The following is a 55,458-nucleotide window of genomic DNA, read 5'->3' as shown; positions in this document are numbered from 1 at the left end:
GCAGGAAGAAGTCGAGGAAGCGGGCCGCCTCCTTCTTGTGGGGGCTGTCCTCGGCGATCGACAGGGTCTGCGGGGAGACGCCCTGGGCGAGTCCCGCGTCGCCTGCGGGTGCGGGCAGCACGGTCCACTCGAAGCCCTCGGGCGCCTGCTGCGCGATCTGCTGCCGGTAGGCGAAGCCCAGGGGGACCATGGCGTACTTGCCGGCGAAGAAGCCGGGGAGGGTGTCGGAGCCGCCGCTGCCGAGCGTGGTGCGCGGGGCGGTCCGGTCGGTGACGACCTGGTCGTGGACGGTGCCGGGGACGATGCCGTCGGCCTCGGTGAAGTCGAGGACGACCCGGCCGTCCGGGCCCCGGCGGAAGAGCCGGCCGCCGGCCGAGACGCCGAGGTTGAGGCTGACGGAGACGGGTTCCCTGAGCGGCCAGGCGACCGCGTGACGGCCGGGTCCCATGGTCCGGGTGAGGTCCTGGGCGATCTGCCGGAACTCGGTCCAGCTCCAGGGTTTCCCGGGGGTGGGGACGCGGACGCCGGAGGACTCCAGGATCTTCCGGTTGGCGATGAGGACGCGGGGTTCCTGGAGGAAGGGCACGCCGTACACGCCCTCGCCGAAGGTGGTGGTCTCCCAGCCGGTGGCGGGAATGTCGGCGCGCAGCCGCTCGGACAGCAGCGGGCGGAGGTCGGCGAGCCGGCCGCCGTAGGCGAAGTCGGCCAGGTCGTCGGAGGCGTCGTGGATGAGGTCGGGCGCCTCGCCGCCCTCGAAGGAGGTGAGGAGCTGGTCGTGCACGGAGTCCCAGCTGCCCTGGACGTACTCGACCTGGATGTCGGGGTGGGCGGCGTTCCACTCGTTCACCAGCTGCCGGTTGGCGTCGACGGACTCCTTCTGCCAGGCGAGGGACTGGAACCGGAGCCGTACGACGCCGTCGTCGGGACCGTCGTCCCCGGTGGCGCAGCCGGTGAGGAGCAGGGCGAGGGCGGCGGTGAGGGCGAGGATCCGTCGTCTCATGACTTCACCGCCCCGGCGAGCGTCCCGCCCGCGATCCGTTTCTGGAGGACTGCGAAGACGACGAGGGACGGCAGGGTCGCGAGGAAGGCCGCGGCCGCCAGCGGGCCGAGGTCGGCGACTCCCTCGGCGCCGAGGAAGTGGGTGAGGACGACCGGGAGCGTCTGTTTCTCCGGGGACTTGAGCAGGACGAGCGCGAAGAAGAACTCGTTCCAGGCGGTGACGAAGGCGAAGAGGGCGGTGGCGACGACGCCCGGGGCGAGCAGCGGCGCGATGACCGAGACCAGGGTGCGGATCCGGCCGGCGCCGTCGACGGCGGCGGCCTCCTCCAGCTCGGCCGGGACGGCCCTGACGTACCCCATGAGCATCCAGAGGGCGAAGGGCAGCGACCAGACCACGTAGACCAGGACGAGGCCGACGACGCTGTTGATCAGGTGCAGGTTCTTGAGGACGAGGAAGAGCGGGATGATCACGAGGACGAAGGGGAAGGCCTGGCTGATCACCACCCAGCCGGTGGCGGCGCCGGCGAGCCGGCCCCGGTGGCGGGCCGTCACATAGGCGAGCGGAGTCGCGACGGCGACCGCGATCAGGGCGGCGCAGACCGCGGCGAGCAGGCTGTTCGCGGCGGCCCCGAGCAGCGGCTGCTCGTCGAAGGCCTGCCGGAAGTTGTCGAGGGTGGGGTCCTTCGGGATCCAGGTGGGGTGGAGCGAGGCCAGCTCGGGTGCGGGCTTGAAGGCGGTGGAGACCAGCCAGAGGAAGGGGAAGGCGAGGAAGACCAGGTACGCGAGGAGGGCCAGGTACTGGCCTGCTCGCGCGGGCCCGCTCGTCCGCAGGGCGCTCACCGGTCCTGGTCCCCTTTCAGACGGCGTACGAGGGAGAGGGCGATGAGCACCGAGACGGCGGCGACCATCACGCAGCCCATGGCGGCGGCGTAGCCGAACTGCCCGTAGCGGAAGGCCTCTTCGTAGGCGAAGAGCATGGGGAGCCGGGTCCGGCCGCCCGGTCCGCCGCTGGTCAGGACGTAGACCAGGGCGAAGGAGTTGAAGTTCCAGATGAGGTTGAGGGCGGTGACGGCGAGGGCCACCGGGCGCAGCGCGGGCCAGGTGACGGCGCGGAAGCGGCGCCAGGCTCCGGCGCCGTCGAGGGCGGCGGCCTCGTGGAGTTCGCGCGGGGTGTTCTGGAGTCCGGCGAGCAGGGCGACGGTGGTCTGCGGCATGCCGGCCCAGACGCCGACGACGATGACGGCGGGGAGGGCGGTGGCGAGTCCGGAGAGCCAGTCGTGGCCTTCGCCGAGGCCCAGGTTCCGGAGGGTCTCGTTGAGGATGCCGGCGTCGGGATTGTAGACGAGTCGCCACATGATGCCGACGACGACCTCCGGCATCGCCCAGGGGATGATGGCGAGGGCCCGGGCCAGCCGGCGGAGGCGGAGGTCCTGGTCGAGCAGGAGGGCCAGGCCGAGGGCGAGCAGGAACTGCGGGACGGTGACTCCGACGGCCCAGACCACGCCGATGCGGAAGGACTCCCAGAAGAGCGTGTCGTGCAGCAGGTCCTGGAAGTTGAGGGTGCCGACCCAGCGGGTGGCCTGGGTGCGGCCGGACTGGGCGTCGGTGAAGGCGAGCGCGATGCCGTAGAGGAGCGGGCCGACGCTGAGGACCAGGATCGGCAGGAGTGCCGGGAGCACCAGGAACCAGGCTCCGAGGTCGGGGCCGCGTGGCCGTGCCCCGGGGGCGGCACGCGGTGTGCGCGCGCCGCCGGGCCGTTTCGTCGCGGTCACCGAGCTCACGGGCCGACCCCCGTCCGATGCGCCGTCCTGGGACCCCGTCATGGTGCTGACGGGGCGTGGGACCGTCAAGGCGCCCTGCGGGACGATCTGCGCGGGTGGGAGACTTTGGCTCGAACGCACAGGTGAGGGAGAGGTCGATGGACGAGGCGCGGGCACGGGGGATCCTGGCCGGGGCGGGGCTGCCGGTCGCGGAGGCGCGGCTGCTCGCCCTCGGGGAGAACGCGGTCTTCGCGGTGGGCGATCTGGTGGTGAAGGTCGGCCGGGACGCGGAGCTGTTCGCACGGGCCGAGCGGGAGCTCGCGCTGGCCTCCTGGCTGGAAACGGCGGGTGTTCCGGCCGTCCGGGCCGCCGAGGGGAAGCCCCGGCTCGTGGACGGTCATCCGGTCACCCTCTGGCACCGGCTGCCGGAGGCGGTGCGGCCGACGGAGCCCCGTGACCTGGCCCCGCTGCTGCGGGCCGTGCACGCGCTGCCGGAGCCGGCGGGGCTCGTGCTCCCCCGCCGTGAGCTGCTCGGCGGGGTCGAGCGGTGGCTGCGGCTCGCGGGGGACGCGATCGACCCGGCGGACGCGGCGTTCCTGCGGGAGCGGCGCGACTCCTTCGCCCCGGCGGCGGCGGCGCTCACCCCGCACCTGGCCCCGGGCCCGATCCACGGGGACGCCCTCCCCCGGAACGTGCACGTGGGCCCCGAGGGCCCGGTCCTGGTGGACCTGGAGACCTTCTCCTCGGACCTGCGCGAGCACGACCTCGTGGTCCTCGCCCTCTCCCGGGACCGGTACGGCCTGGACCCGGCGGCGTACGAGGCCTTCACCGAGGCGTACGGCTGGGACGTCCGGGAGTGGGAGGGGTGCGCGGTGCTGCGCGGGGCGCGGGAGACCGCGAGCTGCGCGTGGGTGGCCCAGCACGCGCCCTCGAACCCGAAGGCGCTCGCCGAGTTCGAGCGGCGGGTGGCCTCGCTGCGGGACGGCGACCCCGAGGTGCGCTGGTATCCGTTCTGACATCATGTTCCCCGTCGAACCGGCCGGTAACGAACGGGGTGTTGAAGATGCGCGTGGAACTGTCGGACGTCACGCTGGACGTCGAGGTGAGCGGCGAGGGCCCCGCGGTCCTGCTGGTGCACGGCTTCCCGGACTCGCACCACCTCTGGCGCCACCAGGTCGCCGCGCTCACCGCGGCGGGCTTCCGGTGCGTCGCCCCGACGCTGCGGGGCTTCGGCGCCTCCGACCGTCCCGAGGGCGGCCCGGAGGCGTACCACCCGGGCAAGCACGTCGGCGACCTGGTCGAGCTCCTCGCCCGGCTCGACCTGGACCGGGTCCATGTGGTGGGCCACGACTGGGGTTCGGCCGTCGCCCAGGGCCTGGCGCAGTTCTTCCCCGACCGGGTGCGGAGCCTGAGCGTCCTGTCCGTGGGGCACCCGGCGTCGATCCGGTCGGCGGGCTGGGAGCAGCGGCAGCGCTCCTGGTACATGCTGCTGTTCCAGCTGGCCGGGCTCGCCGAGGACTGGCTGGCGCGGGACGACTTCGCGGGGCTGCGGGACATGCTGGGCGAGCACCCGGACGCGGAGGCCGTGATCGAGGCGCTGCGGGCACCGGGCGCGCTGACGGCCGCCCTGAACATCTACCGCGCGGGCGCGCCGGCGGAGGCCCTGTTCGGCGCCGAGGCGCCGGTGGTCCCGCTGCCGGAGTCCGTGCCGGTGATGGGCGTGTGGTCGACCGGCGACCGGTTCCTCACCGAGCGCTCGATGTCCGGGACGGAGCAGTACGTGTCGGGCGGCTGGCGCTACGAGCGGGTCGAGGACGCGGGGCACTGGCTCCAGCTGGACCAGCCGGAGAAGGTGAACGAACTGCTGCTCTCCTTCCTGAAGGAGAACTCCTAGCCGGCCACCGCGACGGCCGACCGCAGGGGCCACACGGGGTCGACGACCGCCTTCGCGTCGCCCTTGCGGCGCAGGAAGTCCTGGAAGTTCTCGGCCCAGGCCCGGTACCAGCCGATCTGCCGCTCGTGCAGCTCGGCCGGGTCCAGACCGGCCACCTGCGGGTGCCGCTCGGCTATCGCGACGGCGACCCGGACGGCGGCGAGCGCGTCTGCGGCGGCCTGGTGGGCGGCTTCGAGCACCACGCCGTACTCCCCGCAGACCGCCTCCAGGGTGCGCTTGCCACGCCGGTAGCGGTCGACGGCCCGGTCGATGGTGTACGGGTCGATCACCGGCCCGATGCCGGCGCCGCCGAGTCGCTCCTCCAGTGAGGGAAGCCCGTGGCGGCGCAGCTCGGCGGCGAGGAGCGTGAGGTCGAAGGAGGCGTTGTACGCGACGACGGGCACGCCCTGCTTCCAGTAGCCGGTCAGGGTCTCCGCGATCTCGTCGACGACCTCGCGGGCCGGTCGGCCCTCGGCGGCGGCCCGCTCGCTGCTGATGCCGTGGATCGCGGAGGCCTCCTCCGGCACGGGAACGCCCGGGTCGGCGAGCCAGTCGCGCTGCCGGGACACCCGGCCGCCGCAGAAGCCGACGATCGAGGCCGTCACGATACGGGCCTCCAGCGGGTCGGTGCCGGTCGTCTCCAGGTCGAAGCCGACCAGCGGTTCCGCGTGCCAAGCCATCGGGTCCTCCTTACGTGATCTCCCCCGTGGTGCTGACCACCCTCGCACGCACCACTGACAACGTCCCCGGCCGCCCCCCGGGGGCGGGTCAGGAGACGGGCCGGGAGTCGAGCCAGACGGACTCGAACTCCTCCCGATATGTCTCGAAAAGTCCGTGATCTCCGTCACGGTCGGACTGTCCGTGCCGGACGACGTTCCGTCCGCCGCCGCGCAGGACGAGGACCGGCGCCTCCATGCCACGGGCCCGGCGCAGGTACGACTGGACGACCCCCACGCCGTCCGGTCCGTCGCCGTCCACCAGGTAGGCGGTGAAGCGCGGGGTCTCGTCGAAGACGTGGATCTGGAAGGCGCCCGGGTCGCGCAGCTTCGAGCGGACCCGGCGCATGTGCAGGATGTTCATCTCGACCGAGCGGCTCAGCTCGCCCTTCTTCAGGCCGAGTTCGCGCTCGCGGCGCTTGACGGCGCTGCTCGCGGGGTTGAGGAAGAGGAGCCGGGTGCGGCAGCCGGACTCGGCGAGCCGGACCATGCGGCGGCCGGAGAAGTTCTGCACGAGCAGGTTGAGGCCTATGCCGGTGGCGTCGAGGCGGCGGGCGCCGCCGAAGAGGTCCTCGGCGGGCAGCTGCCGCTGCAGCCGGACCCGGTCGGGGTGGACGGAGACGACGTCCGCGTACCGGTCGCCGACGAGGTCCTCGACCGCGTCCACGGGCAGCCGGTCGGCGGACGGCACCCCGGCACCGCCGCCGAGGATCTCCAGGATGCGGGCGGAGGCCCGCTCGGACTGGGCGAGGACGGTCAGCGACAGCGCCCGGTTGCGGGAGACCACGTTCCGCGTGACCTCCAGCTCGTCGAGGGCGAGCTCGACCTCGCGCCGGTCGTCGAAGTAGGGCTCGAAGCAGGGCCAGTGCTGCACCATCAGCTCGCGCAGCTGCGGCAGCGTGAGGAAGCTCAGCACGTTGTCGTCGGCCGGGTCCAGGAGGTAGCCCTTGCGCCGGGAGACCTCGCGGACGGCGACGGCCCGCTGGACCCATTCCTGGCCGGCGGGCCCGGCCGCGGCCACCACCCAGTCCTCGCCGTGCACCGGTTCGTACACGGGTCGCAGGACGGCGGCGACCACGGCCCGCAGCCGCTGTTCGACGAGATTCAGCCAGATGTAGGCGCGGCCGGCGCGCTGGGCCCGGGTGCGGACCTCGCTCCAGGCCTCGGGGCCCCAGTCGAGCTCCGCCCCGATCTCCACCGGCCGGCCGACGGTGACCGTGCCGGGCGGCACGGCCGCGCCCGGCGGCGCCTCTGCGGGGTCGGCCGGACCCCCCTCGTGACCCGCGTCACCTGAGGGCAGCTCCAGACCTCCCGAGCTCACCCGCGCACCGCCTTCTGCTCCCGGACACCCGTTCCGGCGGACAGGATGACCATGTGACAACGATCAAGGAAGGGTACTCCGCGAGCGGGAGGCGGTGCAGCAGGATCGTCAGGCTGCTTCCTCAACTCCCCAGATCGGGCTGGCCGTTCTGGGAGGCGAGATCGGCCGGAGTGAGCGGATTCATAGCGGTTACGTCCCTGGGCGCGAGCTGGAAGCCCTGCCAGTGGACCGGCATCGGCTGCTGGTCCTCGTCCCGGGCGATGTGGTGGAACCCGATGTTGACCCACACGGACGGTTTGGTCAGAGTCTCACCGTTGACCCATTTGTCCACGCTGTCACCGGCGCCGGCCGCGCAGCCGCCGATGTTGTTGCTCGCGAACTTCTCGCAGGCGCGGGACTGGGTGAAGTACACGTCGTGCTTGGTGAAGCCGCGTCCCGCGTGGGTGTCGGTGTGGCCGGGCACGATCTCGTACGAGCGGGCGTGGCCGTCGGCGTTCTTGCCGGTGCCGCTGACCACCCGCCACCAGCGCATGTTCTTCGCGTCGCCGGCGAGCTCCTTGGTGACGACGGTCCGCTTGGTCTTCACGGTGGGTCCGCCGCCGCCCGCGGGGGGTGCGGTGACGGTGGAGTCGAACTGCTCGATCCGGTCCTTGGTGGAGCCGTCCAGGCCGAAGTCGAGCTTCCAGAAGACGTTGTGGGCGTGGCTGGTGGCGTAGCCGCGGGCGCCCTTTCCGAGGGGCCAGCCGCGTCCGTCGGTGGCGTTGTAGTCGACGGGCGAGAGGCTGCCGGTGGCTCCGACGTTGGCGCCGATGGTGCCGTCGGCGGTGAAGCGCCACTCGGTGATGTACTCGTACCAGCCGACCTTGTTGACGGTGTAGACGAGCAGGTCCTTGGCCTGGGCCTGCCAGACCTTGGAGCCGCCGTCGCTGGCCATGCGGTACGCGTGCCCGCGCGCCCGCGTGGTGGTGCACAGGCCCTTGACGTCGCCGACCTCGGCCACCTTGACGGTGGTGAGGGTGCCGCCCGGGCATTCGGCCGGCTTGAGGTTCTGCAGGCCGTAGCCGAAGCCGGCGCCGGTGAGGTCGTCGTACTCGGCGCCGCCGTCGTCGTACGGCACGTGGATCTGGGCGAGCCGGGCGCTGTTGAGGACGGGGATGGGCGCGGCGGCGCCGGGCGGCTGGTAGGTGACCCGGTCGAGCGTGAGCCCGGCGTCGGTGTCGTAGCGCCAGCACATGCGCCAGGTGGTGCCGCCGTCGAGCTTCTGCGTGATGCGGTACGCGGCCGAGCAGTCGGGCGTCGTCGCGGGGCGCGCCGCGTGTGTCGGGGGCGGCGGGTGGGGGGCGGCGACGGCGCCGCTCGCGGGGCCGGCGGCGGCCGTGGCGGTGCCGAGCAGGGCGGCGGCGGTCAGGACGGCGCCCCGCTTGCGGGTGCGCCCGTTCCGGATTCGCTGGATGGACATGGGGACGTACTCCCTCGTACGTGTCGTGAGGCTGTGGAGTGGCCGGGCCGGTGGTCAGCCGACGCGCGTGACGGTCCTCGCGGAGAGGTCGACGATCAGGTTCCGGGTGTCGATCCAGGCCCCGTTGAGGACCTTGGTGACGAGCCGGACGCACCGGTGCTCTCCGCAGCGGGCGAGCGCCGCGGGCACACGGGTCTCGCGGTAGGTGCGGTAGACGTCGCCGTTGAACCACAGCTGTTCGCTGGAGGTCAGCTCCTTGCCGGTGGCGTCCTTGTAGTCCTCCTTGACGCCCTTGCCGAGCGGGCTCGCGAGGATCAGTTCCAGGGCCTCGCGCAGCTCGTCGGGGTGGGCGGAGGGCTGGACCCCGCGCTGTGCTCCGGAGCTCTCGACCTTGCCGGTGCCGAGATTGACGGTCCTGGTGATGAGCTCGTCCCGCCCGTAGTCGTAGAGGCGGACCTCGGCGCGGCGCGAGGCGTCGCCCGGGACCGGGTCGGCGAGCCGGGTGCCGAGGCGCTGGGGGCCCCGGCCTCCCGTGACGTCCTGCTGGGCGGAGGCGGCGGGCGGGGCCAGCGCCAGCGCCTCGGCCCGGGTGAGCTCGTCGTCCGTGAGCGGGTCGCCTCCGACGCCCTTCTCCCCCTCGGCCGCGGGCGGGACCACGGTGGCCGGCCGCGGCGCGGAGCCCGCGGCCTGCTCTCCGGTCTCCCCCTGCCCGGTGGCCCCGGCCGAGCCACCGCCCGCCGTCGCACCGGGGACTCCGGCGGCGCCGGCGACTCCGGTGGATCCCCCGGTTCCGGCGGAATCGTTCGCTCCTGCCGATCCCGGAAGGCTGATCGCGACCGCGACGGCGGTCCCCGTCACCGCCATGGCCGCTCCGGCCACCACCTTCCCCAGGTGGCGGCGTGCTATTTCGTACACACTTCCCCCTCTATCCCCCTCTTGGTCTGCGGTCACCCGGTAGGACGGGGCGAAGTCCTAGGAGGTTGCCACTCTTTCGGGCAGGATCTGGCCGAAGAACACCTACAAAACCCGGACAGAAGAGGAAGAGTCGTATCCATGCAGGTCTGGCCGGGACAGGCGTACCCCTTGGGCGCCACCTATGACGGAGCGGGAACCAACTTCGCGGTCTTCTCGGAGGCCGCCCACAGGATCGAGCTGTGTCTGCTGCACGACGACGGCTCGGAGACGGCGGTGGAACTGCGCGAGACCGACGCGTTCGTACGACATGCCTATCTGCCGGGCGTGATGCCCGGTCAGCGGTACGGGTTCCGTGTGCACGGCCCGTACGCGCCGGAGCGCGGGCTGCGCTGCAACGCGGCGAAGCTGCTGCTCGACCCGTACGCCCGTGCGGTGTCGGGACAGATCAAGTGGGGCGAGGCGGTCTACGGCTACCCGTTCGGGCGGCCCGACGCGCGCAACGACCTCGACTCGGGCCCGCACACCATGGCCTCGGTCGTGGTCAACCCGTACTTCGACTGGGGCGACGACCGGCGCCCGCGCACCGAGTACCACCACACGGTGATCTACGAGGCCCATGTGAAGGGCCTCACGATGCTCCACCCGGACCTTCCGGAGGAGCTGCGCGGGACGTACGCGGGGCTCGCGCACCCGTCGGTCATCGGCCATCTGAAGGACCTGGGCGTGACCGCGCTCGAACTGATGCCCGTTCACCAGTTCGTGAACGACCACCGGCTCGTGGACGCGGGGCTCTCCAACTACTGGGGCTACAACACGATCGGCTTCTTCGCCCCGCACAACGCCTACGCGTCCTGGGGCGACCGGGGCCAGCAGGTCCTGGAGTTCAAGTCGGCGGTCCGGGCGCTGCACCAGGCGGGCATCGAGGTCATCCTCGACGTGGTCTACAACCACACCGCCGAGGGCAACCACCTGGGCCCGACGCTCTCCTTCCGGGGCCTGGACAACCCCTCGTACTACCGGCTCGCGAACGACCGCCGGTACCACATGGACACCACCGGCACCGGGAACTCGCTGCTCATGCGCTCCCCGCACGTGCTCCAGCTGATCATGGACAGCCTGCGGTACTGGGTGACCGAGATGCACGTGGACGGTTTCCGCTTCGACCTGGCGGCCACCCTGGCCCGCCAGTTCCACGAGGTGGACCGGCTGTCCTCCTTCTTCGACCTGGTGCAGCAGGACCCGGTGGTCAGCCAGGTGAAGCTGATCGCCGAGCCGTGGGACGTGGGCGAGGGCGGCTACCAGGTGGGCAACTTCCCGCCGCTGTGGACCGAGTGGAACGGCAAGTACCGGGACTGCGTGCGGGACCTGTGGCGCGGCGAGCCCCGCACCCTCGCCGAGTTCGCCTCGCGCCTCACCGGCTCCTCCGACCTGTACCAGGACGACGGGCGGCGCCCGCTCGCCTCGGTCAACTTCGTCACCTGCCACGACGGCTTCACCCTGCGCGACCTCGTCTCGTACAACGACAAGCACAACGAGGCGAACGGCGAGGGCAACCGGGACGGCGAGAGCTACAACCGCTCCTGGAACTGCGGGGCGGAGGGCGAGACCGAGGACGTCGGGATCGCCGAGCTGCGCGCCCGCCAGATGCGCAACTTCCTCGCCACGCTGATGCTCTCGCAGGGCGTGCCGATGCTCAGCCACGGCGACGAGTTCGGGCGGACGCAGGGCGGCAACAACAACGCGTACTGCCAGGACAACGAGGTCTCCTGGGTGCGGTGGCCCAAGGAGAACGCCGACGCGGACACCACGCTCCTGCGGTTCACCCAGGCGATGGTCCGGCTGCGCCGGGACCATCCGGTCTTCCGGCGCCGCCGCTTCTTCCACGGCAGGCCGGTGGAGGGCACCCACGACGAGCTGACCGACATCGCCTGGTTCACGCCCGAGGGCGAGGAGATGACCTCCCGCGACTGGCAGGCGGCGCACGCCCAGGCGCTGACCGTCTTCCTCAACGGCAACGCCATCTCGGAGCCGGGCACGCAGGGGGAGCGGATCGCCGACGACTCCTTCCTGTTGATGTTCAACGCCTCCTCGAAGGAGCTGGAGTTCGCGGTGCCGGACAGCCACGGGCGCTGCTGGCGCATGGTGGTGGACACCTCGGACCCGGAGGGCATGCCGCCGAGGGAGGGCCCGGAGCTGGCGGCCGGCGAACGGGTGACGCTGGCGCCGCTCAGCCTGACCGTGCTGCGCCGGCCGGCCTGAGTTCCCGTACGGGGGTCGGGCGGCCGGCCTGAGACCCCGTACGGGATCAAGCGACCTGCCCGGGTCCTCGTACGGGATCAAGCGACCGGCCTGAGTTCCTCCCGTACCGGAGCGGTGACCCGGACCGTCCAGGACAGCACCGCGCAGGCCACGGCCGCCCCCACCGCCACCGCGAAGGCGGCGGGGGCGCCGTGGCCTTCGGCGAGCCGGCCGGAGAGGGCGAGGGCGAGGGCCTGGCCGCCCACGATCCCGCTGGTGAGGAAGGCCATCGACTCGGCGAGCCGGGCGGCCGGCACGGTCCGCTCGGTGAGCCCGAAGACGGTGATCAGGTGCGGGGCGTAGGCGGCGCCGAGGACGACGACGACCGCGTACAGCGCGGCCAGGGAGTCCACCAGGAGCAGCGGCGCGGAGAGGACGACGAGGCCGGCGGTGGCGGCGCGCCAGCGGGTGGCGAGTCCGATCCGGGCGGGCACGGCGGCCATGGAGAGGCCGACGGCGGCGCTCATGACGCCCATGGCCGCGTAGACGAGCCCGGCCTGGGCGGGCGCGCCCAGCTCCTCGGTGAGGGCGGTGATCCCGGCCTGCGAGGCGCCGAACATGGCGCCCTGGAGGACCATCGTGCCGCGCAGGGCGTACGCGGATCCCGGCAGCCGCGTCCGTTCGGCGGCACCCGTACGGGTGGAGACGGCCGGCGCTTCGGGGGCGGTCGCCCGGGCCGTCGGGTGGAGGGCGAAGGCCGTCCCGCAGCCGGCGAGCAGCAGCGCCGCCAGGAGGAGTGCGGCGGCGGGGTGGGCGAGGGCGGCGGCGAGACCGACGAGGGCCGGGCCGAGGACGAAGGAGACCTCGTCGAGGGTGCCCTCGAAGGAGAGCACCGCGCCGACGAGGCGGTCGTCCGCGCCGGAGCGGCGGGCGAGGGCCACGGAACGGGTCCGGGCGAGCGGTCCGACCTGCGGGACGGTGGCCCCGGCGAGCGCCCCGAGCGCCATGAGCGGGCCGGTGGCGGCCTCGGCGAGGGCGGCGAGGACCAGGGCGGTGACGGCGACGGCGTTGGCGAGGGAGGCCGCGAGGACGATCCCGCGCTGGCCGTGGCGGTCGGCGAGCCGGCCGATGACGGGCCCGGCGACGGTCTGTCCGGCGGCGAGCGCGCCGCCCGTGAGGCCCGCGGTGGCGAGCGAGCCGCTGGTCTCGGCGACCAGGAGCAGGCTGCCGAGCTGGCACATGGCGGTGGGCAGCCGGCCGAGGAAGGAGACGACCGGAAGGGCCGGGCCGAGCAGGGACAGCGTGTCGCGATACGTCCGAAGCATCACGCGAACGTAACGCGATGCACTCGAACGGGTGCATGGGGCGATGACACAGAAGCCTCCCGACGGGGTACGTACGTTCGCATGACGCCCATTCCACCCACCTCGACCTACCGGCTGCAGCTCCAGCCGGAGTTTCCGTTCGCGGCCGCCGAGCGAGCCGTGCCGTACCTGGCCGGCCTCGGGGTCTCGCATCTGCACCTGTCCCCCGTCCTGGAGGCGGTGCCCGGCTCGACCCACGGCTACGACGTCACCGACCACCGCTCGGTACGGGCCGAACTGGGCGGCGAGGAGGGGCTGCGGGCCCTGGCGGCGACCGCGCGGGCGCACGGCCTCGGGCTCGTCGTGGACCTGGTGCCCAACCACATGGCGGCCTCCCCGCGCCACAACCACGCGCTGCGCGCCGTGCTCCGCGAGGGCCCCGACTCGCCGTACGCCCGCTGGTTCGACATCGACTGGCGCGCCGGGGACGGCCGGGTGCTGCTCCCCGTGCTGCCCGCGCGGCTCCCGGAGGTACGGGACCGGTTCCGGGTCTCCGGCGGGTCCCTGCACCTGGACGGCCAGGAGTTCCCGCTCCGCGCGGGCACCGAGGGGCTGCCGCTCGACGAGCTGCTCGACGCCCAGTGGTACCGGCTCGGCTGGTGGCGGCTCGCCCGCACCGAGCTCGGCTACCGCCGCTTCTTCACCATCTCGGACCTGATCGGGGTGCGGGTGGAGGACCCCGAGGTGTTCGCGGCGAGCCACGCGAAGATCGTGGAGCTGGTCGCGGACGGGGTGATCGAGGGGCTGCGCATCGACCACCCGGACGGGCTCGCCGACCCGCAGGGCTATCTGGAGGACCTGGCGGCGGCGACCGGCGGGCGGTGCTGGACGGTCGTCGAGAAGATCCTCACGGGGTCCGAGGTCCTGCCCGCCGCCTGGCCGGTCGCGGGCACCACCGGGTACGACGCGCTGCGGCAGCTCGACGGCGTCTTCACCGACCCGGTGGGCGCCGACGAACTCACCGACCTCTACCGGGAGTTCGTCGGAAAGGCCGGGGACCGGGGCGGCCGCTGGGAGGCGACCGCGCACCGCGCCGCGTACGAGGTGGTCGGCCACGACCTGGCCGCCGAGACGGCCGCACTGACCCGGATCGCCGGCCGGATCTGCGCCACCGACCCCGAGCTGCGGGACCACGCCCCCTGGGCGCTGCGCACCGCGATCCAGGAGCTCCTCGTCCGGGTCCCCGTCTACCGCCCCTACCGGACCGGCGGCGAGGAGGCACTGACCCCGGAGGCGGCGCGCGGCGCGAAGGCCGCGTTCGCGGTGCCCGAGGAGGCGACGGCGGTCGACGCCGTACGGGACCTGGCGCTCGGAAAGCGCGGCGACGGGCCCGAACACCGGGCGTTCCGCGCCCGGTTCGCGCAGACCTCGTCCGCGCTGCGGGCCAAGTCCGTGGAAGACACCGCCTTCTACCGGTACACGCCGCTGCTCTCCGCGAACGAGGTCGGCGGCGACGCGGGACGGCCGGCGGTGCCGGTGGAGGAGTTCCACGCGTACTGCCTGCGGATCGCCCGGGACTGGCCCGACACCGGCACCGTGCTCTCCACGCACGACACCAAGCGCAGCGCGGACGTCCGGGCCGGGATCGCGGTGCTCTCCCAGTGCCCGGAGGTGTGGGCTGAGCTCCTCGCCGAGGTCGCCGGGGTGCCCGCGCCCGATCCGCACGTGGCGTGGACGGCCTGGCAGACGGCCTTCGGCCTCGGCGCCCCGGACGCGGACCGGCTGGTCCCCGCGATCCTCAAGTCCGTGCGGGAGGCGGGGCTCCGGACCAGTTGGACGGAGCCGGACGAGGAGTACGAGCGGGCGGTGGCCGAGTTCGCGGCGGCCGGGCCCGGCCGGATCCCGCTCCGGACGGCCTCGGAGGCGGCCTTCGCCCTGGAGCCGCACATCCGGGCGCACGCGCTCGGGGCCGCGCTCGCCCAGCTGACGATGCCGGGGGTGCCGGAGCTGTACCAGAACACGGAGCGGGAGTACCGGGCGCTCGTCGACCCGGACAACCGGGCGCCGTTCGCGGTCGGCCCGGAGGACGAGCGGACCGCCCTGGTCCGGGCGGCGCTGCGGCTGCGGCGCGCGCACCCGGAGGCCTTCGGCGCGGGCGGCACGTACGTCCCGCTGGCAGCGGAGGGCCCGGCCGCCGCGCACTGTCTGGCCTTCGCCCGCTCCGGCCGGGTGGTCACGGCCGTGACCCGGCTCTCCCTGCGGCTCGCCCGGGCGGGCGGCTGGCAGGACACGGAACTGGTGCTGCCCGAGGGGCGGTGGGTCGACGCGCTCGACGGGGTACGGGAGTTCACGGGCGGTCCGGCGACGGAGGTGAAGCTGGCGGAACTGTTCGAGGAGCGGCCGGTGGCACTGCTCGCCCGGATGGAGTGACCGGGCGGGGGTGAGCCGGGCGGAAGGACCGGGCGGGGGGGAGCCGGGCGGAAGGACCGGGCGGAGTGACCGGGTGGGGTGAGTCGCCGTCTCCGCCCGTGACAAGCTGATGATCATGACAAAGGATCAAACCGGCCGGCTCATCGGCGCCGCCTTCGGGCTCGTGTTCGTCCAGGCCAACGCGGGCACCCTGCCGACGGCGGTCGCGACGCCGCTGCGTCTCCTCGCGATCGCCGCGTTCCTGGGCGTGGTGGTGTTCGGGCGCCGGCGCGGCCCGGCAGCGCCGGCGGCCGGGACCGCCACCGAATCCGCCACCGGATTCGGGCGCCGCTACTGGTACGTGGTGGCGGCGGAGGTCCTCGGCCTCGCGGCCGGGCTCCTGGTGATCAGCCGCGTGCTGCACGTACCGCAGGCGGCCGTGGGCTGGATCGCCTTCGTGGTCGGCGTGCACTTCTTCGGCCTGGCGGTGGCCTGGCGCAGACCCGCGCTCCACGTCCTCGCCGCCTCGATCACCGCCTGCGGTGCGACGGGCCTGGTGCTCGCGGCGCTCGGCGCCCCCGTCACCGCCGTCAGGGTGACCGCCGGAATCCTCCCCGGCGTCCTCCTGCTCGCCTCCGTCCTGCGCTCCGGCCGACAGGACCCGGCCGCGTCCGCGGACCGGGTCCTGTCGGGAAGCCGGGAGTGATCAGGAGCGGGAGGCGCGGGTGACCTCGCACTTGGTGTACTCGGAGCCGTCGCCGGATCCCGTGTACGGGGTGGTCAGTTCGGCGCTCTGGGAGGCGCCCGCCGTGACGGCGATGGCGGACTTCGTCGCGGTGGCCGGGACGGCGGTGCCACCGGCGTCGCCGGTGAACTTCATCGTGACGTCGTAGTCGTAGTCCAGCAGGCCGTCGTTCTTGATGGTGACCCGGGCGACGAGGTTCTTGGTGGTCTCGTCGTACTTGCACTCGTCGATCGTGACGTCGCGCACGGCCTTGTTCGAGCTGCTGGAGCCGCCGGACACGGAGCCGCCGGAGCTGCTGCCCGTGGTGCCGTCGTTGTCGCTGTGGTTGCTGCCGCTGCTGTGGCTGCCAGAGCTGCTGCCGCCGCAGCTGCCGCCGTGCGAGCCGCGGGCACCCGTCAGGGCGACGATCGCGATGCCGAAGACGGCGATCGCGCGGACATGACGCATCTTCATTGTTTTTGAATCCCCGTGGAAAGTGGTGGAACGGGCGCCCTTTGACGAGCACACGTCACCCTAACAGCGGTCGGAGGCCGCTCAGCCGCCCGGGCGGACGATCAGGCTCCGCGGCGCGCGGGTGATGAGGCCCGTGAACACGGGGCGGAAGCCGTCGGCGAGACGCAGGCGGGGCATGGCCGTGAAGAGGGCGCGCAGGGCGTACTCCGCTTCGAGCCCGGCGAGGAGGACCGCCGGGCAGAAGCCCGCCCCGTAGGTGAGCTGTCCCGGGTCGTCCCGGAACGGATCGAAGCGGTTCGGCTCGCGGAAGCGTTCCGGATCGCGGCCCGCCGAGCCGACGAGCAGGGCGACGGACGCGCCCGCCGGGACGACACCGCCGCTCACCGGCACCTCGGCGCTGGTGCGGCGCACCGCGATCTGCACGGGCGGGTCCCGGCGCAGCGACTCGGTCCAGGCGCGGGCGACGAGGCCGACGGGCGCGTCGCGGAGGGCGGCGACCTGGTCGGGGTCGGCGAGGACGTTGCCGAGGAAGGAGGCGAGCGCCTTCTCCCGTACGGCGATCTGGCCGCCGCACTCCCCCGCGAGCGCGCCCGCCGCCCGGCCGCGGACGAGCCGCATCATGTCGCGGTAGGGCACGCCGACGGCAGCGGCGACGGTGCCGGCCGGCAGCCAGTGGCAGAAGTCGGCGACCAGGTCCGCCCGGGACCGTTCGGCGATCCGGCGGGCCAGGACGTAGGCGGTGCGTTCGGTGACCGCGCGCAGGGCCTCGACGTCGACGTCGACATGGGCCCGCGCGCACGGCGGGTCGCCGGGCCGGTGCCCGTGCGTGAAGCGCTCGTCGGTGAGCGCGGTGGCCACGTCCGCGTACCGGCTGAGGACCCAGGCCCGCAGCAGCGGGTCGTACGTGAGCGGGAACTCCTCGCGCAGGGTCCGGTGGATCCCGTGCGGGTCCAGCGAGGCACCGGGGTCGAGGGGGCTCGGCGCGACGGTCCGACCACCGGGCGGGAAGGGCCCGGCGGCCGGACCGACCAGGGCCCGTACGCGTCCGGGGACCGCGGCCGAGGGCGTCGCCGGGGTCATCGACGGCAGTCGTGTCCAGGGGTCCCCGGGCTCCTCCGGCCGCTCGCCCCGTATGGCCCGGTCCGGCTCGCGGTTCGGCGCGTCGCTCATCTCGCCCCCTGTCGATCGGCGGTGGGTGCCGCGGCCGGAGATCGTGGCGCGCGTCTGCCCAGCCCATCACCGCGCGGCCCGCGCCGCCCGCCACGTACCGCCGAACGAGTGAACGCGAGGGGGGGGTCAGTCGTGCGACAGCCGGAAGGACATCTGGCCGAAGCCGACCACGTCCCCCGCCCGCACGACCACGGCGCCGGTGACCCGCCGTCCGTTGACGGTGGTGCCGTTGGTCGAACCGAGGTCGCGCAGCACCCACATCCCGCCCTGCAGCGAGAGTTCGGCGTGCAGCCGGGAGGCCGTCTCATGGCTGAGCCGCAGCCCGTTGACCGGGTCGCGCCCGATCCGCAGCGGGTGCGGGCCGGGGTGGGGCAGCAGCAGCTTCGGGAGCCGCTCCGCGCTCCAGGCCCGCCCGATCCGCGCCGTGAACGCGGACATCCGCTCCACCGCGCCGACCACCCGCCGGGTCCAGGTGCCCTCGGTCCGCAGGTCGGCGGTGAGCAGGGCGAGTTCGTCCGGCCGGCGGGCCTGGAGCGCGCGCTCCATCCGGAAGAGGAAGGTGTCGTGAGAGAGGCGGCCCTGGGCGGCACCCTCACGGAGCAGCACCAGCGCGCGGTCCCGCTCGGCGTCGGTCAGCCGAGGGGAGTTCGCCGGAAGCTCGAAAGGGGTCGTCACATCCGAGATTGTCGGTCCGTCGGCCCCGACGTGTCCAGAAGGGCCGCTGACCTGGAAACTCCGTACCGGCCGTGGCGGGCTCGCCGTGACGGTCCGCGGTCCTCGCACCAGGGACCCCGGGGAGGGGCTCGCGCTCCGCTCCTCGCCGCGCGCGTGGTGGCGCGCCGCCGAACTGCCGGGGAGCGGCGCGCCGGTCGGCTTCGTCGTGCCCGCGCGGAACGGCCACCACCACGTCATCGCGTACACCGGTGTGCCGGCCGCCCATCGCGGGAACGGGTACACCGACGACATCCTGGCGGAGGGGACCCGGATCCCGGCCGCCACCGGCGTGCCCCGGATCCGTGCGGCGACGGACCTGGGGAACGTACCGACGGCGGCGTCCCTCGCCCGCGCGATCGACTGCGTGTGGGACGCGCCGGGCGAGTCGGGGTCCTGACTGCCAGGATGGTCGCGGTGGTGGAGTGAGTGGACCGTCGACGAGGGGATTCCCGTGCTCTTCGAGGTGTGGGCGCCGAGCGCCCGTGACCGGGTGACGCTGGAGCTGAACGGCTCCGCCCATGCCCTGGACCGGGACGCCGAACGGGACGGCTGGTGGACGGGCGTGGTGGCCGCCGAGGACGGCGACCGGTACGGCTTCTCGCTCGACGACGGACCCGTGCTGCCCGACCCTCGCTCGCGCCGGCTGCCCGACGGGCCCGACGGCCTGAGCGCGGTCGTCGACCACTCGGTGTACACCTGGCGCCACGAGTCCCCGCGGCTGCGGCTGCGCGGCGCCGTCCTGTACGAACTGCACGTCGGCACCTTCACCCCGGAGGGCACGCTCGACGCGGCGGCCGCGCGGCTCGGGGAGCTCGCGGGCCTCGGCATCACCCATGTGGAGCTGATGCCGCTGTGCCCGTTCCCCGGGGTGCGGGGCTGGGGGTACGACGGGGTGGCCCCGTGGGCGGTCCACGAGCCGTACGGCGGGCCGGAGGCGCTGAAGCGGTTCACGGACGCGGCGCACGGCCTCGGCATGGGCGTGGTCCTCGACGTGGTGCACAACCACCTGGGCCCGTCGGGGAACCATCTCCCGTCCTTCGGGCCGTACTTCACGGACACCCACCACACGCCGTGGGGCGCGGCGGTGAACCTGGACGCGCCGGGTTCGGACGAGGTCCGGGCGTACTTCCTGGGGAGCGCGCTCGCCTGGCTGCGGGACTACCGGATCGACGGGCTGCGGCTCGACGCGGTGCACGCCCTCGCCGACACCCGGGCGCTGCCCTTCCTGGAGGAACTGTCGGAGGCTGTGGACGAGTTGGCGAAGGAGCAGGGCCGCCAGCACTTCCTGATCGCCGAGTCCGACCTCGCCGATCCGCGCATGACGACCCCGCGCACGCTCGGCGGTCTCGGTGTGCACGCCCAGTGGAACGACGACTTCCACCACGCCCTGCACACCGCCCTGACCGGCGAGTCCCAGGGCTACTACGCCGACTTCGCGCGCGCCCCGATGGCGGCGCTCGCCAAGACCCTCACCCGCGTCTTCTTCCACGACGGCACGTACTCCGCCTTCCGCGGCCGCCACCACGGGCGCCCGGTGGACCGGGAGCGCACCCCCGCCCACCGCTTCCTGGGGTACGCGCAGACGCACGACCAGATCGGCAACCGGGCCCTCGGCGACCGCCTCTCGGCCTCGCTCTCCCCCGGACTGCTCGCCTGCGCGGCGACGCTCGTCCTCACCGGCCCCTCGGTGCCGATGCTGTTCATGGGCGAGGAGTGGGGGGCGAGCACTCCCTGGATGTACTTCACCGACCACACCGACCCGGAGCTCGCGGAGGCCGTACGGCGGGGCCGCAAGCGGGAGTTCGCCGCGCACGGCTGGTCCGAGGACGAGGTCCCCGACCCCCAGGAACCGGCCACCCGCGACCGCTCGGTCCTCGACCGCGGCGAACGCGAGCGGGACCCGCACAAGCGGCTGCTGGCCTGGCACCGTCAGCTCATCGCGCTGCGCCGCTCCCTGCCCGACCTGACGGACCCGGACCTGGCGGGGGTGAAGGTGGCCTTCGACGAGGAGGCCCGCTGGCTGGTCTTCCGGCGCGGGGACCTGCGGGTGGCCGTGAACCTGGGCAAGGAGCCGACGGTTATCCCCCTCGGCTCCAACGGCCGCGACCGGGTCCTGGCCTCCTGGGACCCGGTCGAGCCGCCGGCGGCGGACGGACTCCTCAGCCTCCCCGGCGAGTCGGCGATCGTCCTCACGGACGGCTGAGCCTCCGGTCCCCTACTCCACGATGGCCATCTCGCGCGGGGTGTTGTTGAAGCGGCGCCCCGCGCCGTCCTCGGTGGCCGTGACGATGTCCTCGATGCGGACGCCGAAGCGGCCGGGCAGGTAGACGCCCGGTTCGATGGAGAAGCACATGCCGGGGACGACGGGGAGTTCCTCGCCCTCGATCATGTACGGCGGCTCGTGGGTGGTGACGCCGATGCCGTGGCCGGTGCGGTGGATGAAGTACTCGCCGTAGCCGGCGTCCGTGATGACCTTGCGGGCCGCCCGGTCGACCTCCTGGCAGGCGACCCCGGGGCGTACCGCCTCGAAGCCGGCCTGCTGGGCCTCGCGGACGAGGTCGTGGACGCGGCGCTCCTCGTCGGTGGGCTCGCCGACGTGGACGGTGCGGGTGGTGTCGGAGCCGTAGCCGTGCTTGAGGCCGCCGAAGTCGAGGACGACCATGTCGCCGCGCTCGATGACCCGGTCGCCGGCCTCGTGGTGCGGGTTGGCGCCGTTGGGGCCGGAGCCGACGACGGTGAAGTCGACCTGCGAGTGGCCGGACTCCATGAGGAGCCGGGCGAGGTCGGCGGCGACGTCGGTCTCCTTGCGGCCGGCGAACCGGACCTTGAGGATCTCGCCGTACGCCTGGTCGGCGGCGGCCCCGGCGGCCGCGATCCGGGCCAGCTCGTGGGCGTCCTTGACGCCGCGGAGCATCGGCAGGGCCTCGGTGAGGGAGACGTACGAGGTGCCGGGCAGGGCCTGCTGGAGGCCGAGGAGGTGCATGGCCCAGGCGTTGTCGCTGACGCCGAAGCGGCCGTCGACGTCGAGGAGCGGCGCGGTGACGGCGTACGGGTCCTTGCCGTCGGTCCAGTCGCGCAGGGTGAGCGCGGCGGCCCCGGCGGCCTTCTCGGCGTCGGGCGCCTCCAGGGTCGGGACGACGAGCACCGGTTCCTGGCCGACGGCGAGGACGAGGACGGTGAGCCGCTCGGTGATCGCGGTGGGCTGGTAGCCGGTGAGGTACACCAGGTCGGGTCCGGGGGCGACGAGCACTCCCGCGAGTCCGGCGTCGGCGGCGGACTCGACGGCCCGGGCCATCCGGGCCCGGTAGTCGTCCGCGGTGAAGGGCACGACCTCTTCGGGCGCGGCCTGTCCGGGCGCGGCCCCTTCGGTGGCGTGGGTGCTCGGCATGGTGGGCTTCTCCTCGACGTCGTCGTCGTCCGGTGGCTCGTACAGCATCCTGCCGGGCGGGGGCACGGGCCGCGACCGGATGCCCGGCTGCCGGTTCAGCGGCGGTCGGGGCCCTGGGCGATGAGCCGTTCCAGGAGCTCCTGGAAGTCGTCGCCGACGACGATCCGCAGGTCGCCCCGCTCCTCGTCGTGCTCGCTGAGCTGGGTGAGCGTGCCGCCCCGCCACCAGAAGACGTACGGGCTGATGGCGCCCGGCACGTCCTCGTACCCGGAGGCGGCGAAGGAGGCCATCGCGCCGAGGGCCGGGATGATCGAGGTGTCCCGGATGGGGTGGAAGGCGAGCTGGTGCCGGAAGGGAAGGGCGACGAGGGCGCCGTGCTCGCCGAGCGGGAGGCCGGTGACCCGCTGGACGACGCCGTCGAGGTCGAGGACGCGGCTCGCGGTGTAGAAGGAGTCGCCGAGGATGATCTCGAAGCACATGCCGTCGGCGTCGCGGACGGTCTCGTGCTCCTCGACGGGCAGTCCGCGCAGGTTGCGCAGGGCCCGGTCGCGCAGCTGCGCGTGGTCCCCGAGCCGTTCGAGCGCCTCGTCGGTGAGCATCATGACGCTCTCGGGCAGGTCGAGGGCGAGGACCTCGTAGAGGCCGGGGGCGACGGTCCTGGCGTAGCCGAAGGCGCCGGCGTCGATGCCGTCCCCGCTGACGACCCGGGGGTAGAGCTGGGCGCGGATCTGCTCGGGCGGCAGGGTATCGAGCGCGGAGGGGCCGTCCATGGCGCGGACGACGAGGCCGATGTGGCGGTGGATCGTGTCGGGCCAGACGCGGGGACCGCGCCGGTCCTGGTGGCAGACGGCGGCGAGGTTGCCGAGGCCGAAGCGGCGCCCCTTGTCGTCGATGACGTGGTCGGCGTAGACGGTGACCTCCAGGCCGAGCTCGGCGAAGGTCTGGCGGACCCGGCCGCGGAAGACCGCGGCCTCGCGCTGGGAGAAGTACGCGAACCCGGGATCCCTCGGTGCGTCGTCGCCGTCCCGTCTGGAGCCTCGTCGCAACCACCCCACGCCCGTCCGCCTTCCGTCGCCGTTGCGCCCAGGGTAGCGACTGCGGGTGTCAGCTCTTCAGCCGTCCCGTGAACTCGGCCACGGGCCCCGGCGGTTCGCCGTGGGCGCCCGCCGGCAGGAGGAGTTCGACGCGGTGGACGAGCCGGGGCGCGACCAGGGGGACGGCGGCCGCGCCGGGGACGCCCTCCGTCGCGGACAGCGGCAGCAGGGCGAGGCCGTGCCCGGCGGCGGCCAGGGCGGCGAGGGTGCGGGTGTCGGTGCCCTCGTAGCGCAGGGCGGTGCGGAAGCCGCGCCCGGCGGGGCCGCCGTGGACGGCCCGCAGCCGGTCGAGGGGGATGCCGGCGGCGGGGGCGTCCAGCCAGCGGGCGTCGACGAGGTCGTCGAGGCGGAGTCCGGGACGTCCGGCGAGGGGGTGCCGGCCGGGCAGGACGACGGCGAGCGGTTCCTCGGCGACGCCGGTCGCGGCGAGCGGGGCGACGTCGGGCAGCCGCAGGGGGTCGCTGGGGGCGGCGATGCCGTCGACGAGCCCGGCGTCGGCCCCGCCGGTGGCGACGGCGACGGGCACCCCCTCGCGGGACAGGGCGCGCAGGGTGACCCCGGTGGCGGGCAGGGCGGCGAGGACGCGGGCGGTGAGGGCGAGCGGGGAGGCGGCGACGTCCAGGGTCGCGCGGGGCGCGGCGGTGAACCGGTCGAGGTCGGCGCGGGCCGCGTCGAGGCGGAGCAGCAACGCCCCGGCGTGTTCGAGGAGCCGCTCCCCGGCCGGGGTGGGGGCGACGGGCCGCCGGGTGAGCAGGGGCAGTCCGAGGTCGGCCTCCAGGGCGGCGATGTGCTGGGAGACGGCGGACTGGGTGTAGCCGAGGTCGCGCGCCGCCTCGGAGAAGGAGGCGAGGCGGGCGACGGTGACGTACGTGCGGAGGAGGTGCGGGTCCATCGGCTCAGGACCCGAAGGGGGTCTTGAGCAGGTCCTTGGCGTAGTGGGCGAGGGAGCGGTTGTAGCGGGGCAGCAGGGGTGCGAGGGCGCCGAGGGCGAGGGAGGCGGCCTCGCGGTCGCGGCCGGTGTCGGCGAGGGCGAGGGCGAGGAAGCCGTCGACGGCGCCGGAGAGTGCCCGCTCGTCGGCGTCGAGCCGGTCGGCGGGCAGTGCGCGCTCGGCGGTGAGGAGTTCGACGCTGCGGTCGGGGCGGCCGAGGTTGCGCAGGCTGCTGGCGAGCTGGATGACGGCCCGTCGGCGGCGCAGTCCGGTGAGGCCGAGGTCGAGGGCCCGCTCGTAGTGGGCGACGGCTTCCTCGGGCATGCCGGTGGAGTCGTGGGCGGCGCCCTGCTCGAAGACGGCGGCCGGGTCGTCGGCGGGCCGTTCGGCGGCGAGTTCGGCGACGCGGGCGCGGAAGTCGGCGGGCTCGTGGTCGTCGAGGCGCTCCCAGAGCGCGGCGACGCGGGTCTCCCAGTCGTGATCGTTCGTCATGCGGTCACCCTATCCGGAGGGTCATAAGCATTCGTGATGGAGAGTGCAGGAATCATCGTTGGACGTGAACGAGGGGGCCCGCGCAGCATGGTGGCCATGAACACGAACACGAACGCCCAGCAGCACACCCCCCGGATCGCCCTGGTCGGCGACCGCTCCCCGCACGTCCGCTCGCACGTCCGCATCCCGGTCCTCCTGGACGCCCTCGCCGAGCGGGACGGGCTCGCGCTCGACGCGTACTGGATCCCGACGGTCGACGCGGAGGCCCCGGGCGCGGTGGAGGGCTTCGACGCGGTGTGGGTGCTGCCGGGGAGCCCGTATGCCAGCGAGGCGGGGGCGCTCGCGGCGATCCGTACGGCCCGCGAGGACGGCATCCCGTTCCTCGGCACCTGCGCCGGCTTCCAGCACGCCCTGATCGAGTTCGCGCGGGACGTCTGCGGCCTGGAGCGGGCGGCGCACGCGGAGAACGACCCGGCGGCCGACGCGGGCGATCTGCTGATCGCGCCGCTCGCCTGCTCGCTCGTGGGCCACGAGGGGGTCGTACGGGTCACCCCCGGCTCGCTCGCCGAGAAGGCGCTCGGCGCGGAGCGGACGACGGAGCGGTACCACTGCAACTACGGCCCGGACAGCCGCCATCTGGACACCCTGCGGGCGCACGGCATGCGCTTCACGGGCGCGGACGAGGAGGGCGGCATCCGCATCGCCGAACTCCCCTCGCACCCCTTCTTCCTGGCGACCCTCTTCCAGCCGGAACTTGCGGGCGACGGCGCCGTGCCGCACCCGCTGGTCCGGGCGCTGGCGGTGGCGGCGACGGAGCACGTGTCGGCCCGTCAGGGGGTCGGCGCGGCTTAGGGCCTGTCCGGCGGATCAGGGGCGGACAGGCCCTAGGAGCCCTCCCGCCGGTACGCGCCGGGGGCCGTCCCGTGGGTGCGTTTGAACGCGTGGGCGAAGGCGAACTCGGAGGTGTAGCCCACCTGGGCGGCGATGGACCGCAGGGGCGCTTCCGTCGCCCGCAGGAGGCGGGCCGCCGTGGTCATCCGCCACCAGGTCAGGTAGCCGAGGGGAGGCTGACCGATCAGGGCGGAGAAGCGCCGGGCGAACGCCGCCCTGGAGAGGCCCGCTTCCGCGGCGAGCTTCGCCACGGTCCAGGGCTCGGCCGGGTCCCGGTGGACGGCGTCGAGGGCGGCGGTGACCGCCGGGTCGTCGAGTGCCGCGGCCCAGCCGGTGGTGCTGCCGCGGGTGGGCTGTTCGGCGAACCAGATCCGCAGGACGTACACCAGGAGCGTGTCCAGGAGCGCGGGGACGGTCGCGCCGGTGCCCAGCCGTGGGGTGTCCACCTCGGCGGCCAGGAGCCGCACCGCCGCGTGCAGTTCGGGGTGGCGGCCCGGGTCGGCCGGCAGGTGGATCAGGTCGGGCAGGGTGCGCAGCAGGGGGTGGGCGCGGGACGGGTCGAGCCGGTAGGCGCCGCAGAGCACCACGGTGACGGGGCCGCCCAGGCCGCTCCGGTCGACCCTGTCCGACGCGTGGGGCCCGGACGGCCCGGCGTCGTCGGGGGTGCAGGCGGGGGCCGTCACCGGGCGCGCCGGGTCGTCGGTCAGCGTGTGCCCGCTGCCGTGCGGCAGGAACAGCACGTCGCCCGCGCCCAGTCGGAGCGGGTCCGCGTCCGGGGACAGGACCCAGCAGGAGCCTTCCAGGATCACCTGGAAGCCGGCCGACCCCGGTACGGAGGCGAACCGCTGTCCCCACGGGGCGTGCCATCGCACGTACGCCGACCGGGGCCGGCCCGTCCGCGCCACCGTGATCACGTCGCTGAGCACGTCCATGGGACGAGCGTACGCGCGAGACGTCCGCGTATGAACGGGGCACCATGACGCATGGATCGTCTCCCTGGGCGGCCATAGGTTCACGGCATGAAGATCATGAAGATGAGGACTGCGCGCATCCACACGTTCGGCGACACGTCCGTGATCCGTCACGAGGACGTTCCACGGCCTCGGCCCGCCGGCGGTGAGGTGCTGGTCCGTGTCGCCGCGACCTCGTTCAATCCCACCGAAGCCGCCCTGCGCGCCGGGTTCCTGCAGTCGTTCCTGCCCGTGGACCTGCCCTACACGCCGGGCTGGGACGTCGCGGGTACGGTCGCCGGGATCGGCCCGGGGACCGAGGGCTTCGCCGTCGGCGACCGGGTCGTGGGGCGGTTGGAGGACGCGGGCGCGGCCGCCGAGTACGTGGCGGCGCCCGTGGCCTCGCTGACCCCAGCACCGACGTCCGTTCCCCTCGCGCACGCCGCCGCCCTTCCGGTGGCCGGGCTGACGGCCTGGCAGGCGGTGTTCGAGCACGGGGAGGTGACCACCGGCCTGCGGGTGCTGGTCAACGGTGCGGGAGGAGGCGTGGGCGGCTTCGTGACGCAGCTCGCCGCGTACGCCGGCGCCGAGGTGATCGCCACGGCCGGCCCCCGCAGCACCGCGGCGGTCCGGCGGCACGGGGCGGACCAGGTGATCGACTACACCACCGGGCCGGTCGCGGCCGCGCTCGACCGCCCGGTGGACACACTGCTCAACCTCGTTCCGCTGAGCCCGCACGACGCCGCGGCGCTGATCCCCGCGGTACGGCCGGGCGGCCGGATCGTCTCGATCGCGACGCCGTTCGAACCACCCGCCGAAACCGGGGTGACGGCGACGCACATGGTCGCCCGCAACGACGTGGCCCAGCTGGCGGCGCTCGTGGAACTCGTCGACGCGGGGAAGGTCTCCCTCGACATCAGCGCATCGCACCCCCTGGCCGACCTCGCGGAGGTCCACCGCCTCGGCGAGACCGGCCGAATCCGGGGCAAGGTCCTCATCGTCCCCTGACTCGGCCGGGAGACGGCCCTTCGGTCGCTCAGACGCGGGGCAGGTGCTCGCCCACCAGGGCGCGCAGCCGCTCCGCGTCCTCCGGGGTGCGCAGTCCGCGCAGCGGCAGCACCTCCACGAGCAGGATGTTCGGGTCGCGGCTGAACAGCACCAGGTGGTCGCGGGTCTCGCGGTAGCCGCGGAAGACCGACCAGCGCTGGAGGAGCGACACGTGGGCGGTCTCGGCCGTGAGTCCGGACTCGCTCACGGACGTGCGGTACTCGCCCTGCCAGGAGACCGTGCGCAGCACGTGGTGGGCCTGGAGGCGGGGCATCGCCCAGATCAGCACGGCGCAGAAGACGGCGAGGACGACCGACGTCGCGGAGGTCCGCCGTGCGGTCAGCGTCAGCAGGGCGCCCGCCGCGAACAGCGCCACGAGGCCCCAGCGGAACAGATGGAGCCGCCGGAGGCGCTCGCGCACCAGGACCCCCGTGAGGATGTCGGCCCGCGTCGGCCGGTAGACCAGCTCGACCCCGTCCCGTCCGCCGTCGCGCATGCCGTCCCGCCCCGAGTCCACGATCATGGGACGGGATCGTAGTGCCCGGCTAGCCCGTCCTCACGACCAGGTGGGCGCGGTCCCGGCCGCGGGTCACCAGGCGGGCGTTGGCCTCGTCGGAGTCGTGGACCCAGCGCTCGGCGTACGCCCGGTCCTTGCCGAAGCGGACGTGCCGCTCGACGAGCCGGGGGACGCGGCGGCGGTCGTCCAGGTCGAGGTACCAGGCCTCGTCGAGGAGGGGGAGGACGTCGGCCCAGGCGCCCTCGTCGTGCAGCAGGTAGTTCCCCTCCGTGACGACGAGCGGGACCTCGGGCGCGACGGGTACCGCCCCGGCGACCGGCTCCTCCAGGGAGCGGTCGAACGCGGGCGCGTAGACGGTGGTGCCGGGCACGGGGGTGCGGAGCCGGGCGAGGAGCGCGGTGTAGCCGGCGGCGTCGAAGGTGTCCGGCGCGCCCTTCCTGCCCGCCCGCCCGAGCCGCTCCAGCTCTGCCCGGGCCAGATGGAAGCCGTCCATCGGGACGAGCACGGCGAGCCCGTCGAGCCGGGCGACGAGCCGGCCGGCGAGCGTGGACTTCCCGGCGCCGGGCGGCCCGGCGAGCCCGAGGATCCGCCGCTGCCCGGGCACGGCGAGCGCCCGCGCGCGTGCGACGAGCTGATCGAACTCCTGTGCGTCCATGCGCCGCATTCTCGCACCGCGAGCCCCACCGGGGCCTGTCGTCACATTCCCGTCTGCCCCGTGAGGCGCAGGTCGGGGGACCCTCGGGGTGACCCTCCCCGGACCCTCGTCCCGACCCTCCATCCCGCAAGGGTCATCCCCTAGCACGACGCGGGTCGACGCGGGTGGGTTCCCACCCTTCCGCGTATTACGTTGGGGAAATGCCGTCCATCGCACTCGTCACCCTCGTCGTCCGTGAATACGACGAGGCCATCGCCTTCTACACCGACGCCCTCGGCTTCGAGCTGGTCGAGGACACCGACCGCGGCGACGGAAGCCGCTGGGTCGTCGTCCGTCCGCGTGGCGCGGCCGGCGTCGGCGGCCTCGGCAACACCGGGCTGCTGCTCGCCCGCGCGAAGAACGAGGAGCAGGAGGCCTCCGTCGGCAACCAGACCGGCGGCCGGGTCGGCTTCTTCCTCCACACGGAGGACTTCGCCGGCGACCACGAGCGCATGACGGCCGCCGGGGTGAAGTTCCTGGAGGAGCCCCGCCACGAGCCGTACGGTTCGGTCGCCGTCTTCGAGGACCTCTACGGCAACCGCTGGGACCTCCTCCAGCCGGCGGACCCGACCGTCTGAGGCCCCCCGCAGGGCCGCCTGCCGGCCGGGCCCGTGGCGCTCAGTTGTTGCTGATCCCGGTGTGCCCCCGGCCGCCGCGGATGTTGACGACGGGGCCGAAGTGGTTCGTGGTGGTGTGCTCCACGACCGTGTGGAACTCGGCCGCCGGGTTGTCGATCGCGTTCACGATCTGGCCGGCGATGTGCCGCAGCTCGTCCACGGTCGGGAGGGTGACGGTCACCGTGTTGCCGCCGGCCGTGCCGATGGCGAGCACCGGTTTCGACATCCGGAACAGGTCCCTGAGGGCGAACCCGACCACGACGAGCAGCAGGACGATCATCAGGGGGTTCCCGCTCTCCCCGATGCGTGCCTCGCCCCCGGTGAGGTAGTTGACTCCGGCGTAGAACAGGACGGCGCCGAAGGCCCACTTCAGGAGGCGGAGGAGGATCTCGCCCGCGTCGGGCTGGTCCTTGTAGGCCTCGACCGAGGTGATGTTGTGGAGCGGTACGGCAGCGGAGCCCACCCACAGCATCCGGCGCCGGACCGCGAGTTCGAGGACGCGTCTCCGGCGGGACTTCGACACGAGGGGCGGCATCGGCGGCTCCCCGGGCGGCGGCGGAACGTGCCGGGGTGCCGTCCCCGTCGGCGGCGTCCTGTTCGGTGGCTCGGTCGGCGACTTGCCGGGCGGCTCGGTCGGCGACTTGCCGGGCGGCTCGGTCGGTGACTTGTCGGGCGGCGGCGTCGCGGCAGTTCCCATGTGTACCCCCGTCTTCATGTCCGTCCTCCCCGCCCATCGCGGGAGCACCATTAAGCACCCGAGGGGCCCCGCGGGGCAGGAGAGAAGCGGCCAAAAACCGGTGGCGCGCGGCCTGTTCGCTTCCCTACGCTCCCGTCACGGCGCACCGACCGGTGTGCCGTCGTGAGACGTCCGACCGAGGGGAGACGACCGTGCGTTGCCGTAGCGCCGCTGCCGTGTCGTCCGCCCGTGCCCGGTACGACGTGATCCTCGCCTCCTCCGCCGAGCGGTGACGGCTGCGCGCCCGTCATCGCCGCCCGTGACGCCGTCACACCCCTGACCGTCGTCCGGGAATCGCGCTGCCCTGTTCCTCACGCAGCAGCGAAAGGCACGACACACCGTGCGTACCGACACCACCACCCGAAGCGTCCGCAACCTCGGCATCCTCGCCCACGTCGACGCCGGCAAGACCACCGTCACCGAGCGGTTCCTGTTCCTGACCGGCGCCACCCACAAGCGCGGCGAGGTCCACGACGGCACGACCGTCACCGACTTCGACCCGCAGGAGCGGGACCGGGGCATCACGATCTTCGCCGCGGCCGTCAGCTGCGACTGGGCGGGCCACCGGATCAACCTCATCGACACGCCCGGTCACGTCGACTTCTCCGACGAGGTCGAGCGCTCGCTGCGCGTCCTCGACGGCGCCGTCGCCGTCTTCGACGCCGTCGCGGGCGTCGAGCCGCAGAGCGAGACGGTGTGGCGCCAGGCCGACCGGCACGGCGTCCCGCGCCTCGCGTTCGTCAACAAGCTGGACCGCGCGGGCGCGGAGCTCGACGGCGCGGTCGAGTCGATCCGTACCCGCCTGGGCACCGTCCCGCTCCCCGTCCAGCTGCCCATCGGGCGCGAGGACGGCTTCACGGGCGTCGTGGACCTGGTCCGGATGCGGGCGTACGTGTGGGCCGACGGCGCCGACACGTACGCCGACCTGCCGGTCCCCGACGAGCTCCGGGACGAGGCCGGGCACCGCAGGCGGCGCCTGGAGGAGACGGTCGCGGAGCTGCACCCGGGGGCCCTGGAGGAGTTCTGCGAGCGGAACGCGCTCTCCGAGGACGTCCTCACGGCCGCCCTCCGCGACCTCACCCTCTCCGGTGAGGCCGTCGTCGTCCTCTGCGGCTCGGCGTACCGCAACCGGGGCGTCGAGCCGCTGCTCGACGCCGTCGTCGCGTACCTCCCGGCCCCGTCGGACATGCCGCCGGTGCGCGGCGAGGTCCCGGCGGACCCGGAGGCGCCGTTCACCGCGCTCGCCTTCAAGGTGAACGCGACGGCCACCGGCCGCATGACCTACCTCCGCGTCTACGCGGGCACGATCGGGAAGGGGGACACCGTGCTCGACACCACCGCCGGGCGTACGGAGCGGATCGCCCGCATCCTGCGCGTCCAGGCCGACCGGGCGACGGAGGTGGACACGGCGCGCGCCGGTGACATCGTCGCCGTCGTCGGGCCGAAGTCCGCCCGCGCCGGGGCGACGCTGTGCGCCCCGGACGCGCCGGTCGTCCTCGAACCGCCGACGACCGCCGACCCGGTCGTCTCGGTCGCCGTGGAGGCCCGCCGGAGCACGGACACGGGCCGGCTCGCGACGGCCCTCGCCCGGATGACGGAGGAGGACCCGTCGCTCGTGGTGCGGTCCGACCCGGAGACGGGCCAGACGGTCCTGTCCGGTCTCGGCGAGCTGCACCTGGAGGTCGCGGTGGAGAAGCTGCGGCGCGACCGGGGCCTTGAGGTCACGGTCGGCCGGCCGCAGGTCGCGTACCGGGAGACGGTGACGAAGGGCGTCACGGGCCTCCTCTACCGCCACGTCAAACAGGACGGCGGCGCGGGCCAGTTCGCCCATGTCGTCATCGACGTCGAACCGACGGAGAACGGGGAGGAGTTCGCGTTCCGCTCGGCGGTCACGGGCGGTCGCGTCCCGCAGGAGTACGTCCGCGCGGTCGAGGCCGGCTGCCGGGACGCCCTCGTCGAGGGCCCCCTCGGCGGCCACCCGGTGACGGGTGTCCGGGTCACGCTCACGGACGGCGCCACGCATCCGAAGGACTCCTCGGAGATGGCGTTCCGCACGGCGGGCCGCTTCGCCCTGCGCGAGGCGCTCCGCGCGAGCGTGATGACCCTGCTCGAACCGGTGGCCGAGGTGACGGTCACCGTCCCCGCCGAGTCGGTCGGCTCGGTCCTCGGCGACCTCGCGGCCCGCCGGGGCCGGGTCACGGACTCGACGACCCGCTCCGGTACGGCGGTGGTCTCGGCGACGGTCCCACTGGCCGAACTCTTCGGCTACGCGTCCCGCCTCCGGGGCCGCACCCAGGGCCGGGGCACCTTCACCACCCGGCCGGCCGGGTACGAGGCCCTTCGGGGCTGAGGTCGAGCTCGGCCCGTACCGTCTTCCCGACCGGTACGCGGTCGAGCACCGCCCACCGCGAGGCGAGCGCCTCGACACGGAGTTCCTCGACCAGCTCGGCCGAGGAAGCATCACCTCCATGTCCGTGGTTCGTAACGAGCGGTCCTGCACCGGAATACGGCAGCCGCACCGGTGCAGAATCTGCTCGTCGAGCCATGCGAAGTACACGGGGGATCACCATGCGCGCTGCCCGCAAGAGCTGGAAGACGTACGCCCTGGGAGCCGCGGCCGTCGCCGCGCTCCTCTCGTCGACGGCCTGCGGGCCGGACGGCGGTACGGATGACGGGGCCGTGAGCCCGGCCCCGTCCCGTACCGCGAGCGCGACCGGCACCACCGCCCCCGCCGCCCCGAGCCCGAGCACCGAAGCCCCGCGGCCCGGCGCGACCGACTCCGCGCGCCCGTCCGCGCGCCCGTCCGCCACGGGCTCGGGCAAGGCCCCGGCCTGCGGCGACCAGGACGTCTCGATCGGCACGTCGTACTGGGCGCACGACTCGGGCCAGCACCTCCTGATCACGGCCACGAACATCACGGACAAGCCGTGCACCCTCTACAACTACCCCTTCATCACCTTCGGTCAGGACACCGACAGCCCGCTCACGCCGATGGAGTCCCCGGCGAAGGCGGTGGCGACGATCGGGCCGAAGGAGAAGGCGTACGCGGGCGTGAAGCTGTTCCTGGGAGGCGAGAAGACTTCGGGCGGCTACACGTCGTTCGGCATCGCGTACGCGGACCCGAGCAGCAGCGGGGACGGTTCGCCGATCGACGTCGAGTTCTCGGACGAGGTCCAGTTCGTGAACGTCGGGCAGAACCCGTCGGTCACGTTCTGGAACCTCGACCGGAGCGAGGTCGAGAAGTTCGTCTTCAAGGCCAGGTGACGCCGGCCCGTGCGCACGAGCCGGCGCTACCCGTATCCCCCCGGCCACGCCCCGCCCGCCACACCACCCGACCTCCACACCGAGAGCGCCCGGCTCGCCCTCGTCGCCGGCGCGTTCGTCCACTGCCCGATCGTCGCGGGCATCCGCCGGCGGGTCCGGGCCGACCTGGACGCCGGGCCGGTGCCGGGGAACGCGGGCCTTGCGGAACCCATGTGATCCGCCTCCGGCCGTTCCCTCCCCCTCGCACATGGTGCCCGCGCCCGGCCACGTGGTCGCCCGCGGTGACTCCGAGGCCCCTGTGCCAGGATGCGGGGACCGGCCGCCCACCGCACACCGGCGACCGGCACCGTACGACACGAGGAGCGACACGATGAGCACGAGCCCCGCCGGCTACCTCTCCGGCCTGTTCTCGCTCGAAGGGCGCACCGCCCTGGTCACCGGCGGCAGTTCCGGCATAGGCAGGGCCATCGCGGGGGCCCTGGCCCGTGCGGGGGCGAGCGTGGTGGTCCTGGCCCGCAAGGAGGCCGAACTCGTCGCGACCGTCGACGAGCTGACGGCCGACGGCTGCCGGGCGGCCTGGGTGAGCGCCGACCTGAGCACCCGGGACGGCATCAAGGCCGGGGCGGAGGAGGCGGCGGCCGTCTTCGGGGAGCCGGACATCCTGGTGAACTCGGCCGGCATCAACCTCCGGCCGCCGTTCGGCGAGTTGGGCGAGGAGGTGTGGGACACGACGATGACCGTGAACCTGGAGGCGCCGTTCCTCCTCGGGCAGCGCTTCGGCCCCGGCATGGCCGAGCGGGGCTTCGGCCGGATCATCCACATCACCTCGCAGCAGGCGCACCGCGCGTTCGTCCAGAGCGGGGCGTACGGGGTGTCCAAGGGCGCCCTGGAGTCGCTGGCCCGCTCGCAGGCCGAGGCCTGGTCCCCGTACGGGGTCACCGCCAACACCCTGGTCCCCGGCTTCGTGATGACCGCGCTCAACCGGCGCCTCTCCTCCGACCCGGAGAAGGTCGCCGCCCTGGCCGCCCGCACGATGGTCGGCCGCAACGGCCTGGCGGAGGACTTCGCGGGCGCGGCCGTCTTCCTGGCGAGCGCCTCCTCCGCGTACGTCACGGGCCAGTCGCTCTTCGTGGACGGCGGCTTCTCCGTCCACTGAGAAGCCGGGTCAGACGACGTAGAAGTCCTCCGCGTCCCGCATCGGGAAGGTGTAGAGACCCGTCATCGCCCCGTGCTTGCCGGTGCCCATGTAGTAGTCGCCGGTGTGGTGCACGCAGAAGAACCGGCTCCGCTCGTCCACGACGTACACCTCCCCGTCCGTGGAGTCCCAGCCGACCGGAAAGAGTCGCACGCCCAGCCTGCGGCTCAGCTCCGCCATGTCCTCGAAAAGGTGGCCCCAGACGGGCACGGGCGTGAAGTCGATGTAGTCGTCGCGCTGGACGTCGTGCATCACCCGGAGTCCTGCGTGCTCGGCGAGGAAAGCGGTCGCGGCGGTGACGGGCTCCAGCGGGAACCCAGACTTCCGGCTCTCCTCGACGGCCTCCGCCACGAACGCCGCCGCCTGCTCGGCGGCGTTCCGGCCGGGAAACCAGCCGTACTCGCCGAACCAGGCGTCGACGTCGGCGGGGACTTCGAGACGGGGCACGAGGAACTCCTCGGTCGCGCGGGCGAGGGCGTCGGTCAGGACGCCGGGGAACCCGCCCAGTCGGCGAGGGCCCGGGCGCAGGCCTCCAGGGCCTTCGCCGTGGGGCCGGACGTGGCGGACAGGGCGGCCGACAGGGTCAGGACGGGGCCTTCGGTCTCGCCGCCGACCGTCACGGCGCAGGCGACCGTCGCCGGGACCTCCTCCGTGCCGGGCGGCGTGGAGACCGTCAGGATCAGCTCGCAGGCCCCGGGCCGCGCGCCCGCCGCGTCGATCCGGGCCGTCATCGCGGCGGCGAGCGGTTCCTCGTTGTCCTCCAGCGCCCCCGGGCGCAGCGGGAACTCCTCGTCCACGGCCACGACGCCGATCCCGCGCAGGGTGGTGGCCCGCAGGTGCAGCGCGCGGGCGTCGAACAGGCCCGTGCTGTGCAGGACGTAGACGGCGACGAGCGCGGCCCGCACCGCCGCCCCGAGGTCGTTCTCGCCGCCGGGCAGCGGGAAGCGCCACCGGGGCGGCCGGAGCCGTATCGGCGCGATTCCGGAGGTCAGCGCCGTCAGACCGGCATGGACCGTCTCGCCGAGGAGCCAGGGACCGCCGGGGCCGAGCATGAGGAGCCGGCCGTGCTCGTCGACCGCGAGCGGCGCGTCCGTGTCCGTGCGGCCGAACGGGAAGAGACGCGCGCCGAGGGAGGCGGCGAGCCGGTTCAGGGCCGGGACGTCGTGGCGGGCCTCGCGGGGGTCCACGACCGCGCCGAGGGCGGCGACCTCCCGGCCGCCGCCGGCGTCGGGGAGGACGTGCAGGCCGTGGAACTCCCGGACGGCCCGCTCGGCGGCGGGGAAGAGCTCCGCGCCGACGGTCACCGTGACGAGGACCGCGAGCATGGCGGGGTCCCCCGCGTCACGGCCCGGCCACCAGCCCGCTTCCGTCAGTACGTCGCTCATGCCTGGTCGTGTCATGCCTGGTCGTGTCATGCCTGGTCGTGTCATGCCCGGTCGTGTCATGCCCGGTCGTGGAGGATCGTGATCCCCAGCCGGTCGAGGAGTGCCGTGCAGGAGCGGCAGACCTCGGCCTCCGTGCCGTGCTCGGGGTCGCCGTGCGGGCGGATCTTGCGGGCGACGATCGCCGCACCGGCGAAGTGCGGGACGGCCTCGTCGAGGGTGGCGGCGCGGCCGTCGCCGCGCTGCCGGTCGAAGCCGAAGAGTTCGTCGGAGACGAGGGCGGACTCGGCGCAGTAGCCGATGAAGGGCTCGCGCAGGGCCGGCGGGAGCCCGTCGAAGAACTCGCTCACGGCCGGGTGGAGTTCCGGATCGCCGTCGCCGGTGAGGTTGGTGTGGCTGGTGATGGTGCCGTGAATGAGCAGCGAGGCCGCCGTACCGGGGATCAGGTCAGACAAAGTAGTCCTCCGCGTCCTGCATGGGGGCGTGGGCGAGCGCGATCATGGCCTCGTACTTGTCGGCACCCATGTAGTAGGCGCCGGTGTGGTGCAGGTAGAAGAACCGGCCCCGTTCGTCCATCAGCACGGGCGAGCCCTCCGAACCGTCGAGCCCGACCGGGAAGAGCCGCACGCCGAGATCGCGGCTCAACTCGGCGACGTCGGCCGGGGCGGACCCGTAGCCGAGGTACGGGGTGAAGTAGAGGTAGTCCTCCCGCTGGGCGTCGATCGTGAGGCGCAGTCCGCCGTGCTCGGCGAGGAAGGCGGTTGCGGCGTCGAGGGGCTCCACGGGAAAGCCCGCCTCCCGGTACTGCCCGGTGATCTCGTCGACCATCGCCGGGACGGTGTCGGCGACGTCCCGTCCCGGGAACCATCCGTGCTCCCGGAACCAGGCGTCGACGTCTTCTGGGGTGTTCAAGCTCGGCATGTGTGCTCCTTATCCCGCGTACGCCGTGACACCGGCCATGTCCATGGCTATCGCGCAGGACCGGCACGGCGGCTTGTACTCGCCGTGACCGAGGGGGTGGGGTTTGATCTGCTCGCCGATCTGCACGCTGTAGACCTGCGAGCCCTTCATGGCGTCGCGGACGTGGTCGACCGAGGTGATCCCGGTGCCGGTGGGGTCCAGCTGCCGGAGCCGGTCCGAGACGAGGTTCGCCTCGGCGCACTTTCCGTGGCCCGCACCGGGGAAACCGCCCTCGGCCTTGATCTTCTGGTCGACCTGATCGTAGATCGACTGCATCGCCGGGTGCAGGTCGGGGGTCTTCTGACCGGCTCCCTTGGTGGCGCTGGAGTGGCTGGTGACGACGCCGTCGTGCAGCAGGCTCCCGGCGCACGAGCCGTCGAGGAGGTTCGTGCCGGGCGGGAAGTGCGTCTTGGCCAGGTCGATCTGGTGCTTGGGGTCGTCCCGGTTCTTCGGGTCGGCCTTCCGCGCCTTGTCGGCGAGGTCCCGGGCCTCCTGGACGAGGGCCTCGCGCTGCTGCTCGGGCGTGAGGTGGCTGACGTCCAGCGGGTCCGTCCGGTGGTGCCTCATGTTGCCCGCGGAGCTGCCGTGCCAGGGCGGGGCCGGGGTGATGCGCTTGCCGCCGGGGTTGTTCCCGGAGCCGCCGTTGCCGCCACCGCCGGGGGGATTGCCGTTCCCGCCGCCACCGCCGCCCGCGCCGCCCTTGCCCTGGTCGTGGTCGCCCTTGCGCTGGCGGGCGAAGCGGTCGCGGAGGTCGTCGTCGGTGTTCTTGTGGTCGACGGAGATCTGCTTGACGACCTTGGGCAGCGTCTGGCCGACGTGGTCGCCCATCGACTTCGCCGCCTTGGTCAGGGCCTCCATCGCCTTGTCCGCGACCGGGTCGATCGCGTCGGCGATCGAGTCACGTCCCCGGGTGCGGCCGTGGGCGGTCTTCGCCTTCGTGAGCTTGCCCGCCGTCTTCCCGTGGATGCGCACGCTGACGGTGTTGAGCTGGGTGGAGGCGTGGTCGTGCTCGGCGTGCTCGATGTGCAGGTTCTTCAGCCCGCTGCCCTTGGAGCCGCCGCCCCCGCCGCCTCCGGCCGAGGCCAGGTTCAGGCTCTCCTTGCCCGACTGCACCCCGTCCTTGAAGCCGTCCGCGCCGGCCTTCTTGGTCTGGTCGAGGTCCACGCCGTCCTGCAGGCCGATCGCCATCGCGCCCAGCTGCACGACCAGGTCCGCCGCCATGCCCTCCAGGGCCGCGACCGCCGGCTCGGTCAGCGCGGAGACGACGTACCCGACGGCCTCCTCCACGCACTCCTTGATCAGCCGCTTGATGACCTCCTGCGTGGCCCGCATCGCGCCCGCGCCGATCAGCGCCGACAGACCGCCGGTCACCGGGATCAGCGAGAGCGCGATGCCCGCCTCGGAGGCGAGGTAGCCCAGCTGCGCCAGCGCCGCGAACTTCATGCCCTCGACGGCGCCGGCCGCCAGGTCGAGGCCGCCCGCGATCGTCCGGGCCGCGCCGGCGATGTCCTTGAAGTGCTTGCCCTTGACCTTCTGCCAGTGCTCGTCGAGGGCGTCGATCGCCTCGCCCTGGCCCGAGGACAGCAGCCGCTCGAAGTGGTTGTTCGCGAGCTGGCCGTCGTCCTCCAGGTCCTCCGCGAACTCCCGGAGCGCGTCCGCCATCTCCCGGTACGCGTCCTCGTCGACGTTCGGCCAGGCCACACCGATCAGATCCAGCAGGGTGTCGGCCCAGTCCGGAACCGTGACAGCCATCTTTCCGTCCCCCGTGTCGGCTGTTTGCAATCCGCAACAGTCCTACCACAGGGGACGTCTGACGGGCCGTCCGGGTTCAGCCCTCTTCCGGCTCCAGCCGCAGCGAGATCGAGTTGATGCAGTACCGCTGGTCCGTCGGGGTCGGGTAACCCTCGCCCTCGAAGACATGGCCCAGGTGGGAGCCACAGCGGGCGCAGCGGACCTCGGTGCGGATCATGCCGTGGGAGGTGTCCGCGACGAGCTCGACGGCCTCGCTGTCCTTCGGGTCGTAGAAGGACGGCCAGCCGCAGTGCGACTCGAACTTCTCGTTCGACGTGAAGAGCTCCGCCCCGCAGGCGCGGCAGGAGTAGACGCCCTTCGTCTTCGTGTCGGTGTACTCACCGCGGAAGGCGGGCTCCGTGCCGGCCAGCCGGAGCACCTGGTACTCCGCCGGGGTCAGCTGCGCCTGCCACTCCTCGTCCGGCTTCTCGACCTCGTACGCCATCGTTCGTCCACTCCCTCAGTTCGACAGGCGGGCGAGGATCTTCGGACCGAGGTCCGTGACGTCGCCCGCGCCCATCGTGAGAACGAGGTCGCCGGGGCCGGCCATTCCCGCGATCACGTCCGGGACGGTGGCCTTGTCGTGGACGGGGGTGACGTCGGCGCCGGCGGCGCGGGCCGCCGCGATGATCAGCTCGCTGGTGACGCCCGGGATCGGGTCCTCGCGGGCCGGGTAGATGTCGAGGACGACGGAGGCGTCGGCGAGGGCCAGCGCGTCGCCCATCTCCTTGCCCAGCTCCTGGGTGCGGGAGAAGAGGTGCGGCTGGAAGACGACGAGGAGGCGGGAGGCCCCGGCGGCGCCGCGCATGGCCTCCAGGTCGGCGGTCATCTCGGTGGGGTGGTGCGCGTACGAGTCGATGACCTGGACGCCCTTGGCCTCGCCCTTGAGCTGGAGGCGGCGGCCGACGCCGGTGTAGGCGGTGAGGGCCTGGGCGAGCTCGCGCGGGTCGATGCCGGCGCGGGAGCCGGCGGCGAGGGCGGCGGCGGCGTTGTGGGCGTAGTGGCGGCCGGGCACGGAGACCGTGAAGACGATCTCCTCGTCCAGGTCCGGCATGACGACGGCGACCTCGCTCGTCATGCCCTTGGGGGTGATCCGGCGGATCCGGACGTCGGAGCCCTCGCGCTCACCCACGGTGAGCACGGTCAGGTCCTTGTTCCCGGAGACCCGTCCGGCCAGCTCGCGGGCGCCCGCGTGCTCGCCGACGACCAGGGTGCCGCCCGGGCGGATCTTGGCGGCGAAGGCCTCGAAGGACTCGTAGATCTCGTCCATCGACGCGTAGTTCGCGTGGTGGTCCAGCTCGACGTTGAGGACGATCGCCACGTCGGGGTCGTACTTCTGGAAGCTGCGGTCGCTTTCGTCGGCCTCGGCGACGAAGAGCTCGCCGTCGCCGTGCCGGGCGTTCGTGCCGGGGCCCGCGAGGTCGCCGCCGATGGCGTACGAGGGGTCGAGGCCGAGCTCGGTGAGCGCGACGGCCAGCATGGAGGTGGTGGTCGTCTTGCCGTGCGTGCCGGCGACGGCGATCGCGCTCAGGCCGTCCATGAGGGAGGCGAGGGCGTCGGAGCGGTGGACGACGGGGATGCCGAGCTCGGCGGCGCGGGCCAGCTCGGGGTTGTCGGCGCGGATGGCGCTGGAGACGACGACGGCGGAGGCGTCGTCGGCGAGGTGCTCGGCGGCGTGGCCGATGTGCACGGTGGCGCCAAGGGCGCGCAGCGACTCGGCGGTCGCGGACTCCTTGGCGTCGCTGCCGGCGACCTTGGCGCCGCGCTGGGCGAGGATCTTCGCGATGCCAGACATCCCGGCACCGCCGATGCCGATGAAGTGCGGCCGTTCCATGGCGGCGGGAATGGCGGGTGCCATGCGGATCTCTCCCCGGGGTGGTGGTTCTGGAAGCCTCCAGCCTAGTGGCTCCCGGCCGGGGCTCCGGCGGTCGGCGGCCCGTGTCCGCACGGGCGGCGCGGGTCTGCGCGGGTCCGCGCGGGCGGCCCGGGTCCGCGCGGGCGGCACGGGTCCGCGCGGGCGGCAGCCCGTGTCCGCGCCCCCTGCACGGGGCGCGGACACGGGACGGCCGTTACTCGCTGTGGGCGAAGAGCTTCAGGACGGGGACGCCGACCTTGTGGCGGGCCCGGGAGGCCCAGTCCCGGTGGAAGAACTCCTCCACGTAGTGCGGGGCGGTGAGAACGATCACCTCGTCCGCCTCCGACTCGTCGACCACCGCCTTCATCTTGTCGAGCGGGTGGTCCTCGACGACCTGGCCGACCGCTTCGCAGCCGGCCTTCCTCAGGGCCTGGAGCGAGACCTCCAGGGCCTGCTCGGCGGGAACCCTGGCCGCCTTGCCCTCCGGTTCGTCGCCCTCCCGGGCGGCGTCCTTGAGCTCGCCCAGGGCGACGTCGTCGATGGCACGCAGCAGTACATCGGCCTGGTCACCACGCGGCTGCATGAGAACGATGAAGGACACGCCCTCGTCGCCGTGCAGGGTGGTGACGAATTCCACGTCGACGGACGTGAGGGGCTTCTCGATCATCAGAACGCTTGTGAACAACTCCGGAGCCCTTCTGCGGAAACCATCCTTCCCCGTGCCCGCACGGGGTCTGCGACAGTAAGTGTGCCCAGCCGGCGCTAAGCGGAACGGCAAATTCCGCCGATTGTCAGATCCGACCGTAGCGGGTGAAGAGGAAGCCGTCCTGCTCCAGCACGGAAGCCACCTGGAAGCGTGTCGGGACGGCCACCGCGGGACCCCCGGCGATCCGTTGGGCGTCACCCGCCGTCATCGTCGGCGAGATCGTCAGACACAGCTCGTCCAGGACGTCCGCCCCCACGAACTGGCCGAGCAGCCGGGGCCCGCCCTCGGTCAGCTGGCGGCGCAGCCCGCGCTCCGCGAGCACCGCCACCGCACGGGCCGGCATCACCCGGGCCCCGTCGCCCGCGAAGAGCACCTCGGCGCCCGCCTCCCGGGCCGCCCGGATCCGGTCGGCGGGCGCGCCGGAGCCGGTGAGGACCACGGTCGGCACCAGCGGCTCGGTGAAGAGCGGCAGCGAGAAGTCCAGGTCGAGGGAGGCGCTGACCACGGCGATCACGGGCGCCGGGCCCTGTCCCGCGGCGGCCCGGCGGTCCATGAAGGCCTCCCGCGCCCGGGCCGGGCGGTAGCCCTCCAGGCGGACCGTCTCCGCGCCCACCACGACCACGTCGGCGAGCCCGCGCAGGATGCCGAAGATCCGCATGTCGGCCTCGGAGGAGAGCGGCCGGGAGCGCCCGTCGTGCTGACCGGCACCGTCGAGCGAGGAGACCATGTTGGCCCGCAGCCAGGTGCCGCCGCCCTCCGGATACGCGTAGGCGTCGGCGAGCTCGTCCAGGGACCATTCCCGGTCGGAGGCGAGGAGGGGCTGGGCTGTCATGTCCGTCACAGGGAAGAGCTGGCGCATCCTCGCAGTCTGGCACGGCGCTTACAGTGGGGAACTGTGTCGACCCGTGCCTTCACCGAAGCGGCTTCCACCGAAGCGGCCCCGCTCTCGCTCTGCTCCCGAGAGCCCCACGTCCCCGCCGACCGTCTCGTCGCGGAGATGGTGCCGCCGCCGCGCTTCGACTCCGTCCGCTTCGACACCTACCTGCCCGACCCGAACCAGCCGAGCCAGACGGACGCCGTCAAGGCCCTGAGCGCCTTCGCCGAGGGCCTCGGCGGAGCGCACGCCTCCGGCGCCGGCAAGCGCCGCTGGTTCGCGAGGAAGCCGGCCACCCCGAGCGGCCCCCGCGGGGTCTACCTGGACGGCGGGTACGGCGTCGGCAAGACCCACCTGCTCGCCTCGCTGTGGCACGCGACCCCCGCGGAGCCCGCGCTGAAGGCGTTCGGCACCTTCGTCGAGCTGACCAACCTGGTCGGCGCGCTCGGCTTCCAGCAGACCGTGAAGACGCTCAGCGGACACCGCCTCCTCTGCATCGACGAGTTCGAGCTCGACGACCCGGGCGACACCGTCCTCGTCTCCAGCCTGCTCGGCAAGCTCGTCGAGTCGGGCGTGGCCCTCGCCGCCACCTCGAACACGCTCCCGGGCAAGCTCGGCGAGGGCCGCTTCGCCGCCGCCGACTTCCTCCGCGAGATCCAGGGCCTCTCCGCCCACTTCCGGCCGCTGCGGATCGACGGCGAGGACTACCGCCACCGCGGTCTGCCCGAGGCCCCGTCCCCGTACTCCGACCAGGTGGTCACCCAGACCGCGTACGCGACGCCGGGCGCCTCCCTCGACGACTTCCCGCACCTGCTCGAACACCTGGCCAGGGTTCACCCGAGCCGGTACGGCGCCCTCACGGACGAGCTCAGCGCCGTCTGCCTCACCGACGTCCAGCCGGTCCCGGACCAGTCCACGGCGCTGCGGCTCGTCGTCCTCGCCGACCGGCTCTACGACCGCGAGATACCCGTGCTCGCCTCCGGCCTCCCCTTCGACAAGCTGTTCAGCGAGGAGATGCTGAACGGCGGCTACCGCAAGAAGTACTTCCGGGCGATCTCGCGGCTCACCGCGCTCGCCCGCGACGCGAAGGGGCTCGTCGCGCAGTAGCTTGGGGGCCGTACCCGATCGAAAGGGATCCACCATGGCCACCGTGCGTCACGCCCACACCGTCTGGCAGGGCGACCTCCTCAAGGGCTCCGGCGTCGTCACCCTCGACTCCTCCGGTCTCGGTTCGTACGACGTCTCCTGGCCGGCCCGGACCGAGGAGCCCAACGGCAAGACCAGCCCCGAGGAGCTCATCGCCGCCGCGCACTCCTCCTGCTTCTCGATGGCCTTCTCCAACGGTCTGGCCAAGGCGGGCCACGCCCCCGAGCGCCTGGAGACGAAGGCCGACGTCACGTTCCAGCCGGGCGAGGGCATCACCGGCATCCACCTGACCGTGCGCGGCACGGTCTCCGGCCTGGACGCGGACGAGTTCCAGGCGCTCGCCGAGGACGCGAAGAAGAACTGCCCGGTCAGCCAGGCGCTCACGGGCACGACCATCACCCTCACCGCCGAACTGGCCTGACGCCAGATCAGAACACACGCCACACGGGGCAGTTGTGGCCCGCATGGTTCACGTGCCACGAGGGTGCGTGATACACACGTGCGGGTCACACGTCACATCACACACACCTGTCCGCCAACAGGAAGTGGTTGCCTCATGTCCGCAACGCGACGTCAGATCCTCTCCCGCACCGGCGCGTCCGTCGCCGGGATCGCCTTCACGGGCGCCCTCTCCGAACTCTTCGCCGGAAGCGCCGCGGCAGCCGGAAGCGCCGCGGCCGCGAGCCGCCGGGGAGGCTACGGCCCCCTCGTACCGGACCCGGACGGTCTGCTCGACCTCCCGGCCGGCTTCCGCTACAAGGTCCTCTCCCGGCAGGGCGACCCGCTCCGCTCCGGCGAGGGCCTCGTCCCCAGCAACCACGACGGCATGGGCGCCTTCGCCGGACGCCGCGGCCGGGTGCACCTCGTCCGCAACCACGAGAACCGGGTCACCGGGAAGATCGCCGTCCCCACCGTCCCGGGCCTCACCTACGACCCGGCCGGCAAGGGCGGCTGCACGGTCCTCGAACTCGACGGCCGGGGCGACGTCCTCGGCGAGCGGGTCGCCATCGCCGGGACCGCGGTCAACTGCGCCGGCGGCCCCACCCCGTGGAACACCTGGCTGACCTGCGAGGAGACCGAGGACCGGGCCGGCACCAACGGCTACACCAAGGACCACGGCTTCATCTTCGAGGTCGACGGAGCCGACCCGCACCGCACCGGGGCCGTCCCGCTCACCGCGATGGGCCGCTTCCAGCACGAGGCCATCGCCGTCGACCCCGCGAGCGGCATCGTGTACGAGACGGAGGACGCCTTCGAACGGCCCTTCGGGCTCTTCTACCGCTTCCTGCCGGAGAAGCCGCTCGGCGGCACCGGCTCGCTGCGCGCCGGCGGCGCCCTGGAGGCCATGCGGGTGCCCGGCGTGCCCGACCTCTCCGTCGTCCAGGAGACCGGCACCCGCTTCGAGGGCGTCGAGTGGGTCCCCGTACCCGACCCGCTGGCGACCGGGACCCCGATCCGGCACCAGGACTTCGGGCCCAGGGGCATCACGCACGCCCAGAAGCTGGAGGGCTGCTACTGGGGCGGCCGGGCCGTCTACTTCGTGTCCTCCTTCGCGCGGGCCAAGGACGGCTCGGCGGCCACGCACTTCGGCCAGGTGTGGAAGTACGAACCGCACAGGCGGCGGCTCACCCTCGTGGTGGTCTTCGGCCCGAGCACCGACGTCCGGCTCCCCGGCGAGTCCCCGGACAACATCTGTCTGGCGCCGACCGGGGGCCTGATGGTCTGCGAGGACGGCGACGGGGCGCAGCACGTCTTCGGGGTGAGCCGGAAGGGCGAGGTGTACGCGGTCGCGAGGGGCGCGCAGAACATCGGCACCCCGGACGCCCCGGAGTGGGGCGAGTTCGCGGGCGTCACCTTCTCCCCGGACGGCTCGACCATGTACGTCAACTGCTACACGCCGGGCACGACGTTCGCGGTGACGGGCCCGTGGTGCTGAGCTAGCGGCCGTCCGGGATCCGTCGCACGATCGGGAGAGGACGATCGGCGCGGCGGAAGGGGCGACGGATGCCGAAGAAAGACGACGGGAAGAAGAAGCGGAAGGCCCCGGCTCCCGAGCCCGTGCTGCGCGATCTCCTGCGCATCCCCGAGGGCGAGCGGATCGACCTCGCCGCGTACGACGCGGGGGCGACCCCGGCCGGCCCCGCCGACAAGACGGCGGGGCTGGCCGCCACCGCCGCCCTCGGACCGCGCCTCGCCGACCTCCAGGAGCGGCTGTACGCGGCGAGCACCGCCGGCGACCGCCGGCGGCTGCTCCTCGTCCTCCAGGGCATGGACACCAGCGGCAAGGGCGGCACGGTCAAGCACGTCATCGGCCTCTTCAACCCCTCCGGCTGCCGCATCCACGCCTTCAAGGCGCCGACGAGGGAGGAGCGGAGCCACCCCTTCCTCTGGCGGGTCGAGCGGGAGCTCCCCCAGCCGGGCGAGATCGGCATCTTCGACCGCTCGCACTACGAGGACGTCCTCATCACCCGGGTCCGGGAGCTGGTCCCCCGCCGGCTGCTCGGCCGCCGCTACGGCCAGATCAACCGCTTCGAGAAGTCGCTCGCCGACGACGGGGTGACCCTCGTCAAGGTCTTCCTCCACCTGTCGTACGAGGAACAGCGCGCCCGGCTCCTCGCGCGCCTGGACAACCCCGAGAAGCACTGGAAGTTCAACGCGGGCGACATCGAGGAGCGGGCGCTGTGGCCGGCGTACCAGCAGGCGTACGAGCTCGCCCTCGAACGCTGCACGACGGACGAGGCCCCCTGGTACCTGGTCCCGGCGGACCGCAAGTGGTACCGCAACTGGGCGATCAGCAGACTGCTGCTCGAACACCTGGAGGAGCTGGACCCGCGGTACCCGCCGGGGGACTTCGACGTGAAGGAGTGCCGGGCGCGACTACTGGCCACGTGAGCGGCGCCAGCGGGTGACGGCCGTCTTCAGCTCCTCGAAGGTGGTCAGATCGAGGAGGTCGAGCCGGCCCCGCGCGGCCATCATGGTGAGCAGGCGGTCGAGGAGTGCGCGGTCGAGGGTCATCCCCATGGCGAAGGCGGTCATGAGATCCGTGTCGTCCAGCCGGGTCACCAGGTCGAACAGGACGTCGATCTGTGCGTCGTCGAGTGCACGGACCTGCTGAGCCAGTCTCACGAACCGATGGATCTCCAGAAGACAGAAGAGCAGGCGGGCCGCCACGTCGGGCCTTCCGGCCTCCGCGAGCCCGACCAGGACTCGCAGCGCCTGCCGGTCCCTCCCCCGCGCGCGGACCAGTGCCAACGACGTCCGCGTCAGCCGCCCCGAGGAAGGCGAACCTGCCAGAGCCGCCAGGACGAGGGCGACGGCGTCGGCGTCGCTCGCCACCTGGCGCAACGCCTCACCCAGTACGTGGTCGCCCTGTGTGCTCCGTAGCCCCTGGTAGACGGCAGCCGCGTTGCGGTCGGTGAGCCGGGCGGAGAGTGCGGATGCCCAGGCATTCCGAATCCTGTTCTGCTCGATCCCCGCCACCTCCTCGGCGATGGCCGGCACGTCCTCCAGATGTCTCATCCGTGCCAGGTCGGCCACGAACGTCTCGACCGTCGTCACCGCGACGCTCTTCCGAAGCCAGCCCAGCAGCTCCCTCACCTCCTCCAGCGGACGCGACCACGCCGCCTCGGCCAGCTCTCGTGCCGCCCCCGGGAAGTCGTCCTCGTCCCACAGCGCGAGCAGCCGGCTCTTGAACGCCTCCAGCGGGAGGTCACCGGCACCGGTCCGCGACAGCTCCTCCTCCAGGCGCAGTACCGTCTCCCGCAGATCCGCGGTGTGGCGTTCCGCCTCCTGCCGGAGATGCTCGGCGTCCTGGAGGTCCTGGCGGAGCTGTTCGACCTGGTGGCGGAGGTCCTCCTGCGCGCGGGCGAGGGCGGTCCGCTCCGCGCCCCAGTCCAGGCGGAGGCGGGTGAGGTCATCGGCGATGTCCTGCGCCTCGGCCTCCTTCTTGTCGAGGAGGGCGTGCAGCGCCTCGATGTTGCGGTGGGCCCGCTCCGTGTCCCGGCGCGAGCGCGCCAGCTCGTCCCGCAGGCTCTCAAGACGGTACTCGTCCGGGCTGCAGACCCGCAGCGCCTCCAGTCTCCGATCGCGCAGCGCCTCCTTCGCCTCCAGCTGGAGCGGCGCTCCGACGTGGTCCTCGATCTCCCGGACCAGGCGGTCGATGAAGTCCTGGGGCGCGACGCGGCGGCCTGCGAGGTAGCGGGAGACGGCGGACTTGTCGAGGTGGACGCGGTACGCGTACTGGTTCTGGCTGATGCCCAGCCTGTTGAACAGCTCCTTCAACACGTTGCCGAGCGCCGCAACCTCCGGGACCTCTCCCCGCTCGACCTCCGAGGAGCTCCCCTGCACACGGGCCACTTCGGTCATCGCACCCTCCCCCAGAGCGTTGCCACCGCACCGGCAACGGTTGCGGCTTTCGCAACGTACCGGATGCCGCCGACGGTGGGGGTCCGTCCCGGCCACTACCCCGAAGGAACCCCATGCGTACGCTCCGATGGGCCCAGCGCGCCCTCATCGTCCTCGTGGCGACCCTGCCCCTGCTCCTCGTGACCCTCGCCTTCGTGCCCGCCCTGCTCGTCCTTCCCTTCCGTCGGGACCGGGCCGCGCACGCGCAGGCGATGGTGCGTCAGCTCAGCGCGTGGACTCGGGTGCTGCTGCTGTCGAGTCGCGAGCGATAATCACTTTGATCGGTTAACTTCCGATCGTGAACACTTCTGCACGAAAATTGGCGGTGCTCGGTCTTCTGGGCACCGCCCTCGTCGGCTGTGGCGGCGGTGCGGCCGAAACCCCGGCGCCGAAGCCGAAGGCGGCCGTCGTCGCGAGCCCCTCGCCCAAGGCCAGCGCGGCCGCCCCCGGCCCCAAGCCCGCGCGCGTCCCCGCCGTCCCGCCCACCATGGCGCCCGGACCCGGCGGCCTCACCCCCGTCTACACGCACCGGGTGAAGAGCACCGAGAAGGTCGTCGCGCTCACGTTCGACGCCGACATGACGGCCGACCAGGGCCCCCGCGCCGCACGCGGCGAGCACTTCGACAACCCCGAGCTCATCGCCACCCTGCGCCGCCTCAAGGTGGACGCGACCGTGTTCATGACCGGCCGCTGGGCGGAGGAGTATCCGGACCAGGCCAAGTCCATCGGCGGCGATCCGCGCTTCGAGATCGCCAACCACTCCTACAGCCACTACGCCTTCTCGTCCCCCTGCTACGGCCTGCCGACCGTCCCCCGCCCCGACATGGCTTCCGACGTGCAGCGCGCCTTCGACGCCTTCCGGGACGCCGGGGCCGTCAACGTCGTCCCGTACTTCCGCTTCCCCGGCGGCTGCTACGACGACGCGGCCCTGCGCGCCCTCGCCCCCGCCGGGGTCACCGCCGTCCAGTGGGACGTCGTCAGCGGCGACGCCTTCGCGAAGGACGCGGACGCCGTCGCCGACCAGGTCCTCGACGGCGTGAAGCCCGGCTCGCTCGTCGTCATGCACTGCACGCGCAGCGCCGCCCCCGTGACCGAGCGGGCGATCCGCCGGATCGTCCCGGAGCTCCGCGCCCGCGGCTACCGCTTCGTCAAGGTCTCGGAGCTCATGAGCCGCTGACCCGGCGCCTCACTCCAGGCACGCCGTCGCCCTGCACGCGAGCGCCGACGTCGCCGCCGCCAGGAGCAGCGCGCCGCCGCAGGCGAGCCAGGGCGGCTCGGCGGTCGCCGTGCGGGCCCCGGTGACCAGGACGGTCATCGCGAGCTTCGCCGGGGACCCCGTGGTCACGAGCGCGAGGAGGGAGCCGAGGACGAGCGCGGCGAGGGACCAGCCCGGAGCCCGGAGGAAGGGGCGGGAGGCCAGCGCGCCGACGGCGGCTCCCGTCAGGGCGCAGGCCAGGGCCGCCGGCAGCCCCGTGAGGACGGCGGCGAGCGGGGTGACCCCGCGCCGGTCGCCGATCGCCGTCACCGCGAGCACGGCGACCGTGCCGACCAGCACCGGCCAGGCGGCCCCGGTGAGCAGCGCCGCGAGGTGCGCGCGGCCCCAGCCGGCGGCCGCCGCGACCACGCTCCGGGCGGCGGGCGGCTCCTGGGTGAGGCAGATCCGCACGGTCCAGGCGGACACCGGGAGCAGGGCGGCCGCGGTGAACCCGAGCGCCCCGAGCACCGGCTCGCCTGCCTGGACGCCGACGCTGACGAGAGCCGCGTAGAGGAGCAGCGGGGCCAGCCAGCGCTGGGACCGGAGCAGCAGACCCGACTGGTAGCGCAGGAGCGCCGTCATACCCGTACGCCTTCGGTGCCGAGGTGGTGGACGTGCCAGGACGCGGCGAGCAGCGCGCCGAGGAGGGCGTCGGAGTGGGCCGCGTCGACGGTGAGGACGGTGGTGCCGCCGTCGGTGCCGGGGGCGACCACCGGATCGCCGGGCAGCAGGCCGGGGAGGGCCCGTCCGCCGGAGACGACGATACGGACGGAGGGCCGGGGGGCGGCGGGAGCGGACACCGACAGGGGCACGGCGGGAGCGGGCCCGGACCCGCCCGCCGAAAGACCGCCCACCGTCGCCCCGGGCCCGGACCGAGCCCCCCGAAGACCCACGCCCGTCACCACGGACTCGGGCCCGCCCACCGAAAGACCGGCCGCAGCCACCGCGGGCCCGGACCGAGCTTCCCGAAGACCCGCGCCCGTAACCACGGGCTCAGGCCCGCCCGCCGAAAGACCGACCGCCGTCACCACGGACTCGGGCCCGCCCGCCGAGACTCCGAGCTCCGGCCCCGCGAGCGCGGGAGGCGTCGTCCCCCGTACCCGGCCGCCCTCCACCCCGTACACCACCGCCGCCTCGCCCTCCAGCCGTCGTGGGTCGTGGTCGACGAAGACGACCGTCGCGCCCGCCGCGAGGCGCTCGCGGACGGCCGTGTCCAGTTCGGCGCGGGCGCCGGTGTCGAGGCCGGTCCAGGCCTCGTCGAGGACGAGCAGGGCCGGGTCGGCGAGGAGGGCCTGGGCGACGGCGACCTTCTGGCTGGTGCCCTTGGAGAGCTCCGCGAGCCCGGTTTCGGCATGCTCCCCGGCCCCGAAGCGCTCCAGCCACTCCCCCGCCCGGGCCCGCGCCGCCGCCCGGCCGAGGCCCTGGACGCGCCCGAGGTGGACCAGGTAGTCGACGGCCGTGAAGGGGAGGGCGACCGGGAATCGCTCAGGGACGTATGCCGTGCGGGCGGGCCGGCCGGTGACGCGGCCCTCGGTGGGCGCGTCGACGCCGGCGAGCAGCCGGAGCAGCGTGGACTTGCCGGTGCCGTTGGCGCCGACGACCCGGACGAGCGCGGCGGCGGGCAGGTCGAGCGAGACCTCCCGCAGCACCCACGGCCCGTGAAGGCCGTGCCGCCGCCCGACGTGCTCCAGCCTCAATTCGAGGAGTTCTTCTGCGGGGTGAGCTCGCTCGGCCGGACGACGACGAAGCCCTGCCCCTCCAGCTTGAGCTGCACCGCCTCGCCCGAGCCGCCGCGGATCATCGAGCCGAGCGACTGCGAGCGGTGCAGGGAGGTGTGGAGCTGCTCGCTCCAGCCGACGACGGCGTCGGTGTCGACGTACACCGGGGCCTGCGGGGTGACGGGGATGACGATCGGGTTGCCCTCGCACATCAGGGCGATCTTGCCGTGGCCGGAGAAGACGGAGTTGAAAAGGCCGCCGCCGGTCATGCCGGCGCCCTTCACGGTCCTGATCTCGTAGTGGAGCGTGGAGTCGAAGCAGAGCACGTTGCGGCCGTTGACGGTGAAGGCCTCGCCCTGCTCGATCTCGACGATGAAGCAGTTCTGCGCCTCGTGCGCGAACCAGGCCTCGCCCTGGCCGCGTACGGCCATCAGCGGCAGGCCCTCGCCGGTGACGGCGCGCTTGAGCATGCCGCCGATGCCCTGGCCCTTGCGCTCGAACTGGAGGTCGCCGCGGAAGGCGATCATCGAACCCTGGCGGGCGTGCATCTCGCCGTTCACCGTGTACTTGACCGACTTGGCGTTCTGGAGGGTCATCCCCGGGAAGGCCGCCGCCTCGGCGAGGTGTTCGCCGGCAAAAAGATCGCTCTTCATGAGGGGCATCCTGGCCCGGAAGCGATGATTCCCACAAGAATCGCTCCTCACCCGGGTGGCAGACTTGCCGGGTGAGCAGCAACGAGACCGATCTCCGCGACGAGAAGCCCCAGTTCGTCCTCCCCCTGGTCGTCCGGATCGAGCGCGACGCGCCCCCGAGCCGCACCGACGCCCTGGAGACCGCGGCGCGGGCCGTCCTGGAGATCCTGACCGACGACCGTTCCCTCGGCGAGGGCGAGTGGGCGCGGGCGATCGCCGACTGGCAGGACGCCCGGATCCGCAAGGTGGTGCGCCGGGCGCGCGGCGCGGAGTGGCGCCGCGCGGGCGCCCTCCCCGGGATCACGGTCGGCGGTACGGAGGCGGAGGTACGGGTCTTCCCGCCGGTCCCGCTCGACGGCTGGCCCAAGGAGCTGGCCAAGCTCCAGGTGTCGGGCACCGACCTCGACGACCCGGCCGCGCCCGGTCCCGTGCCGGAGGGTGCGGTGGTGCTGTGGTTCAACCCGGAGCTCGACATGTCGGCCGGCAAGGCGATGGCCCAGGCCGGACACGGGGCGCAGCTGCTGTGGTGGGCGATGCCGGACGCCGACCGGAAGGCCTGGCGCGAGGCGGGCTTCCCGCTCGCGGTGCGGACCGCGACGGCCGAGGACTGGTCGGAGCTGACGGCGAGCGGCCTCCCGGTGGTGCGGGACGCGGGCTTCACGGAGATCGCCCCGGGTTCGTGCACGGTGGTGTCCGAGGGCGGTACGCGCTTCGCCCCGCGGCTGCGGCTCCCCCGGGCCTGACCGACGGCCGCCCCGGCGGGCCGGTGGCCGGGCAACCGGGTGTCGGACCCGTGCCGTAGCGTGCGGCGGATCGTGCACTTCGAGGAGATTCGCATGTCCGTTCCCGCCCGGCTCCGGGCCGCCGTCCCCGCCCCCCTGTCCTCGCCCGAGGCCGGTCCGCCGCAGATCGCGGGCCTGCCGGGGCGCAGGATGCTCGTCCAGGCGAGCGACGAGGAGGTCGTGGCGCGGCCCCTGGACGACGCCTTCGCCGCGGTCCCGGGGGCGGAGGTCCGTTTCCCCGCCCCCTGGCCGCGCCGCCGCGGGACCTGGGAGGTGGCGCCGGACGCGGGCCTGGCCGTCTTCGCCGGGGTGCACGCGGTGCGCGCCGTGGAGCCGTCGGGGGCGACGCGCTGGGAGGTCCGGCACGGATGCTGGTACGGCGCCTGCCGGGAGATGCACGAGTCGTACGAGGAGTACGCGCAGGAGCGGGACCACCGCTACCCGGACGGGGGCTCGGTCGGCTTCTCCGCGGACGGGAAGCTCGTCTGGGCCCATGTGCGCGGCCCGTTGCCCGAGGGCGAGCTGAACCCGGACACCGTCGACGAATGGCTGGTGATCGACGCCGGCGACGGTCGTGTGCTCGCCCGTGGCAACGCCGAGGCCGCGGCGGCCGGCAGCTTCCACCTCCCCCACCCGACCGATCCCCGTCGGATGGGCCTCAGCATCGGCGAGGGCCAGGACGGCGCGCCACTGCGCCTGGGCGACTGGGACGGAGAGCGGCTGGACGTCACGTACGTGGAGGGCGACCTCTGCCTGGTGGACGTGAGCCCCTCGGGCGAGCGGCTCATGACGGTCTCCCACGACCAGGACCAGCTCTCCGTCCGCGACTTCGACGGCCGGCTGGTGGAGGGGCTGGAATGGGACGCCGAGTCGGTGCTTCCGCCGCACCCCGAAGCCCCGTCGGGCGACGAGGACGACGAGGACGAGGCGCCCGTCTACTGGGACTGGGCGGGCGGCTTCGTGGACGAGACGACCCTCGTCGTCTCGACCGTGGAGAGCGACGACGAGTGGGGCGAGGTCCGGCACTGGCTGCTCGACACCACAGGAACGCACGGCCTCCGGCCCATCGGCTACCCGTCCCCGCCCTCCGGTCAGCCGACCGCACTCGGGTGCGGCGCCTGGGCGACGACGTCCGAGTCCGGCGACGCCCTGCACGTCTGGGTGGCGGCCGAAGCTCAAATGAAGCTCTGAACCTGGGCCCCTCGCGGTTCGGATGGTGTCGCCCGGGCCATCACGTCAGGGACTGAGGACCGAAGGAGGGGGACATGACGGAACTCGGCATCGGCATCGGCTGGCGCCCCGAGATCGCGGAGGCGGTGGAGGCGCTGCCCGGCGTCGACTGGGTGGAGGTCGTCGCGGAGAACATCTGCGCGGACCACCTGCCCGATTCGCTGACCCGGTTGCGCGAGCGCGGCGTGACGGTCGTGCCGCACGGCGTCTCGCTCGGACTCGGCGGCGCGGACCGGCCGGACCCGGCACGGCTCGCGGCGCTCGGCGAGAAGGCGGTGGCCCTGGGGGCGCCGCTGGTCACGGAGCACATCGCGTTCGTACGGGCCGGGGGGCCGCTCACCGCGACCCCGCTGCTCGAAGCGGGCCACCTGCTGCCCGTGCCCCGCACGCGGGACGCCCTCGACGTGCTCTGCGAGAACGTGCGCATCGCGCAGGACGCGCTGCCCGTGCCGCTCGCCCTGGAGAACATCGCGGCCCTGATCGCCTGGCCGGGCGAGGAGATGACGGAGGGGCAGTTCCTGGCGGAGCTGGTGGAGCGTACGGGGGTACGGCTCCTCGTCGACGTCGCCAACCTGCACACCAACCACGTCAACCGGGGCGAGGACCCGGCGCGGGCCCTGTCCGAGCTGCCGGTCGAGGCGATCGCCTACGTGCACGTGGCGGGCGGTGTCGAGCGGGACGGCGTCTGGCACGACACCCACGCGCATCCCGTGCCGGGGCCGGTGCTGGATATCCTGGCGGACCTCGCGTCGCGGGTGTCGCCGCCGGGGGTGCTCCTTGAGCGCGACGACGACTTCCCGCCCGCGGAGGAGCTTGCGGACGAACTGCGCGCGATTGCCGCTGTGGGCATACGTTCCGCAAGGGCGGAACGGGTGGGCACGGCCCACGCGCACGGCGCCCGTTCCCTCGGACCCGCGCCCCGACGAGCCCCGCTCCTGATCGGCGCCGGCGCAAGGGCCTCGGGCGGCCCGATGCCGAATGCCCTGGTCTTCCAGGAGCCCGAGCCCGTCGCGTGCGACGCCGCCCGCCAGCGCCTGGCCGTCACCCAGGCCGCCCTCTTCTCCGCGCTCGTCGCCGGAACCCCCGTCCCCGAAGGCTTCGACACCCGTCGGATCGGGGTCCAGAGCCGTGCCCTCGCGGCCAAGCGGGCCGGGGTCGTCGCGAAGGTCGCGCCGGAGCTCCCGGAGATCCTCGGCAAGGGCTTCCGGCCCGCGTTCCTCGCGTACGCCCGGTCCCGCCCCATGACCGGCGGCTACCGCCGGGACGCGCTCGACTTCGTCGAGCACCTGCTGCTCGCCGGCCGGCCGGAGGACCCGGCGGCGCGGCAGCGGCTCACGGAGTGGTGGCAGGACCGTTCCGGCAGCCGCCCGCCGGGCCGTGCCGCCCGGCTCGTACGGGCCGCCCGCCACGCCCTCGTGGGGAGATGACCATGGACTTCCTGCTCGTCCTCGTCTACCTCGCGGGCGCCGTCGGCATCGCCCTCGTCATCACCCGGGTCGTCCGGACGCGCGGCGGTCCCGGCGGGCCCGTCCACGACCGGTACGAGGTCGCCTTCCTCAACGGCGGCCCGGCCCGCGTCGTCGACACCGCGCTCACCGCCCTCCAGGCGGACGGCAGGATCGCGATCGGCGGCCCCGGCATCGTCGCGGTCGTCCGCCCCACCGCGTACGACCCGGTGGAGCGCGCCGTCCTCCAGGAGCACGCCGCCGCCCCACACGGGGCCCTGCACCACCTGCGTCTCGGCGTGATGCGGCACCCGGCGGTCCAGGAGATCGGCGACGGCCTCGCGGCGCGCAGGCTGATCGTCGCGCCGGCGACGCGGCGGACCACGGCCCGCTGGTGCGTCACCCTCGGGCTGACGGCCTTCGTGCTCTTCCCGGTCTCGATCCTCCTCACCGTGATCGACTTCGCCGACGACCCGGGGTTCCGGCTCCCGTTCGTCATCAAGGTGCTGCCGGTGCTGGTCGCCGCCGGGATCACCGCGATCGTCTGCGGTTCGATCTCCGCCGGGCAGGTCACCTCGGCCGGCCGCCGTGCGGTCTTCGCGTACGGGAGGGCGCACGGCCATCTCGCCGACGCCGGGCACCTCGTGGCCCTGCACGGGCTACGGGCCGTGCCGGACCCGGTCCTCCGGGAGCAGCTCGTCGCCGCCGCCCGGTTCCACGCACCGCCGCGGCGGCGGAACGGGCGCGGCAGGCGGCCCTCGCCGTCGCACTTCTCGTCCTCGGACGCGGCCGTCCTCGGGGTGGCGACCGAGTGGTGCGCGACCAACAGCTCCTGCGGAGGAGGGGGCGGGAGCTCCTGCTCGGGCGGCGGTTCCTGCTCGTCCGGGTCCTGTTCCTCGGGTTCCTGCTCCGGTGGCGGGTCGAGCTGCGGCGGCTCCGGTGGCGGATCGAGCTGCGGAAGCTCCAGCTCGTGTTCGAGTTCGAGCTCCAGCTCGTGTTCCAGCTCCAGCGGCTGAGGGCCGATCGGGCAGCGGCTGCTCTCCGGGCTCTCGCGGACCGATCCGCTGACCGCCCTCGCGACGCGCGGTCCCGCCGTGCTCGAACCGGAGCTCCGCGCGGCCCTGCGGGGCTGAGCGCCCACGGGAAGAGGTCCCGGAAATGACGCCGGTGCGGCGCCCTCTTCGACAACGGCCGTCGCGGTCGCCCGGTGACGGGCCCCGGCAACCGTCCGCTGAAGTCCCTCAGCGACATGCTGAAGGGCAAGCAGG

Annotated in this window: 53 protein-coding genes and 4 pseudogenes (1 of these 57 only partly in view); 24 read left to right on the top strand and 33 right to left on the bottom strand. The window is 73.5% G+C overall.

The annotated features are described in order from the left end of the window. The 3 genes in view from ABZ318_RS14120 to ABZ318_RS14110 are tightly spaced (each overlapping or abutting the next) and all read right to left on the bottom strand, a layout consistent with a single transcriptional unit that may run on beyond the window. Positions 1-1,000, bottom strand: partial view of an extracellular solute-binding protein gene (locus ABZ318_RS14120; protein ID WP_356902727.1) — the 5' portion only. The gene continues 296 nt to the left of window position 1, outside the view; only the first 1,000 of its 1,296 coding nucleotides appear in the window; it begins with the start codon at positions 998-1,000; the stop codon falls past the left edge of the window. Continuing rightward, a complete protein-coding gene (locus ABZ318_RS14115) occupies positions 997-1,839 on the bottom strand; it encodes a carbohydrate ABC transporter permease (RefSeq protein WP_356902726.1) in 843 nt (280 codons plus the stop codon). Before ABZ318_RS14115 ends, ABZ318_RS14120 begins: the two co-directional genes overlap by 4 nt. Further along, entirely contained in the window at positions 1,836-2,780 is a 945-nt protein-coding gene (locus ABZ318_RS14110) for a sugar ABC transporter permease (protein ID WP_356902725.1), read from the bottom strand. The genes ABZ318_RS14115 and ABZ318_RS14110 overlap by 4 nt, the downstream gene beginning before the upstream one ends. 137 nt (positions 2,781-2,917) lie before the next feature. Here ABZ318_RS14110 and ABZ318_RS14105 point away from each other — a divergent pair, with 137 nt between their 5' ends. Together ABZ318_RS14105 and ABZ318_RS14100 are read left to right on the top strand one after the other, a co-directional pair. Continuing rightward, the gene (locus tag ABZ318_RS14105) at positions 2,918-3,775 is read left to right on the top strand and encodes an aminoglycoside phosphotransferase family protein (RefSeq protein ID WP_356902724.1); all 858 of its coding nucleotides are present in this window, start codon (positions 2,918-2,920) and stop codon (positions 3,773-3,775) included. Positions 3,776-3,822: 47 nt separating this feature from the next. After that, on the top strand, positions 3,823-4,653 hold the full coding sequence (locus tag ABZ318_RS14100) for an alpha/beta fold hydrolase (RefSeq protein WP_356902723.1): 831 nt from the start codon (positions 3,823-3,825) through the stop codon (positions 4,651-4,653). Here ABZ318_RS14100 and ABZ318_RS14095 read toward each other — a convergent pair. From ABZ318_RS14095 to ABZ318_RS14080, 4 genes are all read right to left on the bottom strand, one after another. Next, on the bottom strand, positions 4,650-5,372 hold the full coding sequence (locus ABZ318_RS14095) for a 3'-5' exonuclease (protein ID WP_356902722.1): 723 nt from the start codon (positions 5,370-5,372) through the stop codon (positions 4,650-4,652). The genes ABZ318_RS14100 and ABZ318_RS14095 overlap by 4 nt on opposite strands. Before the next feature lie 88 nt (positions 5,373-5,460). Beyond that, positions 5,461-6,729 carry an SAV2148 family HEPN domain-containing protein gene (locus tag ABZ318_RS14090; RefSeq protein ID WP_356902721.1) on the bottom strand — a complete coding sequence of 423 codons (1,269 nt, stop codon included), beginning with the start codon at positions 6,727-6,729 and terminating at the stop codon, positions 5,461-5,463. 121 nt (positions 6,730-6,850) lie between these two features. After that, positions 6,851-8,188, bottom strand: coding sequence for a copper amine oxidase (locus tag ABZ318_RS14085; RefSeq protein WP_356902720.1), 1,338 nt, complete (start codon positions 8,186-8,188; stop codon positions 6,851-6,853). A gap of 54 nt (positions 8,189-8,242) precedes the next feature. After that, positions 8,243-9,103 (bottom strand): Tat pathway signal sequence domain protein, encoded by an 861-nt coding sequence (locus tag ABZ318_RS14080; protein ID WP_356902719.1) that lies wholly within the window; start codon positions 9,101-9,103, stop codon positions 8,243-8,245. Between the two features lie 138 nt (positions 9,104-9,241). Here ABZ318_RS14080 and glgX point away from each other — a divergent pair, with 138 nt between their 5' ends. After that, complete coding sequence (glgX, locus tag ABZ318_RS14075; RefSeq protein ID WP_356902717.1) at positions 9,242-11,362, top strand: glycogen debranching protein GlgX; 2,121 nt, start codon at positions 9,242-9,244, stop codon at positions 11,360-11,362. Positions 11,363-11,439: 77 nt separating this feature from the next. Here glgX and ABZ318_RS14070 read toward each other — a convergent pair whose 3' ends face one another. Beyond that, complete coding sequence (locus ABZ318_RS14070) at positions 11,440-12,666, bottom strand: MFS transporter (RefSeq protein WP_356902716.1); 1,227 nt, start codon at positions 12,664-12,666, stop codon at positions 11,440-11,442. A 90-nt stretch (positions 12,667-12,756) separates the two neighbouring features. On the opposite strand from ABZ318_RS14070, the gene treY reads away from it, so the two are divergent. Beyond that, positions 12,757-15,075 (top strand): malto-oligosyltrehalose synthase, encoded by a 2,319-nt coding sequence (gene treY / locus ABZ318_RS14065; protein WP_356902732.1) that lies wholly within the window; start codon positions 12,757-12,759, stop codon positions 15,073-15,075. 115 nt (positions 15,076-15,190) lie between these two features. After that, the gene (locus ABZ318_RS14060; protein WP_356902715.1) at positions 15,191-15,760 is read left to right on the top strand and encodes a hypothetical protein; all 570 of its coding nucleotides are present in this window, start codon (positions 15,191-15,193) and stop codon (positions 15,758-15,760) included. On the opposite strand, the gene ABZ318_RS14055 is transcribed toward ABZ318_RS14060, so the two are convergent. From ABZ318_RS14055 to ABZ318_RS14045, 3 genes are all read right to left on the bottom strand, one after another. Then, a complete protein-coding gene (locus tag ABZ318_RS14055; protein WP_356902714.1) occupies positions 15,761-16,252 on the bottom strand; it encodes a hypothetical protein in 492 nt (163 codons plus the stop codon). Positions 16,253-16,333: 81 nt separating this feature from the next. Further along, the gene (locus ABZ318_RS14050; RefSeq protein ID WP_356902713.1) at positions 16,334-17,422 is read right to left on the bottom strand and encodes a cytochrome P450; all 1,089 of its coding nucleotides are present in this window, start codon (positions 17,420-17,422) and stop codon (positions 16,334-16,336) included. 126 nt (positions 17,423-17,548) lie between these two features. Beyond that, complete coding sequence (locus ABZ318_RS14045) at positions 17,549-18,097, bottom strand: DUF1707 and FHA domain-containing protein (RefSeq protein ID WP_356902712.1); 549 nt, start codon at positions 18,095-18,097, stop codon at positions 17,549-17,551. A 136-nt stretch (positions 18,098-18,233) separates the two neighbouring features. On the opposite strand from ABZ318_RS14045, the pseudogene ABZ318_RS14040 reads away from it, so the two are divergent. Together ABZ318_RS14040 and treZ are read left to right on the top strand one after the other, a co-directional pair. Beyond that, positions 18,234-18,533, top strand: a pseudogene (locus ABZ318_RS14040) (GNAT family N-acetyltransferase); the annotation flags it as partial. A gap of 54 nt (positions 18,534-18,587) precedes the next feature. Next, positions 18,588-20,339, top strand: coding sequence for a malto-oligosyltrehalose trehalohydrolase (gene treZ, locus ABZ318_RS14035; protein WP_356902711.1), 1,752 nt, complete (start codon positions 18,588-18,590; stop codon positions 20,337-20,339). A 12-nt stretch (positions 20,340-20,351) separates the two neighbouring features. On the opposite strand, the gene ABZ318_RS14030 is transcribed toward treZ, so the two are convergent. The 4 genes from ABZ318_RS14030 to ABZ318_RS14015 form a co-directional block, all read right to left on the bottom strand. Beyond that, complete coding sequence (locus ABZ318_RS14030) at positions 20,352-21,431, bottom strand: aminopeptidase P family protein (RefSeq protein WP_356902731.1); 1,080 nt, start codon at positions 21,429-21,431, stop codon at positions 20,352-20,354. Between the two features lie 188 nt (positions 21,432-21,619). Beyond that, positions 21,620-22,579, bottom strand: coding sequence for a hypothetical protein (locus ABZ318_RS14025; RefSeq protein ID WP_356902710.1), 960 nt, complete (start codon positions 22,577-22,579; stop codon positions 21,620-21,622). Between the two features lie 49 nt (positions 22,580-22,628). Continuing rightward, a complete protein-coding gene (locus tag ABZ318_RS14020) occupies positions 22,629-23,510 on the bottom strand; it encodes a LysR family transcriptional regulator (protein ID WP_356902709.1) in 882 nt (293 codons plus the stop codon). A 4-nt stretch (positions 23,511-23,514) separates the two neighbouring features. Next, a complete protein-coding gene (locus ABZ318_RS14015) occupies positions 23,515-24,039 on the bottom strand; it encodes a tetratricopeptide repeat protein (protein ID WP_356902708.1) in 525 nt (174 codons plus the stop codon). A 96-nt stretch (positions 24,040-24,135) separates the two neighbouring features. Here ABZ318_RS14015 and ABZ318_RS14010 point away from each other — a divergent pair, with 96 nt between their 5' ends. Then, a complete protein-coding gene (locus tag ABZ318_RS14010) occupies positions 24,136-24,891 on the top strand; it encodes a hypothetical protein (RefSeq protein ID WP_356902707.1) in 756 nt (251 codons plus the stop codon). A gap of 32 nt (positions 24,892-24,923) precedes the next feature. On the opposite strand, the gene ABZ318_RS14005 is transcribed toward ABZ318_RS14010, so the two are convergent. Next, positions 24,924-25,862, bottom strand: coding sequence for an AraC family transcriptional regulator (locus tag ABZ318_RS14005; RefSeq protein ID WP_356902706.1), 939 nt, complete (start codon positions 25,860-25,862; stop codon positions 24,924-24,926). A gap of 87 nt (positions 25,863-25,949) precedes the next feature. Here ABZ318_RS14005 and ABZ318_RS14000 point away from each other — a divergent pair, with 87 nt between their 5' ends. Then, the gene (locus ABZ318_RS14000) at positions 25,950-26,888 is read left to right on the top strand and encodes an NADP-dependent oxidoreductase (RefSeq protein WP_356902705.1); all 939 of its coding nucleotides are present in this window, start codon (positions 25,950-25,952) and stop codon (positions 26,886-26,888) included. Between the two features lie 28 nt (positions 26,889-26,916). On the opposite strand, the gene ABZ318_RS13995 is transcribed toward ABZ318_RS14000, so the two are convergent. Continuing rightward, entirely contained in the window at positions 26,917-27,450 is a 534-nt protein-coding gene (locus ABZ318_RS13995; RefSeq protein WP_356902704.1) for a YcxB family protein, read from the bottom strand. Between the two features lie 22 nt (positions 27,451-27,472). Further along, complete coding sequence (locus ABZ318_RS13990) at positions 27,473-28,099, bottom strand: nucleoside/nucleotide kinase family protein (protein ID WP_356902703.1); 627 nt, start codon at positions 28,097-28,099, stop codon at positions 27,473-27,475. Between the two features lie 200 nt (positions 28,100-28,299). Here ABZ318_RS13990 and ABZ318_RS13985 point away from each other — a divergent pair, with 200 nt between their 5' ends. Beyond that, a complete protein-coding gene (locus tag ABZ318_RS13985; protein ID WP_356902702.1) occupies positions 28,300-28,716 on the top strand; it encodes a VOC family protein in 417 nt (138 codons plus the stop codon). 40 nt (positions 28,717-28,756) lie between these two features. Here ABZ318_RS13985 and ABZ318_RS13980 read toward each other — a convergent pair whose 3' ends face one another. After that, positions 28,757-29,290, bottom strand: coding sequence for a DUF6232 family protein (locus ABZ318_RS13980; RefSeq protein WP_356902701.1), 534 nt, complete (start codon positions 29,288-29,290; stop codon positions 28,757-28,759). Positions 29,291-29,831: 541 nt separating this feature from the next. Here ABZ318_RS13980 and fusA point away from each other — a divergent pair. Next, on the top strand, positions 29,832-31,841 hold the full coding sequence (gene fusA, locus ABZ318_RS13975) for an elongation factor G (RefSeq protein WP_356902700.1): 2,010 nt from the start codon (positions 29,832-29,834) through the stop codon (positions 31,839-31,841). On the opposite strand, the pseudogene ABZ318_RS13970 reads toward fusA, so the two are convergent. Continuing rightward, positions 31,801-31,917 (bottom strand): annotated as a pseudogene (locus tag ABZ318_RS13970) (ATP-binding protein); the annotation flags it as partial. The gene fusA and the pseudogene ABZ318_RS13970 overlap by 41 nt on opposite strands. A 142-nt stretch (positions 31,918-32,059) precedes the next feature. Here ABZ318_RS13970 and ABZ318_RS13965 point away from each other — a divergent pair. From ABZ318_RS13965 to ABZ318_RS13955, 3 genes are all read left to right on the top strand, one after another. Further along, a complete protein-coding gene (locus ABZ318_RS13965; RefSeq protein ID WP_356902699.1) occupies positions 32,060-32,755 on the top strand; it encodes a DUF4232 domain-containing protein in 696 nt (231 codons plus the stop codon). A gap of 9 nt (positions 32,756-32,764) precedes the next feature. Continuing rightward, positions 32,765-32,971, top strand: coding sequence for a hypothetical protein (locus tag ABZ318_RS13960; RefSeq protein WP_356902698.1), 207 nt, complete (start codon positions 32,765-32,767; stop codon positions 32,969-32,971). Between the two features lie 154 nt (positions 32,972-33,125). Next, positions 33,126-33,911 carry an SDR family oxidoreductase gene (locus ABZ318_RS13955; RefSeq protein WP_356902697.1) on the top strand — a complete coding sequence of 262 codons (786 nt, stop codon included), beginning with the start codon at positions 33,126-33,128 and terminating at the stop codon, positions 33,909-33,911. 9 nt (positions 33,912-33,920) lie between these two features. Here the strand turns inward: ABZ318_RS13955 and ABZ318_RS13950 are convergent, their stop codons facing one another. The 9 genes and pseudogenes from ABZ318_RS13950 to ABZ318_RS13910 all read right to left on the bottom strand — a co-directional run bounded on the left by ABZ318_RS13950 (position 33,921) and on the right by ABZ318_RS13910 (position 41,503). Further along, positions 33,921-34,397: an SUKH-3 domain-containing protein gene (locus ABZ318_RS13950; RefSeq protein ID WP_356902696.1), complete on the bottom strand. Its 477-nt coding sequence runs from the start codon at positions 34,395-34,397 to the stop codon at positions 33,921-33,923. A 35-nt stretch (positions 34,398-34,432) separates the two neighbouring features. Beyond that, positions 34,433-35,335: an SUKH-3 domain-containing protein gene (locus ABZ318_RS13945; RefSeq protein ID WP_356902695.1), complete on the bottom strand. Its 903-nt coding sequence runs from the start codon at positions 35,333-35,335 to the stop codon at positions 34,433-34,435. Between the two features lie 56 nt (positions 35,336-35,391). Beyond that, positions 35,392-35,787, bottom strand: a complete 396-nt coding sequence (locus ABZ318_RS13940; RefSeq protein WP_356902694.1) for a YwqJ-related putative deaminase — start codon at positions 35,785-35,787, stop codon at positions 35,392-35,394. Further along, on the bottom strand, positions 35,780-36,253 hold the full coding sequence (locus ABZ318_RS13935) for an SUKH-3 domain-containing protein (protein WP_356902693.1): 474 nt from the start codon (positions 36,251-36,253) through the stop codon (positions 35,780-35,782). Before ABZ318_RS13935 ends, ABZ318_RS13940 begins: the two co-directional genes overlap by 8 nt. A gap of 63 nt (positions 36,254-36,316) precedes the next feature. Continuing rightward, positions 36,317-38,044, bottom strand: a pseudogene (locus ABZ318_RS13930) (YwqJ-related putative deaminase); the annotation flags it as partial. Between the two features lie 76 nt (positions 38,045-38,120). Further along, the gene (msrB, locus tag ABZ318_RS13925; protein WP_123455983.1) at positions 38,121-38,528 is read right to left on the bottom strand and encodes a peptide-methionine (R)-S-oxide reductase MsrB; all 408 of its coding nucleotides are present in this window, start codon (positions 38,526-38,528) and stop codon (positions 38,121-38,123) included. A 15-nt stretch (positions 38,529-38,543) separates the two neighbouring features. Next, positions 38,544-39,941 (bottom strand): UDP-N-acetylmuramate--L-alanine ligase, encoded by a 1,398-nt coding sequence (gene murC, locus ABZ318_RS13920; RefSeq protein WP_356902692.1) that lies wholly within the window; start codon positions 39,939-39,941, stop codon positions 38,544-38,546. Positions 39,942-40,152: 211 nt separating this feature from the next. After that, a complete protein-coding gene (locus ABZ318_RS13915; RefSeq protein ID WP_356902691.1) occupies positions 40,153-40,623 on the bottom strand; it encodes an indole-3-glycerol phosphate synthase in 471 nt (156 codons plus the stop codon). 106 nt (positions 40,624-40,729) lie between these two features. Beyond that, positions 40,730-41,503, bottom strand: a complete 774-nt coding sequence (locus ABZ318_RS13910; protein ID WP_356902690.1) for a pyrimidine reductase family protein — start codon at positions 41,501-41,503, stop codon at positions 40,730-40,732. Between the two features lie 36 nt (positions 41,504-41,539). Here ABZ318_RS13910 and zapE point away from each other — a divergent pair, with 36 nt between their 5' ends. The 4 genes from zapE (at position 41,540) to ABZ318_RS13890 (ending at position 45,556) form a co-directional block, all read left to right on the top strand. Next, positions 41,540-42,625, top strand: coding sequence for a cell division protein ZapE (zapE, locus tag ABZ318_RS13905; protein ID WP_356902689.1), 1,086 nt, complete (start codon positions 41,540-41,542; stop codon positions 42,623-42,625). Positions 42,626-42,659: 34 nt separating this feature from the next. After that, positions 42,660-43,085: an OsmC family protein gene (locus tag ABZ318_RS13900; RefSeq protein ID WP_356902688.1), complete on the top strand. Its 426-nt coding sequence runs from the start codon at positions 42,660-42,662 to the stop codon at positions 43,083-43,085. Positions 43,086-43,220: 135 nt separating this feature from the next. Continuing rightward, entirely contained in the window at positions 43,221-44,600 is a 1,380-nt protein-coding gene (locus ABZ318_RS13895; RefSeq protein WP_356902687.1) for an alkaline phosphatase PhoX, read from the top strand. 68 nt (positions 44,601-44,668) lie between these two features. Then, positions 44,669-45,556, top strand: coding sequence for a PPK2 family polyphosphate kinase (locus tag ABZ318_RS13890; protein ID WP_356902686.1), 888 nt, complete (start codon positions 44,669-44,671; stop codon positions 45,554-45,556). Here the strand turns inward: ABZ318_RS13890 and ABZ318_RS13885 are convergent. After that, positions 45,542-47,029 (bottom strand): helix-turn-helix domain-containing protein, encoded by a 1,488-nt coding sequence (locus ABZ318_RS13885; RefSeq protein WP_356902685.1) that lies wholly within the window; start codon positions 47,027-47,029, stop codon positions 45,542-45,544. The two genes, ABZ318_RS13890 and ABZ318_RS13885, sit on opposite strands and share 15 nt — an antisense overlap. A gap of 113 nt (positions 47,030-47,142) precedes the next feature. On the opposite strand from ABZ318_RS13885, the gene ABZ318_RS13880 reads away from it, so the two are divergent. Then, complete coding sequence (locus ABZ318_RS13880) at positions 47,143-47,340, top strand: hypothetical protein (protein WP_352018752.1); 198 nt, start codon at positions 47,143-47,145, stop codon at positions 47,338-47,340. Positions 47,341-47,366: 26 nt separating this feature from the next. Beyond that, positions 47,367-48,245: a polysaccharide deacetylase family protein gene (locus ABZ318_RS13875; protein WP_356902684.1), complete on the top strand. Its 879-nt coding sequence runs from the start codon at positions 47,367-47,369 to the stop codon at positions 48,243-48,245. Between the two features lie 9 nt (positions 48,246-48,254). On the opposite strand, the gene ABZ318_RS13870 is transcribed toward ABZ318_RS13875, so the two are convergent. From ABZ318_RS13870 to ABZ318_RS13860, 3 genes and pseudogenes are all read right to left on the bottom strand, one after another. Beyond that, the gene (locus tag ABZ318_RS13870) at positions 48,255-48,905 is read right to left on the bottom strand and encodes an ABC transporter (protein ID WP_356902683.1); all 651 of its coding nucleotides are present in this window, start codon (positions 48,903-48,905) and stop codon (positions 48,255-48,257) included. Between the two features lie 560 nt (positions 48,906-49,465). After that, positions 49,466-50,020: pseudogene (locus tag ABZ318_RS13865) on the bottom strand (ATP-binding cassette domain-containing protein); the annotation flags it as partial. Continuing rightward, the gene (locus ABZ318_RS13860; protein WP_356902681.1) at positions 50,017-50,694 is read right to left on the bottom strand and encodes an AIM24 family protein; all 678 of its coding nucleotides are present in this window, start codon (positions 50,692-50,694) and stop codon (positions 50,017-50,019) included. The gene ABZ318_RS13860 and the pseudogene ABZ318_RS13865, both read right to left, overlap by 4 nt. 71 nt (positions 50,695-50,765) lie before the next feature. Here ABZ318_RS13860 and ABZ318_RS13855 point away from each other — a divergent pair, with 71 nt between their 5' ends. From ABZ318_RS13855 to ABZ318_RS13840, 4 genes are all read left to right on the top strand, one after another. Further along, positions 50,766-51,476: a peptidyl-tRNA hydrolase gene (locus ABZ318_RS13855; RefSeq protein ID WP_356902680.1), complete on the top strand. Its 711-nt coding sequence runs from the start codon at positions 50,766-50,768 to the stop codon at positions 51,474-51,476. A gap of 93 nt (positions 51,477-51,569) precedes the next feature. Then, positions 51,570-52,706 (top strand): hypothetical protein, encoded by a 1,137-nt coding sequence (locus tag ABZ318_RS13850; RefSeq protein WP_356902679.1) that lies wholly within the window; start codon positions 51,570-51,572, stop codon positions 52,704-52,706. A gap of 74 nt (positions 52,707-52,780) precedes the next feature. Further along, positions 52,781-54,172, top strand: a complete 1,392-nt coding sequence (locus tag ABZ318_RS13845) for a DUF692 family multinuclear iron-containing protein (protein ID WP_356902678.1) — start codon at positions 52,781-52,783, stop codon at positions 54,170-54,172. Between the two features lie 2 nt (positions 54,173-54,174). Then, positions 54,175-55,206 (top strand): TIGR04222 domain-containing membrane protein, encoded by a 1,032-nt coding sequence (locus ABZ318_RS13840; RefSeq protein ID WP_356902677.1) that lies wholly within the window; start codon positions 54,175-54,177, stop codon positions 55,204-55,206. Positions 55,207-55,458: the final 252 nt, after the last annotated feature.

Source organism: Streptomyces sp. NPDC006197 (assembly GCF_040613865.1).
Lineage (GTDB): Bacteria > Actinomycetota > Actinomycetes > Streptomycetales > Streptomycetaceae > Streptomyces.
Note: the sequence above shows the minus strand (reverse complement) of the source record. Positions and strands in the feature narration are given on the sequence as shown.

Coding starts and splice junctions, on each gene's coding strand:
- ABZ318_RS14020 (WP_356902709.1), bottom strand. CDS start 23,510: ATGGACCCGCACCTCCTCCGCACGTACGTCACCGTCGCCCGCCTCGCC.
- ABZ318_RS14050 (WP_356902713.1), bottom strand. CDS start 17,422: ATGAGCGACGCGCCGAACCGCGAGCCGGACCGGGCCATACGGGGCGAG.
- ABZ318_RS14005 (WP_356902706.1), bottom strand. CDS start 25,862: ATGGACGTGCTCAGCGACGTGATCACGGTGGCGCGGACGGGCCGGCCC.
- msrB (WP_123455983.1), bottom strand. CDS start 38,528: ATGGCGTACGAGGTCGAGAAGCCGGACGAGGAGTGGCAGGCGCAGCTG.
- ABZ318_RS13900 (WP_356902688.1), top strand. CDS start 42,660: ATGGCCACCGTGCGTCACGCCCACACCGTCTGGCAGGGCGACCTCCTC.
- ABZ318_RS13845 (WP_356902678.1), top strand. CDS start 52,781: ATGACGGAACTCGGCATCGGCATCGGCTGGCGCCCCGAGATCGCGGAG.
- ABZ318_RS13955 (WP_356902697.1), top strand. CDS start 33,126: ATGAGCACGAGCCCCGCCGGCTACCTCTCCGGCCTGTTCTCGCTCGAA.
- ABZ318_RS14010 (WP_356902707.1), top strand. CDS start 24,136: ATGAACACGAACACGAACGCCCAGCAGCACACCCCCCGGATCGCCCTG.
- ABZ318_RS13840 (WP_356902677.1), top strand. CDS start 54,175: ATGGACTTCCTGCTCGTCCTCGTCTACCTCGCGGGCGCCGTCGGCATC.
- ABZ318_RS13850 (WP_356902679.1), top strand. CDS start 51,570: ATGTCCGTTCCCGCCCGGCTCCGGGCCGCCGTCCCCGCCCCCCTGTCC.
- ABZ318_RS13985 (WP_356902702.1), top strand. CDS start 28,300: ATGCCGTCCATCGCACTCGTCACCCTCGTCGTCCGTGAATACGACGAG.
- ABZ318_RS13945 (WP_356902695.1), bottom strand. CDS start 35,335: ATGAGCGACGTACTGACGGAAGCGGGCTGGTGGCCGGGCCGTGACGCG.
- ABZ318_RS14070 (WP_356902716.1), bottom strand. CDS start 12,666: ATGCTTCGGACGTATCGCGACACGCTGTCCCTGCTCGGCCCGGCCCTT.
- ABZ318_RS13885 (WP_356902685.1), bottom strand. CDS start 47,029: ATGACCGAAGTGGCCCGTGTGCAGGGGAGCTCCTCGGAGGTCGAGCGG.
- ABZ318_RS13910 (WP_356902690.1), bottom strand. CDS start 41,503: ATGCGCCAGCTCTTCCCTGTGACGGACATGACAGCCCAGCCCCTCCTC.
- ABZ318_RS13935 (WP_356902693.1), bottom strand. CDS start 36,253: ATGCCGAGCTTGAACACCCCAGAAGACGTCGACGCCTGGTTCCGGGAG.
- ABZ318_RS14030 (WP_356902731.1), bottom strand. CDS start 21,431: ATGGCCCGGGCCGTCGAGTCCGCCGCCGACGCCGGACTCGCGGGAGTG.
- glgX (WP_356902717.1), top strand. CDS start 9,242: ATGCAGGTCTGGCCGGGACAGGCGTACCCCTTGGGCGCCACCTATGAC.
- ABZ318_RS14085 (WP_356902720.1), bottom strand. CDS start 8,188: ATGTCCATCCAGCGAATCCGGAACGGGCGCACCCGCAAGCGGGGCGCC.
- ABZ318_RS13995 (WP_356902704.1), bottom strand. CDS start 27,450: ATGATCGTGGACTCGGGGCGGGACGGCATGCGCGACGGCGGACGGGAC.
- ABZ318_RS14095 (WP_356902722.1), bottom strand. CDS start 5,372: ATGGCTTGGCACGCGGAACCGCTGGTCGGCTTCGACCTGGAGACGACC.
- ABZ318_RS13990 (WP_356902703.1), bottom strand. CDS start 28,099: ATGGACGCACAGGAGTTCGATCAGCTCGTCGCACGCGCGCGGGCGCTC.
- ABZ318_RS13860 (WP_356902681.1), bottom strand. CDS start 50,694: ATGAAGAGCGATCTTTTTGCCGGCGAACACCTCGCCGAGGCGGCGGCC.
- ABZ318_RS14060 (WP_356902715.1), top strand. CDS start 15,191: ATGACAAAGGATCAAACCGGCCGGCTCATCGGCGCCGCCTTCGGGCTC.
- ABZ318_RS13965 (WP_356902699.1), top strand. CDS start 32,060: ATGCGCGCTGCCCGCAAGAGCTGGAAGACGTACGCCCTGGGAGCCGCG.
- ABZ318_RS13980 (WP_356902701.1), bottom strand. CDS start 29,290: ATGCCGCCCCTCGTGTCGAAGTCCCGCCGGAGACGCGTCCTCGAACTC.
- ABZ318_RS14055 (WP_356902714.1), bottom strand. CDS start 16,252: ATGAAGATGCGTCATGTCCGCGCGATCGCCGTCTTCGGCATCGCGATC.
- ABZ318_RS13895 (WP_356902687.1), top strand. CDS start 43,221: ATGTCCGCAACGCGACGTCAGATCCTCTCCCGCACCGGCGCGTCCGTC.
- ABZ318_RS14015 (WP_356902708.1), bottom strand. CDS start 24,039: ATGACGAACGATCACGACTGGGAGACCCGCGTCGCCGCGCTCTGGGAG.
- ABZ318_RS13870 (WP_356902683.1), bottom strand. CDS start 48,905: ATGACGGCGCTCCTGCGCTACCAGTCGGGTCTGCTGCTCCGGTCCCAG.
- ABZ318_RS13880 (WP_352018752.1), top strand. CDS start 47,143: ATGCGTACGCTCCGATGGGCCCAGCGCGCCCTCATCGTCCTCGTGGCG.
- ABZ318_RS14000 (WP_356902705.1), top strand. CDS start 25,950: ATGAAGATCATGAAGATGAGGACTGCGCGCATCCACACGTTCGGCGAC.
- ABZ318_RS13890 (WP_356902686.1), top strand. CDS start 44,669: ATGCCGAAGAAAGACGACGGGAAGAAGAAGCGGAAGGCCCCGGCTCCC.
- ABZ318_RS14100 (WP_356902723.1), top strand. CDS start 3,823: ATGCGCGTGGAACTGTCGGACGTCACGCTGGACGTCGAGGTGAGCGGC.
- ABZ318_RS14105 (WP_356902724.1), top strand. CDS start 2,918: ATGGACGAGGCGCGGGCACGGGGGATCCTGGCCGGGGCGGGGCTGCCG.
- murC (WP_356902692.1), bottom strand. CDS start 39,941: ATGGCACCCGCCATTCCCGCCGCCATGGAACGGCCGCACTTCATCGGC.